Annotated in this window: 53 protein-coding genes and 1 tRNA gene (2 of these 54 cut by a window edge); 25 read left to right on the top strand and 29 right to left on the bottom strand. The window is 62.6% G+C overall.

Features of this window, described 5'->3' with window-relative positions; translation table 11 throughout:
• Both IEV88_RS02890 and ilvD read right to left on the bottom strand, forming a co-directional pair.
• Positions 1 to 81: the 5' end (the start) of a GlcG/HbpS family heme-binding protein gene (locus tag IEV88_RS02890; RefSeq protein ID WP_188159783.1), read on the bottom strand. It extends 399 nt beyond the left edge of the window; only the first 81 of its 480 coding nucleotides appear in the window; it begins with the start codon at positions 79 to 81; the stop codon falls past the left edge of the window.
• An 81-nt stretch (positions 82 to 162) separates the two neighbouring features.
• The gene (gene ilvD / locus IEV88_RS02885; RefSeq protein ID WP_188159782.1) at positions 163 to 1,884 is read right to left on the bottom strand and encodes a dihydroxy-acid dehydratase; all 1,722 of its coding nucleotides are present in this window, start codon (positions 1,882 to 1,884) and stop codon (positions 163 to 165) included.
• Positions 1,885 to 2,081: 197 nt separating this feature from the next.
• On the opposite strand from ilvD, the gene IEV88_RS02880 reads away from it, so the two are divergent.
• The 4 genes from IEV88_RS02880 (at position 2,082) to IEV88_RS02865 (ending at position 12,720) form a co-directional block, all read left to right on the top strand.
• On the top strand, positions 2,082 to 5,102 hold the full coding sequence (locus tag IEV88_RS02880; protein WP_188159781.1) for an ATP-binding protein: 3,021 nt from the start codon (positions 2,082 to 2,084) through the stop codon (positions 5,100 to 5,102).
• 78 nt (positions 5,103 to 5,180) lie between these two features.
• A complete protein-coding gene (locus IEV88_RS02875) occupies positions 5,181 to 7,997 on the top strand; it encodes a phosphoenolpyruvate carboxylase (RefSeq protein ID WP_188159780.1) in 2,817 nt (938 codons plus the stop codon).
• 271 nt (positions 7,998 to 8,268) lie between these two features.
• Complete coding sequence (locus IEV88_RS02870) at positions 8,269 to 9,390, top strand: efflux RND transporter periplasmic adaptor subunit (protein WP_188159779.1); 1,122 nt, start codon at positions 8,269 to 8,271, stop codon at positions 9,388 to 9,390.
• Positions 9,391 to 9,405: 15 nt separating this feature from the next.
• Entirely contained in the window at positions 9,406 to 12,720 is a 3,315-nt protein-coding gene (locus IEV88_RS02865; protein ID WP_188159778.1) for an efflux RND transporter permease subunit, read from the top strand.
• Between the two features lie 33 nt (positions 12,721 to 12,753).
• Here IEV88_RS02865 and IEV88_RS02860 read toward each other — a convergent pair whose 3' ends face one another.
• A complete protein-coding gene (locus IEV88_RS02860; RefSeq protein WP_188159777.1) occupies positions 12,754 to 13,779 on the bottom strand; it encodes a LysM peptidoglycan-binding domain-containing protein in 1,026 nt (341 codons plus the stop codon).
• Between the two features lie 123 nt (positions 13,780 to 13,902).
• Here IEV88_RS02860 and IEV88_RS02855 point away from each other — a divergent pair, with 123 nt between their 5' ends.
• Complete coding sequence (locus IEV88_RS02855) at positions 13,903 to 14,502, top strand: LOG family protein (protein ID WP_188159776.1); 600 nt, start codon at positions 13,903 to 13,905, stop codon at positions 14,500 to 14,502.
• Here the strand turns inward: IEV88_RS02855 and gltX are convergent.
• Positions 14,499 to 15,851, bottom strand: coding sequence for a glutamate--tRNA ligase (gltX, locus tag IEV88_RS02850; RefSeq protein ID WP_188159775.1), 1,353 nt, complete (start codon positions 15,849 to 15,851; stop codon positions 14,499 to 14,501). The genes IEV88_RS02855 and gltX overlap by 4 nt on opposite strands.
• A gap of 282 nt (positions 15,852 to 16,133) precedes the next feature.
• Between gltX and IEV88_RS02845 the strand changes: the two genes are divergently transcribed.
• The 3 genes from IEV88_RS02845 (at position 16,134) to IEV88_RS02835 (ending at position 18,794) form a co-directional block, all read left to right on the top strand.
• A complete protein-coding gene (locus IEV88_RS02845; protein ID WP_188159774.1) occupies positions 16,134 to 16,718 on the top strand; it encodes a murein L,D-transpeptidase catalytic domain family protein in 585 nt (194 codons plus the stop codon).
• Positions 16,719 to 16,916: 198 nt separating this feature from the next.
• Positions 16,917 to 17,522, top strand: a complete 606-nt coding sequence (locus IEV88_RS02840) for a murein L,D-transpeptidase catalytic domain family protein (protein WP_188159773.1) — start codon at positions 16,917 to 16,919, stop codon at positions 17,520 to 17,522.
• Between the two features lie 216 nt (positions 17,523 to 17,738).
• Positions 17,739 to 18,794, top strand: coding sequence for an acyltransferase family protein (locus IEV88_RS02835; RefSeq protein WP_188159772.1), 1,056 nt, complete (start codon positions 17,739 to 17,741; stop codon positions 18,792 to 18,794).
• Between the two features lie 14 nt (positions 18,795 to 18,808).
• Here IEV88_RS02835 and IEV88_RS02830 read toward each other — a convergent pair whose 3' ends face one another.
• The 4 genes from IEV88_RS02830 to IEV88_RS02815 form a co-directional block, all read right to left on the bottom strand.
• Positions 18,809 to 19,459, bottom strand: a complete 651-nt coding sequence (locus IEV88_RS02830) for a DNA-3-methyladenine glycosylase family protein (protein WP_188159771.1) — start codon at positions 19,457 to 19,459, stop codon at positions 18,809 to 18,811.
• A gap of 9 nt (positions 19,460 to 19,468) precedes the next feature.
• On the bottom strand, positions 19,469 to 20,515 hold the full coding sequence (locus IEV88_RS02825) for an aldo/keto reductase (protein ID WP_188159770.1): 1,047 nt from the start codon (positions 20,513 to 20,515) through the stop codon (positions 19,469 to 19,471).
• Between the two features lie 23 nt (positions 20,516 to 20,538).
• Positions 20,539 to 21,915 (bottom strand): glutamate--cysteine ligase, encoded by a 1,377-nt coding sequence (locus IEV88_RS02820; protein ID WP_188159769.1) that lies wholly within the window; start codon positions 21,913 to 21,915, stop codon positions 20,539 to 20,541.
• Positions 21,916 to 22,016: 101 nt separating this feature from the next.
• Positions 22,017 to 22,829, bottom strand: coding sequence for a 16S rRNA (uracil(1498)-N(3))-methyltransferase (locus IEV88_RS02815; RefSeq protein ID WP_188159768.1), 813 nt, complete (start codon positions 22,827 to 22,829; stop codon positions 22,017 to 22,019).
• Between the two features lie 102 nt (positions 22,830 to 22,931).
• On the opposite strand from IEV88_RS02815, the gene ubiA reads away from it, so the two are divergent.
• The 4 genes from ubiA (at position 22,932) to IEV88_RS02795 (ending at position 27,325) form a co-directional block, all read left to right on the top strand.
• Positions 22,932 to 23,885, top strand: coding sequence for a 4-hydroxybenzoate octaprenyltransferase (gene ubiA, locus IEV88_RS02810; RefSeq protein ID WP_188159767.1), 954 nt, complete (start codon positions 22,932 to 22,934; stop codon positions 23,883 to 23,885).
• A 105-nt stretch (positions 23,886 to 23,990) separates the two neighbouring features.
• Complete coding sequence (gene msrB / locus IEV88_RS02805; RefSeq protein WP_188159766.1) at positions 23,991 to 24,497, top strand: peptide-methionine (R)-S-oxide reductase MsrB; 507 nt, start codon at positions 23,991 to 23,993, stop codon at positions 24,495 to 24,497.
• 41 nt (positions 24,498 to 24,538) lie between these two features.
• Positions 24,539 to 25,576 (top strand): ligase-associated DNA damage response exonuclease, encoded by a 1,038-nt coding sequence (locus IEV88_RS02800; RefSeq protein ID WP_188159765.1) that lies wholly within the window; start codon positions 24,539 to 24,541, stop codon positions 25,574 to 25,576.
• Between the two features lie 141 nt (positions 25,577 to 25,717).
• A complete protein-coding gene (locus tag IEV88_RS02795) occupies positions 25,718 to 27,325 on the top strand; it encodes a cisplatin damage response ATP-dependent DNA ligase (RefSeq protein WP_188159764.1) in 1,608 nt (535 codons plus the stop codon).
• Here IEV88_RS02795 and IEV88_RS02790 read toward each other — a convergent pair.
• The 4 genes from IEV88_RS02790 to IEV88_RS02775 form a co-directional block, all read right to left on the bottom strand.
• Positions 27,322 to 27,651, bottom strand: coding sequence for a helix-turn-helix domain-containing protein (locus tag IEV88_RS02790; protein WP_188159763.1), 330 nt, complete (start codon positions 27,649 to 27,651; stop codon positions 27,322 to 27,324). The two genes, IEV88_RS02795 and IEV88_RS02790, sit on opposite strands and share 4 nt — an antisense overlap.
• Positions 27,648 to 27,998 carry a type II toxin-antitoxin system RelE/ParE family toxin gene (locus IEV88_RS02785; protein WP_188159762.1) on the bottom strand — a complete coding sequence of 117 codons (351 nt, stop codon included), beginning with the start codon at positions 27,996 to 27,998 and terminating at the stop codon, positions 27,648 to 27,650. The genes IEV88_RS02790 and IEV88_RS02785 overlap by 4 nt, the downstream gene beginning before the upstream one ends.
• Positions 27,999 to 28,116: 118 nt before the next feature.
• A complete protein-coding gene (locus IEV88_RS02780; RefSeq protein WP_188159761.1) occupies positions 28,117 to 29,451 on the bottom strand; it encodes a class I SAM-dependent RNA methyltransferase in 1,335 nt (444 codons plus the stop codon).
• Complete coding sequence (locus tag IEV88_RS02775; protein ID WP_188159760.1) at positions 29,432 to 30,163, bottom strand: TlyA family RNA methyltransferase; 732 nt, start codon at positions 30,161 to 30,163, stop codon at positions 29,432 to 29,434. Before IEV88_RS02775 ends, IEV88_RS02780 begins: the two co-directional genes overlap by 20 nt.
• Before the next feature lie 79 nt (positions 30,164 to 30,242).
• On the opposite strand from IEV88_RS02775, the gene IEV88_RS02770 reads away from it, so the two are divergent.
• Positions 30,243 to 31,526, top strand: a complete 1,284-nt coding sequence (locus IEV88_RS02770; RefSeq protein ID WP_188159759.1) for a serine hydrolase domain-containing protein — start codon at positions 30,243 to 30,245, stop codon at positions 31,524 to 31,526.
• Between the two features lie 2 nt (positions 31,527 to 31,528).
• Positions 31,529 to 31,945, top strand: coding sequence for a Dabb family protein (locus IEV88_RS02765; RefSeq protein ID WP_206711328.1), 417 nt, complete (start codon positions 31,529 to 31,531; stop codon positions 31,943 to 31,945).
• 118 nt (positions 31,946 to 32,063) lie between these two features.
• On the opposite strand, the gene dxs is transcribed toward IEV88_RS02765, so the two are convergent.
• The 8 genes from dxs to IEV88_RS02725 form a co-directional block, all read right to left on the bottom strand.
• The gene (gene dxs / locus IEV88_RS02760; protein ID WP_188159758.1) at positions 32,064 to 33,986 is read right to left on the bottom strand and encodes a 1-deoxy-D-xylulose-5-phosphate synthase; all 1,923 of its coding nucleotides are present in this window, start codon (positions 33,984 to 33,986) and stop codon (positions 32,064 to 32,066) included.
• A 132-nt stretch (positions 33,987 to 34,118) separates the two neighbouring features.
• Positions 34,119 to 34,361 carry an exodeoxyribonuclease VII small subunit gene (locus tag IEV88_RS02755; RefSeq protein WP_188159757.1) on the bottom strand — a complete coding sequence of 81 codons (243 nt, stop codon included), beginning with the start codon at positions 34,359 to 34,361 and terminating at the stop codon, positions 34,119 to 34,121.
• 50 nt (positions 34,362 to 34,411) lie between these two features.
• Positions 34,412 to 35,029, bottom strand: a complete 618-nt coding sequence (locus IEV88_RS02750; RefSeq protein WP_188159756.1) for a histidine phosphatase family protein — start codon at positions 35,027 to 35,029, stop codon at positions 34,412 to 34,414.
• Positions 35,030 to 35,038: 9 nt separating this feature from the next.
• Positions 35,039 to 35,983, bottom strand: a complete 945-nt coding sequence (locus IEV88_RS02745; RefSeq protein ID WP_188159755.1) for a histone deacetylase family protein — start codon at positions 35,981 to 35,983, stop codon at positions 35,039 to 35,041.
• A 78-nt stretch (positions 35,984 to 36,061) separates the two neighbouring features.
• A complete protein-coding gene (locus tag IEV88_RS02740) occupies positions 36,062 to 36,751 on the bottom strand; it encodes an extensin-like domain-containing protein (protein WP_188159754.1) in 690 nt (229 codons plus the stop codon).
• Positions 36,752 to 36,758: 7 nt separating this feature from the next.
• Positions 36,759 to 37,670, bottom strand: coding sequence for a metallophosphoesterase (locus IEV88_RS02735; protein WP_188159753.1), 912 nt, complete (start codon positions 37,668 to 37,670; stop codon positions 36,759 to 36,761).
• Between the two features lie 10 nt (positions 37,671 to 37,680).
• Positions 37,681 to 37,845 carry an AbrB/MazE/SpoVT family DNA-binding domain-containing protein gene (locus IEV88_RS02730; RefSeq protein ID WP_188159752.1) on the bottom strand — a complete coding sequence of 55 codons (165 nt, stop codon included), beginning with the start codon at positions 37,843 to 37,845 and terminating at the stop codon, positions 37,681 to 37,683.
• 56 nt (positions 37,846 to 37,901) lie between these two features.
• Entirely contained in the window at positions 37,902 to 39,695 is a 1,794-nt protein-coding gene (locus IEV88_RS02725) for an acyl-CoA dehydrogenase (RefSeq protein WP_188159751.1), read from the bottom strand.
• 90 nt (positions 39,696 to 39,785) lie between these two features.
• Between IEV88_RS02725 and IEV88_RS02720 the strand changes: the two genes are divergently transcribed.
• The 3 genes from IEV88_RS02720 to IEV88_RS02710 all read left to right on the top strand — a co-directional run bounded on the left by IEV88_RS02720 (position 39,786) and on the right by IEV88_RS02710 (position 43,202).
• Positions 39,786 to 40,727: an L-threonylcarbamoyladenylate synthase gene (locus IEV88_RS02720; RefSeq protein ID WP_188159750.1), complete on the top strand. Its 942-nt coding sequence runs from the start codon at positions 39,786 to 39,788 to the stop codon at positions 40,725 to 40,727.
• Positions 40,728 to 40,826: 99 nt separating this feature from the next.
• Positions 40,827 to 41,741, top strand: coding sequence for a class I SAM-dependent methyltransferase (locus tag IEV88_RS02715; RefSeq protein ID WP_188159749.1), 915 nt, complete (start codon positions 40,827 to 40,829; stop codon positions 41,739 to 41,741).
• A 57-nt stretch (positions 41,742 to 41,798) separates the two neighbouring features.
• On the top strand, positions 41,799 to 43,202 hold the full coding sequence (locus IEV88_RS02710) for an FAD-binding oxidoreductase (RefSeq protein WP_188159748.1): 1,404 nt from the start codon (positions 41,799 to 41,801) through the stop codon (positions 43,200 to 43,202).
• Between the two features lie 85 nt (positions 43,203 to 43,287).
• On the opposite strand, the gene IEV88_RS02705 is transcribed toward IEV88_RS02710, so the two are convergent.
• On the bottom strand, positions 43,288 to 43,659 hold the full coding sequence (locus IEV88_RS02705; protein WP_188159747.1) for a YMGG-like glycine zipper-containing protein: 372 nt from the start codon (positions 43,657 to 43,659) through the stop codon (positions 43,288 to 43,290).
• A 166-nt stretch (positions 43,660 to 43,825) separates the two neighbouring features.
• On the opposite strand from IEV88_RS02705, the gene yaaA reads away from it, so the two are divergent.
• From yaaA to IEV88_RS02685, 4 genes are all read left to right on the top strand, one after another.
• On the top strand, positions 43,826 to 44,626 hold the full coding sequence (gene yaaA / locus IEV88_RS02700) for a peroxide stress protein YaaA (protein ID WP_188159746.1): 801 nt from the start codon (positions 43,826 to 43,828) through the stop codon (positions 44,624 to 44,626).
• A 96-nt stretch (positions 44,627 to 44,722) separates the two neighbouring features.
• The gene (locus tag IEV88_RS02695) at positions 44,723 to 45,511 is read left to right on the top strand and encodes a 3-hydroxybutyrate dehydrogenase (protein WP_188159745.1); all 789 of its coding nucleotides are present in this window, start codon (positions 44,723 to 44,725) and stop codon (positions 45,509 to 45,511) included.
• Positions 45,512 to 46,576 (top strand): patatin-like phospholipase family protein, encoded by a 1,065-nt coding sequence (locus IEV88_RS02690; protein WP_188159744.1) that lies wholly within the window; start codon positions 45,512 to 45,514, stop codon positions 46,574 to 46,576.
• An 87-nt stretch (positions 46,577 to 46,663) separates the two neighbouring features.
• Entirely contained in the window at positions 46,664 to 47,071 is a 408-nt protein-coding gene (locus tag IEV88_RS02685) for a hypothetical protein (protein WP_188159743.1), read from the top strand.
• Positions 47,072 to 47,088: 17 nt separating this feature from the next.
• Here the strand turns inward: IEV88_RS02685 and IEV88_RS02680 are convergent, their stop codons facing one another.
• Positions 47,089 to 47,826, bottom strand: a complete 738-nt coding sequence (locus IEV88_RS02680) for an SOS response-associated peptidase (protein ID WP_188159742.1) — start codon at positions 47,824 to 47,826, stop codon at positions 47,089 to 47,091.
• Between the two features lie 21 nt (positions 47,827 to 47,847).
• Here IEV88_RS02680 and IEV88_RS02675 point away from each other — a divergent pair, with 21 nt between their 5' ends.
• The 3 genes from IEV88_RS02675 to acs all read left to right on the top strand — a co-directional run bounded on the left by IEV88_RS02675 (position 47,848) and on the right by acs (position 51,244).
• Positions 47,848 to 48,276 carry an NUDIX hydrolase gene (locus IEV88_RS02675; protein WP_188159741.1) on the top strand — a complete coding sequence of 143 codons (429 nt, stop codon included), beginning with the start codon at positions 47,848 to 47,850 and terminating at the stop codon, positions 48,274 to 48,276.
• Positions 48,273 to 48,842 (top strand): hypothetical protein, encoded by a 570-nt coding sequence (locus tag IEV88_RS02670; protein ID WP_188159740.1) that lies wholly within the window; start codon positions 48,273 to 48,275, stop codon positions 48,840 to 48,842. Before IEV88_RS02675 ends, IEV88_RS02670 begins: the two co-directional genes overlap by 4 nt.
• Before the next feature lie 461 nt (positions 48,843 to 49,303).
• Complete coding sequence (acs, locus tag IEV88_RS02665) at positions 49,304 to 51,244, top strand: acetate--CoA ligase (RefSeq protein ID WP_188159739.1); 1,941 nt, start codon at positions 49,304 to 49,306, stop codon at positions 51,242 to 51,244.
• 11 nt (positions 51,245 to 51,255) lie between these two features.
• Here acs and IEV88_RS02660 read toward each other — a convergent pair whose 3' ends face one another.
• The 3 genes from IEV88_RS02660 to IEV88_RS02650 form a co-directional block, all read right to left on the bottom strand.
• Positions 51,256 to 51,657 carry a metallopeptidase family protein gene (locus IEV88_RS02660; protein WP_188159738.1) on the bottom strand — a complete coding sequence of 134 codons (402 nt, stop codon included), beginning with the start codon at positions 51,655 to 51,657 and terminating at the stop codon, positions 51,256 to 51,258.
• Between the two features lie 63 nt (positions 51,658 to 51,720).
• The gene (locus IEV88_RS02655) at positions 51,721 to 53,193 is read right to left on the bottom strand and encodes a UdgX family uracil-DNA binding protein (protein ID WP_188159737.1); all 1,473 of its coding nucleotides are present in this window, start codon (positions 53,191 to 53,193) and stop codon (positions 51,721 to 51,723) included.
• Positions 53,190 to 54,428: a putative DNA modification/repair radical SAM protein gene (locus tag IEV88_RS02650; protein WP_188159736.1), complete on the bottom strand. Its 1,239-nt coding sequence runs from the start codon at positions 54,426 to 54,428 to the stop codon at positions 53,190 to 53,192. Before IEV88_RS02650 ends, IEV88_RS02655 begins: the two co-directional genes overlap by 4 nt.
• Before the next feature lie 107 nt (positions 54,429 to 54,535).
• On the opposite strand from IEV88_RS02650, the gene IEV88_RS02645 reads away from it, so the two are divergent.
• Positions 54,536 to 54,817 carry an acylphosphatase gene (locus IEV88_RS02645; protein ID WP_188159735.1) on the top strand — a complete coding sequence of 94 codons (282 nt, stop codon included), beginning with the start codon at positions 54,536 to 54,538 and terminating at the stop codon, positions 54,815 to 54,817.
• 98 nt (positions 54,818 to 54,915) lie between these two features.
• Here the strand turns inward: IEV88_RS02645 and IEV88_RS02640 are convergent.
• From IEV88_RS02640 to lon, 4 genes are all read right to left on the bottom strand, one after another.
• Positions 54,916 to 54,991: transfer RNA gene (locus tag IEV88_RS02640), tRNA-Val, on the bottom strand.
• 146 nt (positions 54,992 to 55,137) lie between these two features.
• Positions 55,138 to 55,410: an HU family DNA-binding protein gene (locus IEV88_RS02635; RefSeq protein ID WP_155137434.1), complete on the bottom strand. Its 273-nt coding sequence runs from the start codon at positions 55,408 to 55,410 to the stop codon at positions 55,138 to 55,140.
• 152 nt (positions 55,411 to 55,562) lie between these two features.
• Positions 55,563 to 55,895, bottom strand: coding sequence for a chorismate mutase (locus IEV88_RS02630; RefSeq protein ID WP_188159734.1), 333 nt, complete (start codon positions 55,893 to 55,895; stop codon positions 55,563 to 55,565).
• A 125-nt stretch (positions 55,896 to 56,020) separates the two neighbouring features.
• Positions 56,021 to 56,254, bottom strand: the 3' end of a protein-coding gene (gene lon / locus IEV88_RS02625) for an endopeptidase La (protein WP_188159733.1). Its footprint extends 2,172 nt past the window's final position; only the last 234 of its 2,406 coding nucleotides appear in the window; its start codon lies off the right edge, out of view; the stop codon is at positions 56,021 to 56,023.

The following is a 56,254-nucleotide window of genomic DNA, read 5'->3' as shown; positions in this document are numbered from 1 at the left end:
CTGCATTTCCTGAGCGGATGCGTTGGCCGTGAACAGCGCTGACGTCATGGCGAGCGCGATGGCGGTTGCGGTTATCTTCATGAGGGTCCCTCCCGATTGTGTTCAGTCAGAGCCTAGTCGCAGCCGCCTGAAAACGAAAGGTCGGGTTACGCCTCAGACGGATCAGATATCGGCATACACGTGTTTCTCGTCCTTCGCCCCGGGCTGGGTGCAGGCACCGAGATAGGCCGGCCCGACGGTCTGGGTGTATTTCCACAGGGCGCCGCTGGCATACATGTTTTCCTTGCGCGTGAAGGACTTGCGCCGTTCGGCAAGCTCGTCCTCGCTGAGCTCGACATTGATCGTGCCCTCTGCCGCGTCGATGACGATCATGTCGCCATCCTTCAAAAGGCCGATCGGCCCGCCATCGAAGGCCTCAGGCCCGACATGGCCGATGCAGAAACCGCGCGTCGCGCCCGAAAAACGGCCATCGGTGATCAGCGCGACCTTGTCGCCCATGCCCTGGCCATAGATTGCCGAGGTCGTCGACAGCATCTCGCGCATGCCGGGGCCACCCTTTGGTCCCTCATAGCGGATGACGAGGACGTCGCCCTCTTCATACTCGCGTTTCTCGACCGCCTTGAAGCAGTCTTCCTCGCAATTGAACACCCGGGCCGGGCCACGGAATTTCAGGTTCTTCATGCCGGCGACCTTGACGATCGCCCCTTCCGGCGCGAGCGAGCCCTTGAGGCCGACCACCCCGCCGGTCGGCGACAGCGGATTGCTCACCGGACGGATAACTTTCTGGGTCTCGTCGAAGACGACGCCTTCGAGGTTCTCTGCCAGGGTCTTGCCGGTCACCGTCAGGCAGTCGCCATGCAGATAGCCGCCATCGAGCATGGTGCGCATCAGCATCGGCATGCCGCCCGCCTCGCCCATATCCTTGGCGACATACTGCCCGCCGGGCTTGAGGTCGGCGAGATAGGGCGTCTTGCGGAAGATCGCGGCGACATCGTCAAGCGTGAACGCGATACCGGCCTCATTGGCAATCGCCGGCAGATGCAGCACAGCGTTGGTGGAGCCGCCCGTCGCGGCGACGACGGCAGCGGCATTTTCAAGCGCCTTCAACGTCACGATATCGCGCGGACGGATATTCTTTTCGATCAGCATCATGACCGTTTCACCCGAGGCGCGGGAATATTCGTCGCGGCTCTCATAGGGCGCCGGCAGGGCCGAGGACAGCGGCAGGGCAAGGCCCATCGCTTCAGACACGCAGGCCATCGTGTTGGCCGTGAACTGACCACCACAGGCCCCGGCAGAGGGACAGGCGACCTTTTCCAGCAGCTGCAGCTTGTCGGCGGTCATGTCGTTCCGGCCGGCAGCATGGGCGCCGACCGCTTCGAAAACATCCAGCACGGTCACGTCCCGGCCCTCGAACCTGCCCGGCAGGATCGAGCCGCCATAGATGAACACGCTCGGCACGTTCAGGCGCAGCATCGCCATCATCATGCCCGGCAGGGACTTGTCGCAGCCGGCCAGCCCGACCAGCGCATCATAGCTATGGCCGCGCATGGTCAATTCGACCGAGTCGGCAATGACCTCGCGCGAGACAAGCGAGGAGCGCATCCCCTCATGGCCCATGGCGATACCGTCGGTCACGGTGATGGTGCAGAACTCCCGCGGGGTGCCACCCGCCTCCTTCACGCCCTTCTTGACTGCCTGGGCCTGTCGCATCAGCGCGATATTGCAGGGCGCGGCCTCGTTCCAGCAGCTGGCGACCCCGACGAAAGGCTGCTCGATCTCCTTCGTCGACAGGCCCATCGCATAATAATAGGACCGGTGCGGCGCCCTCGACGGGCCCTCCGTGACATGGCGGGACGGCAAGCGGGATTTGTCGATAGTCATTTTTCACTCTTTTTTGCGAAGTTTGAGAGATTGTCTGCTAAAAATTGCCCCTCAAGGCAAGCCGGAAGCAGCTGAAAAGTCCCCTGAACGCTACAGAAACCCGAAATTAACACCCTTTGCCTATGCTCCCCAGCCTAGGTGAGGGAAAGATGCCATTTCAGACCGAAGCGTTATTTAGACGGCAGCCGGATACATCAGTGTCGTCGTCGACCAGCGACCTGAGAAAGATGGTGGTGTTCAAAGAGCTGTCGCCGATGCTTTTTTCCTGCCTCGGTATCTCCGGGCTGATGGGCGCCGCGCTGCATTTCTATCTTGGCTATGCCATACTGGCCCTGCCCATGCTGGCCGGCACGATATTTTCGGGCCTGCGCTTTTTGCACTGGCGCAAGGCCGAGCCCGCTTCCTTTTCACAAGAGCAGATCAAGCGGGCCATGACGTTCATCAGGGTCTCTGCTCTCGTGAATGTGCCATTCATGTCGATCTGCTCGGTCCTGTTCATCGTCAGCACCAGCGAAACCGGTGTGATGGTCGCGGGCTGGATGTCCCTGATGGCCCTGATCACGGGCATCTCCCTGTGTTCCCTGCCGATGACGGCCCGCCTGGTGATGCTGGGATTGCTTCTGCCATCCAACTTTGCCTTGCTCTTGTCTCCGCAAATCACGGCGCAAGTCTTCGCCCTTTCCATGATCCTCCTGTCGCTGCTGTGCATGGGCACCTTCTCCACCGTGCTGAAACTGATCCGGACACTCACCGACGAGGCTGATGAAAATGCGTTGCAACGCGGCTGGATGGCCGCAGCCATGCGCGATTTCCTCGAAATGTCGCGAGATGCTGCCTGGGAACTCGACGAGCGTCTGCGCATCACGCAACTGGCCGAATCCGCTCGCGAAATTCTCGGCCATGAACCGTCGCGCCTCATCGGTACCAAATTCGCAGCCCTGATCGACCAGAATGATGTCTATTCGCGCAAGTCGCTCGAAATGTCTGCCGACCTCTTGAGGCAACGCACCGCCTTCAGGGATCTTGTCTTCGCCCTGCACCACGTCGATGGCAAGAAGCGCTATGTCAGCATGTCCGGCGTGCCGCTCTTGAACCACGCAGATGGGTTCGCCGGGTACCGTGGCCTTATTTCCGACGTCACCCAGAAAATCGAGAACCAGCGCGCGCTGGAAGAAAACGAGGCCAGGTTCCGTGATTTCGCGGAGCTGGCGGCAGAACGTCTCTGGGAAACGGATGAGAACGACTGCTTTACCTATATTTCCGAATCCAGCGTCCGTAAGCTGAAAAAATCCGTCAAATCGTTTATCGGACGCAAGGCAGGCTCTGCCTTCGAGGACGTCAATACACAGACGGAAGAAGAGCGCCAGCGCTGGCACGACCACTTCGCTGCCAAGCGCCGTCACGAGCCGTTTCGCGACTTCGTCATGAAGGATGGCCAGGGCGGCACGCTCAGCCTCAGCGGCAAGCCGCTGTTTGATGAGCACGGCAAATTCCGCGGCTATCGCGGCTATACGCGCGAAATCACCGCGGAGTTCGAAGCCCGCGAGGCAGCCAGGACCGCTGAAGAAAAGCTGACCGTCGCCAATCGGGAGCTCGAAGACCGGATCAATCAGCGCACCAGCGAATTGCAGGAGAAAAGCAATCTGCTGCAGGAGATATTCGACACGATGGGCGAAAGCCTCGTCGTGCTCGACAGCGACCTGACCATCGCCATGGTCAACGAGAAAAAGGGCATCGCCCTGCCCCCAGGGAAATGGACCCTGGGCGGCGACGCCAAAGAGATCTACAGGCGGGCCCACTCGCTCGGGCTGTATCGCGACCGCCCTTCGGAGAGCGGCAAGGTCAATACGATCGCGGCGAAAATGGAGCGTGGCGAAGCCCTGCGCCTAAACCGCATCGACACGTCCGGCCAGCATATCAGCGAGAACTTCTATCCCCGTCAGGGTGGCGGCTACGTCATCCTGTATACTGATATAACGAAGGAAGCCAAGCGCGAGGAGGAACTGCGCGCGCTCTCGGTCGACCTGCGCCGCTCCAAGGAAGCGGCCGAAGCGGCAAGCCGCATCAAGTCGGAGTTTCTCGCCAATATGAGCCATGAAATCCGCACACCGATGAACGGCATTCTCGGCATGACGGAAATCCTGATGGGCACCAGTCTGTCGGACGAGCAGGAGGAGATGACCCGCGTTGTCATGCGCTCGGCAGACAGCCTGTTGACCATCATCAACGACATTCTCGACTTCTCCAAGCTCGAGGCTGGCAAGATGACTTTCGTCAAGGATAGCTTTGACCTCAAGGCCGCTCTCGGCGATGTCGCCGACATTCTCGCTCCCAAGGCCGCAGGCAAGGGTATCGCGCTCAACCTGGAATTCGATACCGAGATTTCCGACCGGTTCATCGGCGATATTGGCCGTATCCGCCAGGTCGTGACGAACCTTGCCGGCAATGCCGTCAAGTTCACCGAGACAGGCACTGTCGATATCCATGTCGGCGAGCAGCGGCGCGATGGGATGGCTGCGTTGACCATCACCGTCACGGATTCCGGATGCGGCATTCCGGCGGACAAGCTCGACCGTATCTTCAACAAGTTCGAGCAGGTCGATGGCTCGTCATCGCGCCAGCATGAAGGCACCGGGCTCGGACTGTCGATCTCCAAGCTGATCGCGGAAAATCTCGGCGGGACAATCACCGTGGAAAGCGCCATCGGATTCGGCTCCACCTTCACCTTCACCATCACCCTTCCGGTCGACAAAAGCCACGTCAGCGGCGAGTCGCGGAGCGCCGAGGCAAAGATCCATGCCGCTCTCAGCTTCCGCAACTGCCACTTCCTGATTGCCGAGGACAACATGGTCAACCAGATGGTGCTGCGGGCCATGCTCGAACCTGTGGCGTGCAGTCTTCACATCGCCAATAACGGTGCCGAGGCCGTCGAGTTCTATCAGCAACATGATTTCGACTTTGTCCTGATGGATGTCTCCATGCCGGTGATGGACGGTCTCGAGGCGACACGCCAGATCAAGCAGATCCAGAAGCAACGGGGCACACACGTTCCCGTGATCGGGATCACCGCCCACGCCATGCATGAAGACCAGACACGCTGCCGCGCCGCCGGCATGGACGATTATCTGCCAAAGCCGGTGCGCAAGGAAGCGGTCATGGAATTGATTTCCTCGTGGCTGGAACAGAAAAAGGCCGAGAAGAAGATCAACGCCGCCTGAATTCCCCTCCGGGTGGCTTGACGCTGGCCCCAGCCTTCCCCACAACCGTTCCCGTTTGACCTGCAACGGGAGCCCGCGATGACAACCAGCACGACAGACCTGGAAACCAGCCTGAAAAGCCGTCTCGAAGAATTGCGGACGCAAATTCTGAAGGACCCGCTTGCAAACCCTGTTCGCCAGCTGGCCCATGAACTGTCCGTGCGGATCGAGAAGGACGAAATCTCGCTCGCAGACCTGTCCGGTCTCGTCAAGGCACTGAGCGACGATGCCTTTGCCTCCCGGGCCGGTTACCTGTCCACCTATCTCGGCATGGACGAGCAGCGTGAGAGCGGCGTTGCCCTGAGAAAAACCGTCAGGAAAATTTCCGAACGCTTCACGACCGCGGAAGAATTTGCCGCCTATTGGCAGCGCTGCCGCGACATCGCCGTGTTCACCGCGCACCCGACCTTCATTCTCTCCGCCAAGCAGCGCGAATTGCTGATCAAGGCCGCGACCGAGCCGGCGTTCGACCTGCGGGGCTCCCTGAAGGATGTCGTGCACCATCCGGATACGAATATTACCCTCGCCTATGAGCACGGCGCCGTGCTCGATGCGATGAAGAATGGCACCAGGGCGCTGTCGACCCTGACGCGGATCGTGCTGGAGGAAGCCCGCGAACGCTTCCCCGACCAGTGGCAGACGATCCTGCCGACGCCTGTCAAGATCGCCAGCTGGGTTGGTTATGACATGGATGGCCGTAACGACATCGGCTGGAACGACGTCATCCGCCACCGCCTGATCGAGAAGAAATTCCGTCTCGACTATTATGTCGAGGAACTGGCTGTCCTGGCGAAGGATGGCTACGACGTCGCCGCCGTCACCGAGACGGCGACAGCCGCCCGCGACCATACTGACAAGGCTGTCACCCTGTTCGCCATGTTCGATGACAGCCCGAAAACACTTGCGGCAGCTGCAGACCATTTGACCGAGGATGGCCCGGGCCGTCTGACCAGCATCGAGCCTATGCTGGCCCAGATGGATGAGGCGATCACGGCCGCCGGCGATGACTGCCTGCCCCTGATTGCCCTGAAATCCTCGATGAAGAGCTTCGGTCTCGGCGCCGGCGAGATCCACTTCCGCCTCAACGCCTCGCAGATTCGCAACGCCGCCCGCAATATCCTCAACCTCGTCTCTGATGATGACCTGTTCGGCCGACGCGCGCTCGAGCGGGTGAAGGAAGAGATCGAGAAGACCGACGCCGTCGATGTCAACTTCGCCTCGCTCGCGATCGAGAAATCCTCGGCCTCGCGGCTGCTGATCGCCATGGCACAGATCGTCAAGCATATCGACGCCGACCAGCCGATCCGCCTGCTGATCGCCGAGTGCGAGAACCCCGTTACCGTGCTCGCCTGTATCTATCTCGGCAAGCAATTCGGTGTCGAGAAGAAGATCGATATCTGCCCACTGTTTGAAACGGCCAAGGCCCTCGACCGGTCGCGCCGCATCCTCGACGTGCTGCTTGGCCAGGAAATCTATCGCGACTACGCCAATGGCCGCGGCCGCGTCGCGATCCAGGCCGGCTTCTCCGACGCCGGGCGGTTCATGGGCCAGATCCCGGCGACCCTCGCCATCGAGCGCCTGCAGGGCCATTTCGCCCAGCTCATCCACAAGCACGGGCTTGGCCATCTCGATGCCATCGTCTTCGACACCCATGGCGAATCCATGGGCCGCGGCAATCACCAGAAGAGCTTCAGCGACCGCTCGCTCTATGCCCTGTCCCCCTGGGCGCGCCATGAATTCGCATCTCGCGGCATCCACCTGATCCAGGAATCGAGCTTTCAGGGCGGCGACGGCTACGTGCTGTTCGGCTCCGAACCGCTGGCCGAAGCGGTCGTCAATGGTCTTCTGAACGCTCATCTTGAGGCTGAGGAAGCGATGAAGTCGGAAGACCTGTTCTACGAGGACACGGCGACCAGCCTCGACTTCTACCGCACCGTGAAGGCCCGCCAGGAAGACATGTTCGCCGACAAGGCCTATCACGCGACACTCTCCGCGCTCGGCCTGTCACTCCTGCCGACCACCGGCTCGCGCAAGGCCAAGCGGCAGTTCGAGCGCCGCTCCGACGAGGATATCTCCCTGCGCAAGATCCGGGCGATCCCGCACAATGCGATCCTGCAGCAGATGGGCCTGCTGGCCAACCTGATCGGTGGTGTAGGCCAGGCGCTGTCGACCGAGCAGGATTATTTCGTCACCCTCAACGAAAGCTCCGACCGCTTCCACAGGCTGATGACCCTTGTCGCCAGGGCAAAATCTCTGAGCGAGATCAAGACCATGATCGCCTATATGAAGCTGTTTGACGGCTCCTTCTGGGCAACGCGGCCCCTGTCGGGCAATGAGCATGATCTCGAAAAGCCGTGTGCGGAACTGGCCTCCCTGCTCGCCTCCGATGGCCGTTATTTCTCTGCGCTGCAGCTGGCCGCGCGTCTGCGCTCGGACTCCATCGCGCTCGGCCAGGCGCTGACGGAGATGGGCCTGCGCAGCGGGACGGCGGAAGTGCCGCTGTCGCTCGACGTCCTGCACGCCGTGCGCATTGCGCTGATCCAGCACCTGTTCATCATGGTCGCCAAGCTGCCGACCTTCTCGCCGCAGACCGGTCACTCCAAGCAGGATGTGATCGAGATGATCTTCCATCTCGATGTGCCGTCCGCGACCGACCTGCTGCACGAGATCTTCCCGACCGATGCGCCGCGGATCGGCGATTTCAGCCTCAAGGAAAACGCGACCTATCCCGACAATTCCGCCGAGCCGAAATATATCAGGCTTCAGCGCGAAATGGTTGATCCGATGGAGGAAACCTATGGTCTCCTGATGCGGATCACCAACGGGATCAGTCATTATTTCGGGGCGATCGGCTAGGGCCGCCTGCGTCCGGAATCATGCAGATTGGCTGCCCTGGGCCCTTGGAAATGATCACCTTTCTGCCTTCGGATGATGCCCTTTGAAGGCAGGATGATCTGGCACCGCTTCCAGCGGTTTCGGCGTCGAAATGCTGCCATGCACAAAAAGCATAACGGTGATGCAAGTTAGTTGGGCTATGTTGAGCCGATCTTTACCATGTCTGCTGTAGTATTTTGTGGGAAAGACTACATATTCCCGCATAGGCAGGACAAGGATACGGGTGGTAAACATGGCAGGCTGGCGGTCTCTCCCGAGCTCGGTCAAGACGGCGTTGCTGATCACGGCAGGCGTCGTCGCCTATTTCGCCTTGTCGATGCTGCTGCGCTCCGGCGGCGAGGAGATCGTTGCCGACGAGGAAACCCGCCTGTTCCGGGTCGTGACCGAAACGGTGGATTCCCAGACCATCACGGAGAAAATCGAGATGCGCGGCCGCACCGAAGCGCGCCGCCTCGTCGTCGTGCGCGCCGAGACACCCGGCCAGGTCCGCGCCACGCCATCCCCCGAGGGCCAGTTCGTCGAGCGCGGCAGGGTCCTGTGCGAAATCGACGTCGAAACCCGCAGTGCGACGCTCGGCGAGGCCCGCGCCGCTTTCGAAAAGGCCCGCATCGACTACGAGGCTGCGCAGGAACTGGCCGACAAGGGCTTCGCCTCCGAGGCCGGAGTTGCCTCGGCGAGGGCTGTCTACGATCAGGCCGAAGCGGCGCTGCAGCGAGCCAGCACCGATCTCGGCAAGACGTCGGTCCGCGCGCCCTTTGCCGGCATCCTTGAAGAGCAGCAGGCCGAGGCAGGCGATTTTCTCAATGTCGGCGCCCCCTGCGCCACCCTTGCCGAGCTCGATCCAATCCGCATTCGCGGTGCCGTGCCCGAGCGGGACGTCGCGCGCATCCGCGAGAACAACATGGCGCAGGTAGTGCTTGCGACCGGCGAGGAATTCCCGGCGCGCGTGACCTATGTCGCGGCCGCGGCGAGCGATGCGACGCGCACCTATGCCGTCGAGCTTGAAGCCGAGAACCCCGGCACGATCCGCGCCGGGCAGACAGCGACGGTCCTGATAGACACCGGCGACACGGATGCCTGGCTGCTGCCCCACGATGTCGTCGTCACCTCCGATCAGGGACAGAGCGGCGTGCGGACCGTGATCCGCACGGGGGCGAAGACCGGCGAGGTAGTCTTCCGTCCCGTCTCCATCACCGGCGACTCCGCCGATGGCTATTTCGTCAGCGGGCTGTCCGGTGAGCAGGAAATCATCGTGCGCGGGCAGAACTATGTCCGCGACGGACAGGCAATCGAGATTGCCGCACCCGGTGAAACCTATCAGCAGTCGGACCGATCCGACAGCCAGCCGGGTTAGGCGGGGAGGCAGATCATGATGCATGTCGTCGATGCCGCCTTCCAGCGCTCGAAAGTCGCCATGCTGGCGCTTGTCGCCTTTACGATCTTCGGCATTTCGGCCTTCGTCACCATGCCGCGCGAAGCCGATCCGGATATCCCCATCCCCGTCGCCCTTGTCGTGCTGCCCCTGCCGGGCGTTTCGCCGGAAGATGGCGAGCGTCTGCTGGTCAAGCCGACAGAGGCTGAACTTCAGTCGATCGAAGGCCTCGACCAGATGGACTCGCTCGCCTATGAGGGCGCCGCGCAGATCCGTCTCGAATTCGAGCCGACCGTCGACATGGACGATGTGCTCGCCGATGTGCGCGAGGCGGTCGACCGCGCCCGGGCCGACTATCCGGCGGATGCGGAAGAGCCGATCGTGCAGGAATTCAACGCGCAGCAGCAATTCCCGGTCATCTCCGTCATCCTGTCGGGCACGGCGCCCGAACGCGCCCTGTTCCAGAGCGCCAAGCAATTGCAGGATGCACTGATCGCGACGCCCGGCGTGCTCGATGCCGAACTCGTCGGTGCGCGCGACGAACTGCTCGAAATCATCATCGACCCTGAAGTGATGGAGGCCTATGGCCTGTCAGAGCAGGAAGTCGCCCAGGCCGTTCGCGCCAACAATTCCCTGATCACCGCGGGCTCCCTGCGCTTTTCCGACGGCACCTACTCCGTCAAGCTGCCGGGCCTGATCAAGACAGTGGAGGATGCGCGGGACATTCCGGTGCGCAGCGATGGCGAGGCGGTCGTCACCCTCGGCGACATTGCCGAAATCCGCCGTACTTTCGAAGACCCGGACGGCTTTGCCCTGTTCAATGGCGAACCGGCGATCGGCATGAACGTCTCGAAGCGGTCGGGCGCCAACATTGTCGAGGTGAGCCAGTCGGTAAAGGACGTCACGGAACGGCTCGCTGCTGAATGGCCGGAGACGATCCATTATGCGTTCACCGGCGACCAGTCCTATTTCGTTACCGACATCCTGTCTTCCCTGACCTCGTCGATCATCCTGGCGATCCTCCTGGTGATGATCATCGTTGTCGGTGCGCTCGGCTTCCGCTCGGCGGTGATGGTCGGCATCGCCATCCCCTCTTCCTTCCTCATCGGCCTCGCCCTGCTCGCCATGAATGGCTACACGCTGAACATGCTGGTCATGTTTTCCATGGTGCTGTCCGTCGGCATGCTGGTCGACGGCGCCATCGTCATCGTCGAATATGCCGACCGCCGGATGATCGAAGGCGCCAGCCGCCGCGAAGCCTATGCCGAAGCAGCCAAGCGCATGTTCTGGCCGATCGTCGCCTCCACCGGTACGACGCTGGCTGCCTTCATCCCCTTCCTGTTCTGGGATTCGCTCGACGGCGAGTTCATGAAATTCATCCCGATCACGCTTATCTTCGTGCTTTCCGCGTCGCTGTTCGTCGCGCTGATCTTCCTGCCGATCATCGGCGCCAGTTTCGGCCTGCCGGAGAAGCTCAAGCGCCGTCTCGGCATCCAGGGCAAGACCGACAGCGAGGAGACCCGCGTCGACCTCGATAGTGTCGATCCGCGCACCCTTGGCGGCATGACCGGCGCCTATGCAAGGCTGATCGCCTGGCTGACGGACAAGCCCGTGCTGGTGCTCGGCTATGCCGCGATCATCATCGCCGTGTGCAATCTCACCTTCTCCGTCGCCTCGCCCGATGTCGAGTATTTCATCCGCAATGATGACGAGCAGGTGCTGATCATCGTCCAGGGGCGCGGCAACCTCTCGGAAGAAGACAAGCTCGCCATCGCCGAGGAAGTGCGCGGGCTGGTCGAGGACCACCCGGCGATCGAGAGCATCTACACCCAGACCGGCCCGGCCCTGTCGCGTGCGCCGACCGCGCCGCCGGAGACCATAGCCCAGCTCAATATCGACCTTTATCCGTATGAGGAGCGCAAGCATTCCCGCGAAGTGCTGGAAGACCTGCGCCAGCGCACCGCCGGTCTGCCGGGTATTGTCCTCGAGGTGCGCCAGCCGGAACAGGGCCCGCCCCAGGGCAAGGACACCCAGGTCGAGCTGACCGCCGGTAATTTCGACCTCGCCCGCGAGGCTGCCATCCTGGTACGCCAGTTCATGGAAGGGAGCACCACCGTCGTCAACGGCCATGAAGTGCCGACCTATATGGATATCGAGGATAACCAGCCGCTGCCGGGGACGGAGCTTGTTGCCGTCGTCGACCGCGAACAGGCCGGCCGCTTCGGCGTCTCCCTCGGCGAGATCGGCTCGATGATCCAGCTCGTCACCGACGGCCTGCTGATCGACACCTATCGCCCGGACGACAGCGATGACGAGATCGATATCCGCATCCGCTTCCCGGCCGATGACCGCACCGTCACGGCGCTGCAAAACCTCAATATCCAGACCCGCGAGGGGCCGCTGCCGATCTCGAACTTCGTCGAGATCGTACAGCAGCAGCAAGTCGACCGCGTTACCCGCCGCGACGGCAACAGGGTGATGGACATCAAGGCCAATGGCAACACCACCGTCGACGGCTATGAAGTCAGCCAGGACGTCGCGATCGAGAAGATGCGCGCCTGGCTTCAGACCGGCGTGCTCGCCGAGGAAATCAGCCCTTCCGTGTCATGGCGTCTGCGCGGGGCCAGCGAGAGCCGCAACGAGGCCGCCGGCTTCTTCCTTACCGCCATGCTGTCGGCGATGTTCATGATCGGCGTTATCCTGATGCTGCAGTTCAACAATTTCTACCACGCCGCGCTGACGCTCTCTGCGGTGGTCCTGTCCGTCTACGGCGTGTTGCTCGGCATCGCCCTGACCGGCCAGTATATCTCGGTGATCATGACCGGGGTCGGCATCGTCGCGCTGGCCGGGATCGTCGTGAACAACAATATCGTGCTGATCGATACCTATCATTTCCTGAGAAATACCGGCCTGTCGGTGGAGGACGCCGTGATCCGCACGGCGGCCCAGCGCCTGCGTCCGGTCCTGTTGACGACGTCTACGACGATCATGGGCCTGTTGCCGATGGTCTTCGAGATCAATGTGAACTTCACCGCCGGTCAGATCGGCATCGGCTCTGCGACCTCCGGCTGGTGGGTGCTCCTGTCCTCGGCCATCGTCTTCGGTCTCGCCTTCTCGACGCTGCTGACGCTGATCCTGACGCCGGTCCTGCTCGCCGCGCCGAAAGTCTTCTCGGCCCGGATCAAGGCGGCGCTTGGCACCGTAAGGCGCAAGAAGGAAACGTATCAGGCACGCCCGGCATCGCCTGACACAGCAGACGCGATCACAGACCGGCAACAATCGCCCGATGCGACCCGTACGGCTGCGGAGTAAATAGTCAAAGAAATAAAGAGCGTGGGGAAACGGCTACTGGTCCGCTGTTTCTTCGTCGTTCTCATCGACCATCACCGGTTCCGGCGTGGCCGGCGCGTCTTCTTCCTCGACACCGGGGACATCGAAGATCTGACCCGGATAGATGAGGTCGGGGTCGCGGATCTGTGCCTCGTTCGCTTCATAGATGATCGTGTACTGAGCGCCCTCGCCATAGGCCCGGCGGGAAATCACCCACAGCGAGTTGCCCGGCTGGACGATGACATTGCCGTCGCGGAACACGACATCGCTGAAAGACGCGCGCTCGAACGGCACCTCGATGGCGTAAGCCGGATTGCCAAACTCGTCGAGCTGGATGATCTGCAGCGTATAGCGGCCAGGCACGATCGACGTCGACATGCTCCAGCTGCCGTCATCCTGGGCAATCGCCTGGTCGATGAAATTACGGTTGGCGAAGACCTGCACTGTCGTGCCCGGGGACGCCATGCCGGAAAAGATCACGCTGCCGGCGTCATCATAGTCGATCGTATCGAGGCTGAGCGGACCGAGGCCGGTCGGGCGGTCAGTCGGGCGCTGCAGCACTTCGCTGGCGCCGCCCGGCGTCGTGCGCAGGATCAGCGGCTGGTCGCCCTCGCGCTCGGGCACATAGACGACGATGGTCTCGTCCGACCCGATATCGAGGCCGTCAATCGTGGTCATCGCCAGGGTAAGCTCGACAGTGCCGGATTTGAGCGGCGTTTCGGTGCTGATGGCCCAGGCGCCGTCCCGTCCGGCGGTTTCCGTCGCCAGTTCCTCGCCATTGGCATAGAGCGTGACCGTCGCGCCCGGTGCCGCAACGCCGGCAATGACGGCAAAGCCCGACCGGTCGACCCGAACGATATCGAATCGCGGCGGCTTGATTCCGGTCTCGGCAGGCTCCACATCCGATGTCTCCTGCTCTTCCGTCGGGACATCAATTCCGCTAGTGTTGCCAGCCCCCGGTAGCCAACCCATTTTCTGGGCGGCGAAATACCCAACCACTGCGAGGATCACGAGAACCAGAAAAAACAGGACGACACGCATTCTAATGGCCTTTTTGTTGCAATGGTCCGATATTTGACCGGCTAGTTGTCGACGCCGCTTTTAGCATGCACCGCCGCTCCTGACCAATCGTCTATTCCCCTTAAGTTATACGAGACCATTCATATGTCTAAATTGAAATCAATATGCGTCTATTGCGGACATAAAGAGGGCGACAGTCCCGTCTTTATCAACTCAGCCGAGAAACTGGGTCGCGAGATCGCCGAAAACGATATAAAACTCATCTATGGCGGCGGCGAACTCGGCCTCATGGGCCGTGTCGCCTCGACCGCGCGGGACAATGGCGCACATGTATTCGGCGTTATTCCGGACTTCCTCGTCGAGGTCGAAGGACTGTTGCCGGGAACCGATCACAAGATCGTCAAGAACATGCATGAACGCAAGATGATCATGTTCGAGGAGGCAGATGCCATCTGCACCATGCCCGGCGGCATTGGCACGCTGGAGGAGATCATCGAGATATTGTCATGGGCGCGGCTAAATCTGCACCGCAAACCGATCGTGCTGCTGAACCTGGAAAATTTCTGGTCGCCGCTGGTCGAGCTGATCGACCATATCATCGAACGCGGTTTCGCCGCGCCGGAGCTGCGTAAGGACCTGATTCTCGTCGACCGCGCAGAGGACGTCATCCCGGCCGCACAGAAGGCGCTCGATGACCTGTCCTGCGACACGGAAGAAAGCCAAGAGTTCGAGGAACGGATCTAGGCCGTCTCGCCCAGCAGCCGCGCCCTGGCCTTTTGCGCACCGATCAGCCGGAACATCACCGCCATGTCCGGCCCGTGCGGCTGGCCGGTCAGGGCGAGGCGCAGCGGCATGAACAGTCCCTTGCCCTTGCGGTCCGTCGCCTCCTTCAGGGCCGCGGTAAGCGCGCCCCAGCTTTCATCCGTCAGCGGAGCATCCGGCACCAGCGCAGCAGCGCTTGTCGTGAACGCGCGATCTTCATCGGCGATGACCGGCTCGACAGGACCGTCAATGACGGCTTTCCAGGCGACCGCATCTTTCAGCGTTTCGACATTGCCGCGCACCGTCGTCCAGATTTCCTCGGTCACGCCATCGGCGGACAGCCGGTCCGATACTTTCTCATAGGGGGTCTCGTGCAGGATCTTGGCGTTGAGCGTCGCCAGTTCGTCCATATCGAAGCGGGCGGGAGCACGCCCCATCTTGTCGAAGCTGAACCCCTCGACCAGATCGGCAAGGTCCGGCACCGGCTGGACCGGGTCCGACGTGCCCAGCCGCGCCAGCAGGCTGGTGATCGCCGCCGCCTCGATGCCCGCCTCGCGCATGCCCTCTATCGACAACGATCCGAGGCGCTTGGACAGGCCCTGCCCATCGGCGCCGACCAGCAGCGAGTGGTGAGCGAATTGCGGCACCTGTCCTGCTCCCCGAAGCTCGATCAGCACCCGGAAAATCTCCACCTGAGTCGCCGTGTTCGTGACATGGTCTTCACCGCGGATGACGTGGGTGATGCCGAAATCGACATCGTCGATGCAGGATGGCAGCGTGTACAGATACATGCCGTCCTCGCGGATCAGCACGGGGTCGGACACGGCCGACGTATCGACGCTCACGTCGCCGCGGATCAGGTCGTTCCACTGCACCGGCGTCTGGGATAGCTTGAAGCGCCAGTGCGGCTTGCGCCCCTCCGCTTCAAAGGCGGCCTTTTCGCCGTCCGACAAGGTCAGCGCGGCGCGGTCATAGACCGGCGGCAGGCCGCGGGCGCGCTGCAGCTTGCGCTTGCGGTCAAGCTCATCCGACGTCTCGTAGCAGGGATAAAGAAAGCCCTTGTCCTTCAGCCACTCTGAAACCTTGTCGTAGTCGCCGAAGCGTTCCGACTGGCGGGCGAATTCGTCATGGGTCAGGCCAAGCCAGCCGAGATCGGTCTGGATGCCGTCCTCGAACGCCTTGGTCGAGCGCGCCTGGTCGGTATCGTCGGAGCGCAGCATGAACGTGCCGCCTTCCTTGCGGGCGAACAGGAAGTTCAACAGCGCGGCGCGGACATTGCCGACATGGATCTTGCCGGTAGGTGACGGGGCGAAACGGACTTTGACGGACATTCAGGGACCAGCTTTCGGCTCGGATTGGGAGTGAGCGCTTTACCCTGTCCTGTCATGGCGGTCAAACGGATCGCGCGGTGCCTGCCGACGGCGCTTGCAGCGAGGCCGGCGAGCCCCTCTTGCAAAGACGCCCGGGATAGCCTCCAATTGACGCGGGAAAATGGGATGTCCGGAATGTTCACGCGCCTAGCAGCTCGGTCCGACTTGTTCCGGCGGCGCCGTAGCGCGCTGGCTGGTCTTGCATTTGCGTCCGCGCTGATGCCGTTGCCGGCACAGGCCGGAATGCCCATCACCGAAATCGTCGACTATAGCCAGGTGCAGGCGGCAGGTCTCGAGCCGCGCGTGCTGAACGAGGCGTTCTCGGCCCGCGACCGCTATCTCGGCGATATCGGGGACCGGCGCTATCTGACGGTCATCGACTTCGGCAAACCGTCGAGCGAGGACCGGCTTTACCTGCTTGACCTCGTCGCAGGCACCATCGAGGCGATGCTGGTTGCCCATGGCGAGGGCTCGGATCCTGACATGGATGGCCTTGCCGACCGCTTTTCTCCCATGCCCGATTCACGGATGAGTTCGCTCGGCGGTTACCTGACAGCGGACACCTATTACGGCGCACACGGCCTGTCTCTGCGCCTGCACGGCCTGGAAGAAACCAACAAAACCGCCTGGGACAGATTGATCGTGATCCATGGCGCGGGTTATGTCGGCAGGCATCTCGCCGAACAGGGCTGGAGTTGGGGTTGCCCGGCTGTGGACTATGCCAAGTCCGGGCCGCTCATCGAGAAAATAAAACAGGGCACGTTTCTCTATATTGCAGGCCCCGTGCCGGATCATGACGATAATGGGGCACGCCTCGCGGCGCAGTAGCGGCATGACATTAACATGGATGTTACGATATCGAAATTTGATCTGAACCCGTCCCTTGGATACAAAAAGATTGAAGGCAGGTCAGTTCCATATTTTTCTGATATGTCATGTTCCCCGATCGTTGCGAGGCGGGGCCCGATAGAGACGGGATGACCTCTGCCGCCAGACGACAACGCAAAGCGACAGGAAATTGCCATTATGCTAGCCACTCTTGCTGGCCTGTTTGCAGGCCTCATGCTCTCCCTCAACCCGCAACAGCCGACTCCGGTCGACTATGACAAGCTATCCGCCGCCGGGCTTGACTACGCCCTGCTCGAGGAAGCCATCGCGGCGCGGGACGCCTATCGCGGCGAGATCAGCAATGAGCGTTTCGTCACCATCATCGACTATTCCAAGAATTCCAGCGAAGACCGTCTTTATCTGGTCGACACGAAGACCGGCGATATCGAGACCATGCTGGTCGCCCATGGCCAGGGCTCGGACACGAACCATGACGGATTCGCCGAAGCCTTCTCAGACACGCCGGAGTCAAAAATGACCTCCATTGGCGCCTTCGTCACCGCCGAGACCTATTACGGCAAGCACGGCCTGTCGCTGCGTCTCGACGGCCTTGAAGACACCAATTCCAATGCCCGCGCCCGGGCGATCGTCATTCACGGCGCCGACTACATCAACCCTGCCCGCGCGCTCCAGGGCCGCAGCTGGGGTTGTCCGTCGGTGGAGCGTGCCCGCTCCAAGCCCCTGATCGACGCAATCAAGGGCGGATCTTTCGTCTACACCACAGGCGGCACTATGAGCGCCTGATGTGACTTCTCCTCTGGCGTGCAGACTGCACTTGCGGGCGGCTTCCGGGCCGCCCGCTTTTTTGTGCTGCGCCACGAGACGATCAGCTGACATTTGCGTGAGCCGGTCCCTGTCAGGCCGGAAATATGCCGCTTTAACCATGCCGCCTCTCCCGGAGACGGGATTTGGGTACGGGGCTTGCATCGCTCCCGTCGGACAAGGCACCGGAGAAGGAACATGACAGCGCAAGAGTCGGGCTATCGCGTAGACTGGGTCGATTACGGCAAGGGCATCTGCATCATCCTCGTCGTGATGATGCATTCGACCTATGGCTATGGTGCAATCGCGGGTGGCGAAGGCTGGATGCATCATGTCGTCGAATTCGCCAAGCCGATCCGCATGCCGGACTTCTTCCTCATTGCCGGGCTGTTCCTGTCGCGCTCGATCCACGGTCCGCTGGCGGACTATATCGACAAGAAAGTCATCCACTTTGCCTATTTTTATGTGCTCTGGCTGGCGATCCAGAATGTCGCCCTCGAATCGGAATTGCTGCTGGCCGATCCGCTCGCCTTTGCCGTCCTGTTCGCCAAGCAACTGATCTTCCCCTCAGGCAGCCTGTGGTTCCTGCATCAGCTGCTGGTCTTCTACGTGCTGACCCGCCTCTTGCGGAATGTGCCGGCCATGGTCGTACTCGCCGCAGCCGCATTGCTGCAAACGCTGCTTTATGCCGGGCTGATCGAGACCGGCTGGTCCGTTACCGACCGCATCGCCAACTGGTATGTCTTCTTCTTTACTGGCTATGCCTGCGCACCCATGCTCTTCCGCTTTGCCAGCCTCGCTGGAAGACACAAGATCTTCGCCATCGCCGGTCTTGCCGTGTGGGGACTGACGAACTGGGGCTTTGTCGCCGCCGGGCTGGGCGAGGCCCCGATTGTCGCCCTTGCGCTGGGCATGGCAGGCGCCGGCGCGATCATCGCCGTCGCCGCGATACTGGCGGAACTGAACACCGGCAACGTTATCCGCTATGCCGGCCAGCATTCCATCGTTATCTACCTGACCTTCTTCGTGCCGATGAAAGTCGGCGAGAAGGCTCTGGGCGCAACAGGCCTGATCCCTGATATCGGTTTTGCCTGTCTCACCGTGCTGGTTATCGCCGTCGGCGTGCCGCTGGCGATCCACGCCCTGGTCAGGGGAACGCCCTTGAACTTCCTCTACCGCCGCCCCGCCCTGTTCACGCTGAACCGCTGGCAGCGCGGTGATGGCGGCAAGGCCCGCATCGCGCCCGCCGAATAGAACTGGCTGAAGGATCAGATCGGCGCCCGTCCGCGCAGCTTGGCATAATAGGTCCACAGGATATGCGCCGCGATCCCGCGCCATGGGTGCCAGTTCTCGGCCATGGCATCGAATTCCTTCATCGGCGGTTTCTCGGTGAACCCGGTCGCGGCCGCATAGGCGGCCAGAAGCGCGACATCGCCCTTCGGCCAGATATCGGCACGGCCCTCGCAGAACAGGAGGTATATCGCCGCCGTCCAAGGACCGATGCCCTTGACCGCCGTCAGCCGGGCCGCCGCTTCCCCATCGTCGAGAGTCGCCAGGTCGTCCGGATCGAGCGCGCCATCGGCAATCGCCGTCGCGACCGCCTTCACATAGCGGATCTTCGGCCCAGACAGACCGCAGGCCCGCAAATCATCCTCGGACAGCCCGAGCACCTGGTCGGGTGACACCTTCCCCAGACGCGCATCGCAGCGGGCAAGGATTGCCTGAGCCGACGGGACCGAGACCTGCTGTTCGACGATGATCCGGAACAGGCCGGGATAGCCGCCGGGCCGCCGCCTGATATGCGGCTTGCCTTCTATCCCGGACAGCGCCCGCGCCAGCGGCGCCGACCGCTCCGCCAGGTCAGCACAGGCAGCGCCGACATCGGCGAAGACATTCAGCTCACGGACGGGCTTGGTCACGAACGGCCTTTACGGGCAGGGATTGGGCTGGCCGACATGCACGTTGTTGACGGCATCGTTCAGCTCATCCGTCCACGCGATCGACAGGGACTCGAACACGGTCTGCAGCTGGTCCATGCCATTGGCGCCGAAAATGTTTGACGTGACCCAGGGCCGCGTCGTCACGAACTGGAACGCCATCGCAGACGGGTCGAGACCGAAATCCTTCGCCACCTGCAGATAGCCGCGCAGCGCCTTTTCCTTGCCTGGCGTCTGGTAGCGGTCGGCCTTGCCGAACCAGTCGCGGCGCGAGCCCTTGGGCGTCTCGCCATCGAGATATTTACCCGACAGCTCGCCCTGCGCCAGCGCCGAATAGGCGAGCAGGCCGACATCCTCCTTCATCGCCACTTCGGCAAGGCCGATCTCGAAGGTCCGGTTGAGCAGCGAATAGGCATTCTGGATCGACGCGGCCCGCGGCAGGTCGCGCGTCTCCGCCTCCTTCACATGGCGCATGACGCCATAGGCGGTCTCGTTGGACACGCCGAAGGCACGGATCTTCCCGGCCTTTTTCAGCTCGCCCATGACCTGAAGCGTCTCGAGGATCGCGTCGAAGTCTTCCTCGTAATGAGTATAGCCCTTCAGATCACGACCGAAGGTCGGCACGCGCCGGTCCGGCCAGTGGGTCTGATAGAGGTCGATATAATCCGTCTGCAGATTTTCAAGAGACCGGTCGACGGCGAACTCGATATCCTTGCGCTTCAGGCGCGGAATGCTGCCCCACGGCCGCATATAGTCAAAACCGGACTGGCCCATCACCTTGGTCGCCAGCACGATCCTGTCGCGCGCGCCGCGATCCTTCAGCCAGCGCCCGACAATGCGCTCGCTCTCACCCTGCGTCTCTTTTTTCGGGGGGATCGTGTACATCTCGGCGGTGTCGAAGAAATTGATCCCGAAATCGAGGCACGCATCCATCTGCTGAAAGGCCAGATCCTCGCCGATCTGTTCGCCATACATCATCGTGCCAAGGCATAGCGACGTCACATCGATGCCGGTCCGGCCCAGCGGTCTCTTTTCCATTCTGCTCTCCTTGAGGCCGACGGTCAGTAAGCGTATTTTTCGTACAGCTTGCGCATGTCGCGGTCGAGTGGACCGGTGTAATCCTCGAGGATCACATCGGCGAGTGTCTTCCCGCTTTCGACGATTTCCTGCAGCGGGCCGAGAAAGCCGGTCTCGTCATTGCCGCCGAGATCCGTCGCGGCGCGGTCCTTCAGCCCCTGGCGGGAGATCGTCAGCACTTCGCGCGCGATATCGCGCAGCCTGTGCTTGCCGATCTTCGCCTCGAGGCCTTTCTTTGCCGCATCGACGCGCAGCTCGTGGCGCTGTTCGACCGTCCAGCCCTTGACCACGTCCCAGGCCGCATCGAGGCTGCCGCCTTCATACAATATCCCGACCCAGAACGCCGGCAGCGCGCAGATGCGCGCCCATGGTCCGCCATCGGCGCCGCGCATCTCCAGGAATGTCTTCAGCCGCACCTCAGGGAACGCCGTGGACAGATGATCCTTCCAGTCCTCGATGCTGGGATAGACGCCCGGCGCGATCGGCAATTGCCCCGCCATGAAATCGCGGAACGACAGCCCGGCCGCGTCCTCATAGCCGTTCTTGCCATAGTGGAAATACATCGGCACGCCGAGCATATAGTCGACATAACGCTCGAAATCGAACCCGTCCTCGAACACGAAATCCAGCATGCCGGTGCGGTTCGGGTCGGTGTCGGTCCAGATATGGCCGCGATAGGAGCGCCAGCCATTCGGCTTGCCCTCGGTCAGCGGCGAGGAGGCGAACAGCGCATTGGCGAGCGGTTGCAGGGCGAGCGAGGTGCGGAACTTCGCCACCATGTCGGCCTCGCTGGCATAGTCGAGATTGACCTGCACAGTCGAGGTGCGGTGCATCATGTCGAGACCGAGCGTGCCGACCTTGGGCATGTAATTGCGCATGATCGTATAGCGGCCCTTGGGCATGCGCGGCATCTCGTCCCGCGTCCAGTTCGGCGTGAAGCCCATGCCGAGGAAACCGATGCCGAGCGGCTCGGACACCTTCCTGACCTGCTCGAGATGGCTGCCGACCTCGCTACAGGTTTGATGCACATGCTCCAGCGGCGCACCAGAAAGCTCGAACTGGCCGCCCGGCTCCAGCGAGATCGAGGCGCCGTCCTGCTTCAGGCCGAGCAGGCGATCGCCTTCGTGGATGGGCTCCCAATTGAACTGCTCGGCAAGACCGTTCAGGATCGCACTGATCGAGCGCTTGCCTTCGAACGGGATCGGCTTGAGGTCGTCCCAGGTGAAGCCAAACTTCTCGTGCTCGGTGCCGATACGCCAGTCGGCCTTCGGCTTGCAGCCGGATTCCAGATGGGCAATGAGATCGTCCTTGCCCTCGATCGGCGGGGCATCCTGGCGGGTCGACGCATCAAGCTGGGTCATGAGACACTTCCAATCACGCTGGCACTCGAGGGCGCTGTGGCGAGAGCCATAACCTTTCTCGCAGGCTTGTCAAAGCCGCGATTGGCCCCTCGCCCGGCGGCTCACCGGACGGTGAAGCCTTCAGATAGGTCGCCCAGCGCCGCTTGCCAGAGGGTGATGGCGGCAAAGGCGGCGGTGTCGGCACGCAGGATGCGCGGTCCGAGGGTGACCGGCGTGACGAAATCCTGACGGCGCAACAGGTCGCGCTCCTCCGGCGTGAAGCCGCCTTCGGGCCCGGTCAGGATCGCCCATGATACCTGCCTGGAGGGCAGCGGCGTGTCGCGAAAGGCGGCGAGCGCCTCCAGCATTGGCCTGGCGCGGCCCCCGGCCCCGCCCCAGCGCTCGCCATCCTCGTCGCCCGCCTCGTCGCAGAAGATCAGCCGCCGGCCCGGATAGGTCTCCTGCCAGCTGCCGATGACAGCTTCCAGCTTTTCCGTCGCGCGCACCTCCGGCACGTCCAGCCGCTCGGACTGTTCCGCCGCCTCGATGGTATTGGCCGCCAGCCGGTCTTCCTTGACGCGGTTGACGATGGTGCGCGCCGTCATCACCGGCTGCAGGATGGAACAGCCGAGCTCCGTCGCCTTCTGGGCGATCTGGTCAATCGGCGCCTTCTTCACCGGCGCGAACAGCAGGGCGAGGTCCGGCGAGGCCGCCTGCTCCCGCGTGCGCTCCACAAGCGAAATGACGCAGTGCTTCTTGTGCGCCGTCGCGATCTCGGCGGCCCATTCGCCATCGCGCCCGTTGAACACCAGGAGCGGCGCGCCCGCCTCCTTGCGCAAGACGGTGACGAGATAATGCGACTGGTCAGCCGGCAGGGTCACTGTGCCCGCATCGGTCAGGTCGTCCTGCACGAAAAGTCTCGGTGTCGTTGCCATGGTTCATCCTTCAGTCAGGCCTTCTCATACCGGATGTCCAGCGCCAACAGCAAACACCCTTCGGCTTGACTAAGCCACGCGGTCAGCCGACACCATCGGGCGATGAGCAGCGACGACACCCCCCAGCAACCTCCAAAGGACTCAACGCCGGACGCCGAGCACGAAAGCTTCGTCGACTACATGCCGCCTGCGCTCCGCCCCTGGCTGCGGCTGATGCGGGCCGACAGGCCGATCGGCACATGGCTGTTGCTGCTGCCCTGCTGGTGGGGCCTTGCGCTCGGCGCCGCGACGCCGCTGCCCCGCTACAGCGATCTTGCCAGCCTGCTGTTCTTTACCATGCTGATGGCGGTCGGTGCCTTCGTCATGCGTGCGGCGGGCTGCATCTATAATGATATCGTTGACCGCGACATCGACGCGAAAGTCGCCCGTACCGCCAACCGCCCCCTTGCCTCGGGCCGCGTCTCGCTGACGGGCGCGTGGGCGCTGCTGGTGGCCCTCAGCCTGATCGGACTTCTGGTCCTGATCCAGTTCAACCTCACCGCCATCCTCACCGGCCTTGCCGCCCTCGGCCTCGTCGCCGCCTATCCGTTCATGAAGCGGATCACCTGGTGGCCCCAGGCATGGCTGGGGCTGACCTTCAACTGGGGCGTCCTCGTCGGCTATGCCGCGGTGACCGGCACGCTCGGCTGGCCGGCCTTCCTCCTGTGGGGGGCGGGCATCTTCTGGACGCTAGGCTATGACACGATCTACGCCCATCAGGACAAGGAGGATGACGCGCTGATCGGGGTCAAATCCACCGCGCTGCGGCTCGGCGAGCGCACCCAGGCCTGGCTTGTCCGCTTCTACACCGCCACCGTGATCCTGGCCGCCATCGCCGGGCGGCTCGCGGGGATGAATTTCTGGTTCTTCCTGCTGCTGGTCGCACCCATGGCCCATTTCAGCTGGCAGATCTGGCGGCTCAAGACCGACGACCCCGCCACCTGCCTGAAACTGTTCAAATCCAACCGCGATGCCGGACTGATCATGCTCGGCGCCCTGCTGGCGGGATTATTCTAGTCACGCCCTGTCACACTCCGGTGAGAGCGGTGGAACGCCCGGTGCATATCGCGCGTATGCCTCGTATATAAAGTGAAAGCAATTCCCGGAGGATAAATGGATACTATGAGCAGACGCGGATTTCTTGGCGGTATTGCAGGTGCGACGGCAGCCCTTGGCGGCGCGAGGGCGCAGGACAAATCGACCGAGCCGCCCCGCGGCGAAATCACCGATTACGACAAATGGCAACTTTCCGAGACCGAATGGAAAGAGCGCCTGACCGATGAGGAATATTACGTCCTGCGCAAGGAAGGCACCGAGCGCGCCGGCACCTCGCCGCTGAACAAGGAAAAACGCGACGGCACCTTCGTCTGCGCCGGTTGCGGCTGGCCGCTGTTCTCGTCCAAGACCAAATATGAATCCGGCACCGGCTGGCCGTCCTTCTATGACACCCTGCCCAACGCCGTCGGCACCAAGGAAGACAACACCTTCTTCATGAAGCGTACGGAATATCACTGCGCCCGTTGCGGCGGCCATCAGGGCCATGTCTTCAATGACGGCCCGGCCCCGACCGGCCTGCGCTATTGCAACAATGGCGTCGCGCTGGACTTCAAGCCGAAAGAGCAAGCCTGACCGAGTTGGCGCTGACACGGCCCGGCCCTATCTTCTAGCGGATGATCCGGCCCGACCAGCTTCTCTGTCCCTCCCCGGCCGGGCTTTATTGCCCGCCCGGGGATTTTTATATCGACCCGGTGCGCCCGGTCGACCGGGCGGTGATCACCCATGGCCATGCCGACCATGCCCGCGCCGGCCACGGCACCGTGCTGGCGACGCCGGAAACGCTGGCGATTATGGCCGTGCGCTATGGCGAGGAATTCACCGCGCGGCGCCAGTCCCTCGGCTATGGTGAGACCACCACCATCAATGGCGTCGAGGTCAGCTTCGCCCCCGCCGGCCATGTGCTCGGCTCGGCCCAGGCGATCACGACATGGAAGGGCATGACCATTGTCTGCACCGGCGACTACAAGCGCCGCGAGGACCCGACCTGCCCGCCCTTCGAGCCGATACCCTGCCATGTCTTCATCTCCGAGGCGACCTTCGGCCTGCCGGTCTTCGTCCATCCCGACACCCGCGGCGAGATCGCCAAGCTGTTGGGCAGCGTGCAGCACAACCCCGACCGCGCCCATCTCGTCGGCGCCTATGCGCTCGGCAAGGCGCAGCGGATCATCACCCTGTTGCGGCTGATGGGCTATGACCAGCCGATCTACATCCATGGCGCCCTGCAACGCTTGTGCGATCTGTATGAGGAGCATGGCGTCGATCTCGGCGAATTGCGCCCGGCGACCATCGACGCAAAGGATGGCCCTGATGGAAAAAAAGGGGGAAAGCAGGACTTCGCCGGTCAGGTCATCATCGCCCCGCCCTCGGCCATACAGGACAAATGGGCGCGGCGCTTCCCGGACCCCCTGCCCGCCTTCGCCTCCGGCTGGATGCGCGTGCGCCAGCGCGCCAGGCAGCGCGGCGTCGAGCTGCCGCTGATCATCTCCGACCATGCCGACTGGACCGAGCTGACCGACACGATCACCGAGGTGAACCCTGAAGAGCTTTGGGTCACCCATGGCCGGGAGGAGGCGCTGGTGCGCTGGGCCAGCCTGAAGGGTCTGAAGGCCCGGCCCCTCTCCCTCGTCGGCTATGAGGACGAGAACGAGTAATGCACATGGTGGCGTCTTTCTCACCGCCTCGCCCGTCGTGGCCCGGCTTTGCCGGGCACCCCAGGGTGAGGCTCACCAAGAAAACCCTCATCCTGAGGTGCCGCGAAGCGGCCACGAAGGACGAGGGTTGAAGATACCGATATGCAGCGCTTTGCCGACCTTCTCGACCGCCTGATCCTGACGCCGTCGCGCAATGGCAAGCTGCGCCTGATGGAGGATTATTTCCGCGCCGTGCCGGACCCGGAGCGCGGCTGGGCGGTCGCCGCCATCACCCGCGATCTCGACATCCGCTCGGTCAAGCCGGCCATGCTGCGCGAGATGACGGCGGAACGGGTGGATGCGGAGCTTTTCGCGCTCTCCTATGACTATGTCGGCGATCTGGGCGAGACCATCTCCCTGATCTGGCCAGGCAAGCGCGGCGCCAACTATCAGGTCAGCCTGACCGAAGTGGTCGAGACCCTCAATGCCATGAGCCGGACGGAGGCGCGCGGCACCGTCGCGACCTGGCTCGATGCCCTCGACCCGACCGCCCGCTGGGCGCTGATCAAGCTGATCACCGGCGGCCTGCGCATCGGCGTCGGCGCCCGCCTCGTCAAGCAGGCGCTGGCCAATTTCGGTGGCAAGCCGATCCAGGACATTGAGGAATTATGGCACGGCCTCGCCCCGCCCTATACGGCGCTTTTCCAGTGGCTCGAGGGCAAGGCGGACAAGCCGGAAAACGCGATGAAGGCCCCCTTCCGCCCGGTCATGCTCGCCCATGCCATCGAGGAGGCCGACAAGCCGCGCATCGACCTGTCGGAGAACGCCTTTGAATGGAAATGGGATGGCATCCGCGTTCAGGCCGTCGCCGAAGGCGGCCAGACCCGGCTTTATTCTCGCACCGGCGACGACATCTCCAACGCCTTCCCCGATCTTGTAGAGAGCATGGAGTTCGACGCCGCCATCGACGGCGAATTGCTGGTCTATGACCCGGCCGAGCCGCCCTTCGCCGTGCGGCCCTTCAACGACCTGCAGCAGCGCCTGAACCGCAAGACGGTGACGAAAGCCATGCTGGCGGACTATCCCGCCTTCATCCGCGCCTATGACCTGCTCTGGCATGACGGGCAAGATTTGCGTGGCCTGCCCTTCGAGGAGCGCCGCGCCCTCTTGGAGCGCTTCATCGACACCGAAAAGCCCGCCCGGTTCGATCTCTCGCCCACTGTCAGTGTAAAGAGCTGGGAGCATCTGGCCGAGCTGCGCGCCAATCCGCCCCTCGACGCCATCGAAGGGCTGATGCTGAAGAAACGATCCTCCGTCTACGTCCCCGGCAGGCCCAGGGGCGAGTGGTGGAAATGGAAGCGCCAGCCCTTCCTCATCGACGCCGTCCTGATGTATGCCCAGCGCGGCCACGGCAAGCGCTCGTCCTACTATTCCGACTACACCTTCGGCTGCTGGCGGCAGGACGAAAACGGCACCGACGAGCTGGTGCCGGTCGGCAAGGCCTATCACGGCTTCACCGATGAGGAGCTGAAAAGAATAGACCGCTATGTCCGCAACAACACGATCGACCGCTTCGGCCCGGTCCGTTCGGTCAGGGCGAGCAAGGAGGAAGGGCTGGTGCTGGAGATTGCCTTCGAGGGCCTCGCCCGCTCCAAGCGCCACAAATCCGGCGTCTCCATGCGCTTCCCCCGCATCAGCCGCCTGCGCTGGGACAAACCCGCCGCCGACGCCGACCGGCTGGAAACGCTCGAAGCGATGATCCCGGATTAATTCAGGTCGGGATCGGTGTAGGCCTCTAACAGAACGGGACTGTCGTCATCGAAATAGACCCCGAAAAACGGCTTGCCCCCCAATGCCCGGATATATTCAAGGATCGTGGAGATATGCGGATCGTTGCGCCGCTCCATCTCGGAAACATGGCCCTGCTTTGTCTGAAGCCGCTCGGCCAGTTCCACTTGCGTAACCCGGCGCATCTTGCGCAGCGCCTGAAGCCCTTCGACTTCAGCTATGAGTTCCTGCGCCCGCGCCTCGATGCGTTTTTGAGAGGCGCGGGGCAAAGATTTGATAAAATCATCTGCGTTGACGGGCTTTTTCATTTCAGCTTACTCACATGCTTGGCCAGACGGTCATCCGCTGCCTTGATAAGATCTTTGTAGAAACGTTTCTGATTTTGACCCCGTTTATCGGCACCAATCAGCAAAATCGCATTTCGTTCCGGATCGAACGCGAATGCCACACGCCAAACGCCTTTCTCGGCCTCGAACCGTAACTCTTTCATATTTGGGAATTTCGATCCCGAAAGAGTATCCACGTGCGGTCTTGGCGTCTGCGGACCATATTGCTGGAGAAGCCTGATTTTAGCGGAAAGCTCCTCTTTGACCTTCAAAGACCATTCATCAACTTCCTCGACAAATTCCGGATGAATAAGAACTTGCCAGACCATGATTCAAATCCTCAAAAACCAGCTGAATTTGAGGGCTGGCCATCATAGCACCCAATCATAGGCATGCCCGACTTTTCGAAAAATATAGCGACAAAAGTATATTGCGTCAAGACGATATTTACCGCCGCCTGAACACCGCCGCGACCTCGATATGGGGCGACCAGATGAACTGGTCGACGGGCTGGACCGCCTCGAGCCGATAGCCGCCCGCCGTCAGGATGGCCGCGTCGCGGGCGAAGGTCTTCGGGCTGCAGGAGACGCCGACGACGACCGGCACGGCGCTGGCCGCCAGTTGCTCGGCCTGCGCCTCGGCCCCGGCGCGCGGGGGGTCGAACACCACCGCCTCGAAGGATTTCAGCTCGTCCGGCATCAGCGGCTGGCGGAACAGGTCGCGCACCTGTGTCGTGATCGGCCGCAGCCCCGGCTGGTTGCGCCCGGTATTGATCGCGGCAATCGCTTCGGGCACGGATTCAACGGCGTGGACATTAGCCCGCTTCGCCATGGCAAAGGTGAAGGTGCCGGAGCCCGAGAACAGGTCGGCGACATGACCAGCCTCACCAATGCCATCGAGCACGACGCGCTGCAGCGTTTCCTCGCCATCCTTCGTTGCCTGCAGGAAGCCCTTGGGCGGCAGCGGCACAGGGCTGCCGGCAAAGGTCACCGTCACCGGCCCCGGCACATAGAGCGGTACACGGTTCAGGGTCAGCCGCGACAGCTTCATGGCGCGGGCGAGTTCCGTCAGCGCCTCGCGCGCGGCCAGGTCCAGGTCCTCCTCGGCGACATCGCCGCCGAGATCGACATCGGCGCCAGTGTCGGTGAGCGTGACGAAACAGGTGAACCACGCCGTCGGGTTGAGGCGGAACAGCGGCTCGCACAGCCGGGCGACATCGCCGCGCAGGGCGAACAATTCCGGGTCGAGCACATGGCATTCTTCCATCGGCACCAGCCGGTGCGAGCCCTTGGCGAGGAAGCCGATCTGCGCCTTGCCGCCGATCCAGCGTACCGAATACCCCGCGCGGCGGCGCATCCTCGGCGAGGACGACAACAGCGGCAGCACCTCTACATGGGACAGCCCTTCGCGCGACAATGCCTGGCGGATCAGCCCCTGTTTCCACGCATTGTAATAATCCGTATCGAGATGCTGCAGGGCGCAGCCACCGCATTCATCGCCCATTTTCTGGTCATTGGGGCCATCCTCCCGCGCATGCCCGAAATGGCGGCAGACCGGCGCCTTGCGCACGGCGCTTTCCTTCACCAGCCCGGTCAGCTGCGCCCTGGTGCCGGTGACCGTCAGCTGCGCGACATCGCCCGGCGCCGCGAAGGGCACATGCACGGTCTTGTCAGCCACAATCGCTGTGCCATCGCCCTGCAGGCCGATGGCGACGATCTCCGCCTCCGCCGCGACCGGCTTTGGTGCCTTCGCGGGCTTGCGCTTATGTCTTCTTCCGGGCACCAATCAAGAACTCCCTGTTACCATCGCCGCCCGCAATCGGGCTCTCGCACCAGCCGAGCGGCTCGAACCCCTCTCCCGCGATCCAGTCCAGCATCGCCTCGGCAACGCCTTCGGCATTCTCGCGGCCCGGGCGCACCAGCCCGCCCTTGCCGATCTCGCCGCGGCCGACCTCGAATTGCGGTTTGACGAGAGCGAGGCAATGGCCGCCGGGGCGGATCAAGTCAAGAGCCGGCGGCAAGGCCTTCTTCAGGCTGATGAAGGACACATCCGTGACGACCAGGTCGAGCGGCTCAGCCACCAGAGCGGGCGACAGGTCCTTAGCGTGGGTCTTTTCGAGATTCACCACTCGGCTGTCGCCGGCGATCCTGTCATGCAACTGGCCATGGCCGACATCCACGGCATGGATCTTCGCCGCCCCGCCCGCCAGCAGCACATCGCAGAACCCGCCGGTCGACGCGCCAAGGTCGAGGCAAATCATCCCCGCCGGATCGACGCCGAAGTATTCCAGCGCCTTTTCCAGCTTCAGCCCGCCGCGCGAGACCCAGCGCAGCACCTCCCCCGACAGTGTCACCTCATCGCCAGCGCCGATCTTGCGCGAGGGCTTGTCGGCGACGGTGCCATTGACCCGCACCAGCCCGGCGGCAATCGCCGACTGGGCGCGGGCGCGGCTCTCGCACAGGCCGCTTTCAACGAGATGAAGGTCAAGACGCATGGCCGGTCTATAGCCCGGTTTTGCAGGCTGGTCATCCCGCCCGCACTTCCCTTATGCTGGGCCAAAAGAGGAGGAATGAATGAAAAACCCACTCGCGGCACTCCTGTCCGCTGCCCTGCTCACATCAGGCGGGGGCATGACCACCGCCCACGCTCAGGAATCCGCCTTCACGGTCCAGGATGCGGTCATCGACGAGACGCTGCAGGCTTATGTCGAGACCGGCAGGATTGCCGGGGCGACGGCGCTCGTCTGGCAGGACGGCGAAGAAGTCTATGCCGGCAGTTTCGGCATGGCCGACCGCGAGGCAGGCCGCGCGATGAGCCGCGACACGCTGTTCCAGATCTATTCCATGACCAAGCCCGTCACCGGCGTTGCCCTCATGACCCTGTGGGAGGACGGCAAGTTCGACCTCGACGATCCGCTGTCGGACTATCTGCCGGAATTTGCCGACATGACGGTCTTCGCCGGGTTCGATGCCGATGGCGAGCCGGTGTTCGAACCAGCGAAGCGCGCGATAAAAGTCATCGACATCCTGCGCCACACGGCGGGCCTCGGCTATGCCAGCGAGATGAAGGAATATCCAGCCCATCTCTACCGCGAGGCCGGGGTGATGGATAACAGCCAGACGCTGGACGAGTTCAGCCAGAACATTGCCTCCCAGCCGCTCTATTACCAGCCCGGCGGCGAATGGAAATACAGCGCCTCGGTCTCGGTCCAGGCGCGCCTCGTCGAGGTGCTCTCCGGTCAGGAGTTCGACACCTATCTGCGCGAGACCATCTTCGAGCCCCTCGGCATGGACAGCGCGACGCGCTATGTCGCGCCCGAAGACCGCGAGCGCCTCGCCGGCTTCTATTCCGACGCCTCGGGCACGCTGGAGCGCGTCCCCGACATCCAGGCCTATGCCGGCGTCTATAATCGCAGCGCCTTTCAGGCTGGCGGTTTCGGCCTCGTCATGGAGATCGACGACTATATGCGCTTTGCCCGCATGCTGCTGAATGGCGGCGCGCTCGACGGCGCGCGCATCCTTGAGGCCGAAACGGTCGAGTTGATGGCGACGGACCACCTGCCCGCCACCGTGCAGGACGTGAACTGGCTGCGCAACAAGGGCCAGGCCGGGTTCGGCCTGAACTTTGCCGTGCGTATCGCGCCGCCTCTGAAATCATACGAGGCGTCAGGCGCGGTCGGCGAGTTCTTCTGGGATGGCTATGCCTCGACCCTGTTCTGGGTCGATCCGGCCAATGATCTTGCCGCCGTCCTGCTGGTCCAGAAAGTGCCCTTCGATGAAATCGGCCTGCACAAGGCCTTCCGCGATGCCGTCTATGCCGGCTCGGCCTTCGCCGCGCCTCAACCAAATGGAGAATGAAAATGATGCGTTTCCTGGCAATCCTGACACTGATCTTTGCCGCACCCTTTACAGCCGCCAATGCGGAGGATGAAATGTATTCCCACCTTGTCTTTTTTGAACTGACCGACAAGAGCGACGACGCCAAACAGGCGCTGATCGACGGTTTCGAGACTTATCTGGCGCCCCATGACGGCATCCTCGTCTACACCGCCAGTATCCGCGACGAGAGCAAGCAGCGCGATGTCAATGATCTGACATTCGATGTCGCCCTGACGCTGGTGTTCGAGAGCGTCGCCGCGCAGGACGCCTATCAGGTGACCGACGCCCACAAGCAGTTCATCGAGGAGTTGAGCGGCAACTGGGCCAGCGTGCGGGTATTCGATTCCACGATCCCGGCGGGCAGCCTGACCATCATCGGCGGCGCCGAAACAGAATAGGCAGGCCGACTAAAGCGTTTCCCGGTGAAGTGGAAACCGGTTCACCGTCAGGAAACGCGACAAAAAAGGAGACAGGATCATTTCAGCGTTTCGATAGAACGCTGAAATGATCTGGGTCTTACGCTCTGATGTCGCCCGCCTGCACGATCATCTTTTCCATGCCGAGGGCACGGCGGGCGGCATTGGCGATGCCCATGGCATCGAGGCCCGCCTCTTCATACATCCGCGCCGGGCTGGCATGGTCCTGATAGAAATCGGGCAGCGTCAGCGTACGGATCTTCAGCCCGCCATCCAGCAGGCCTTCGTCCGAGAGATAGTGCAGCACGAAAGCGCCGAAGCCGCCCTGTGAGCCCTCCTCGACGGTGATCACCACTTCATGCTCCTTGACCAGCCGTCGGACCAAATCGTGGTCGAGCGGCTTGGCAAAGCGGGCATCGGCGACAGTGGTCGACAGGCCCTGCGCGCCCAGCATGTCGGCGGCCTTCAGGCATTCGCCCAGGCGTCCGCCAAGCGACAGGAGCGCGACCTTGGTGCCTTCCTTGACGATGCGGCCCTTGCCGAGCTCCAGCACCAGCGGCCTCTCCGGCATTTCCACGCCGATCCCTTCGCCGCGCGGGAAGCGGAACGCGATCGGGCCCTCGTCATACATCGCCGAGGTATGGGTCATGTGGACCAGCTCCGCCTCGTCGCCCGCCGCCATGATCACCATGTTCGGCAGGCAGCCGAGATAGGCGAGATCGAACGCGCCGGCATGGGTCGCGCCATCGGCGCCGACCAGCCCGGCCCGGTCGAGCGGGAAGCGCACCGGCAGGTTCTGCAGGGCGACATCATGCACCACGCTGTCATAGGCGCGCTGCAGGAAGGTCGAATAGATCGCCGCATAGGGCTTCAACCCCTCGGCAGCGAGACCGGCGGCGAAGGTGACCGCATGCTGTTCGGCAATGCCGACATCGAAGGTGCGGTCGGGGAATTCTTCCATGAACTTGGTCAGGCCGGTGCCGTCCGGCATGGCGGCGGTGATGCCGACGATTTTCTCGTCGCGGCGGCCTTCCTCGACCAGCTGCTGTCCGAATACGGACGTATAGGACGGCGCGTTGGATTTGCCTTTGTGCTGCTTGCCGGAGATGACGTCGAACTTGGCGACGCCGTGATATTTGTCAGCAGAGGTCTCCGCCGGGGCATAGCCCTTGCCCTTCTGGGTCACGACATGAACCAGCACCGGGCCATCGTCGATGTCGCGAACGTTTTCCAGCACGTCGATCAGGTGATCCATGTTGTGACCGTCGATCGGGCCGACATAATAGAAACCCAGTTCCTCGAACAGCGTGCCGCCGGTGACCATGGCGCGGGAATATTCCTCAGCCTTCGCCGCTTTTTCATACAGCGTCTTGGGCAGCTTCTTGGCCAGTTGCTTGGCAAAAGAGCGGAAGCCCTGATAGGCGCCGGACGAGGCCGCGCGGGCGAGATAGGCACTCATCGCGCCGACCGGCGGGGCGATCGACATGTCGTTGTCGTTGAGGATGACCGTCAGCCGCTTGCCGAGATCGCCGGCATTGTTCATCGCCTCATAGGCCATGCCGGCGGACATCGACCCGTCGCCGATCACGGCGATGACGCGATTGTCCTCGCCCTTCATGTCGCGGGCGACCGCCATGCCGAGGGCCGCCGAGATCGACGTAGCCGCATGGGCTGCGCCGAACGGGTCATATTCACTCTCGACGCGCCTGGTGAAGCCCGACAGGCCGCCTTCCTGGCGCAGGGTGCGGATGCGGTCGCGCCGCCCGGTCAGGATCTTGTGCGGATAGCACTGGTGGCCGACATCCCAGATCAGCTTGTCGTCCGGCGTGTTGAACAGATAATGCAGCGCCACGGTCAGCTCGACCACGCCGAGCCCGGCCCCCAGATGCCCGCCGGTGACCGAGACCGCATCAATCACCTCTTCCCGCAACTCATCGGCCAGTTGCCGCAGCTGGCTGCGATCGAGATCGCGCAGATCGGCCGGCAGGGTCACTTTATCGAGGAGCGGGGTTTCAACAGCCATAGGTTTTATCCGTTACTATCTAATAGCGTCACAGGAGTTTCACAGTCCTATGGGGCGAAATCAAGCCACGCTTGCGGCAAGGGTTTGAAAAGAGCGAGAAAAGTGATGGCAAAGTGTCGCCATCGCCGGTCCTCACTCAAACGACGCCGGTTCGGTCCGTACCTCGCCGGTCTCGCTCAGCATGATCTTGTCGACCTTTTCCTTGGCATCCTTCAGCTTTTTCTCGCAATGGGCCTTAAGCACCGCGCCGCGCTCATACAGCTCGATCGACGTCTCCAGCGGGGCGTCGCCTTTTTCCAGCGTCGAGACGATGCCTTCCAGTTCCTGCAGCGCTGCCTCGAAAGACAGGCCGGCGATATTCTTCTTGTCCGCCATTCTTTCCTCCTGGGTTAGGGCCGGGCTCCTGATTTTCACAGGACCGGGTGTTATTCCGCCACCGCCGGCTTGCCATTCGCTTGCGATTCCGGCGCTTCCATCTCATAGGCGCGCCACGACCAGTAATCATTGCCGCCCTGGTGGTCGACCCGCGCCCAGCGGCGTTTCTTGCACATATGCCGATCGATCATCCAGTTGAGATAGCCATGAGCGCACAGCAGCACGTCGCCTTCCGCCGAGAGGTCGATAAGCCGGTCGGCGATCTGCGACACCCGGCGCCAGGCGGCGACGTGGTTTTCCGTCTCATCGGGCGCATAGCCGAGGAACCAGAAGGTGCGAGAGACCACGCCCCACGTGCCGGGCCGCAACCTGATCCACGGTACTGGCGGCGGCGGCAGCGGCGCTTCGACGAACAGCGCGTCCTGCGGCACGATGCGGGCCCCCTCGACGATATGGTCAGCGGTCTCGATGGCGCGGGGCAGGGTCGAACACAGCACATGCTCGCAATTGGCGGCAGCATCGATCAGGCTGCGCGGCGGTTCCTCGTCGGGATAAAGCCCGCTTTCATCATATCGCGCCCACCAGTCGCCATACTCCCGCGCGGTGATCCGCACGTTCCGGTCGAGATTGGGGCGCCCGTGGCGCGCGGTTATGATTCGGCCCACCATTGGTCCGGATTAGCCGATTTGGCCCGGTGAGGCGAGCGCTTTCACATGCGCTGCGGCAGACTTTCCAAGTGCATCAAGGTCATAGCCGCCTTCCAGTACCGAGATGATGCGGCCCGCGCAGGTGTCCCGCGCAATCGCGCTGATCTCCACGGTGACCCAGGCGAAATCCTCCTCGACCAGTTGCAGCCCGCCCAGCGGGTCGGCGGCATGGCCATCGAAACCGGCGGAAATGACGATGAAGTCCGGCGCGAAATCCGACAGCGCAGGCAGCAGCCGCTCGCCCCAGGCGCGGCGGAAGGCCTGGCCGCCCTCGCCCCGCGCCAGGGGCTGGTTGGCGATCTGGTCGTGGAGGCCGCGATCGCTCTGCTTGCCCGTGCCCGGATATTGCGGCCATTCATGGGATGACGCGAAGAACGCAGTCTCCCGGTCCCAGAAAATGGCCTGCGTGCCATTGCCGTGATGGACGTCGAAATCGACCACCGCAACGCGGGCACAGCCATGGGCCGCCTGCGCATGCAGCGCGGCGATAGCGGCATTGTTGAAGACGCAGAAGCCCATGGCCCGGTCCTGCTCGGCGTGATGGCCCGGCGGCCGGGCGATGATGAAGGCATTGTCGGCCTCGCCCGCCATCACCGCATCGACGGCCGCAACGGCAGCGCCTGCGCCGCGACGGGCGGCAGACAGGGAATGCGGCCCCATGAAGGTGTCGGGATCGAGCTGTGCCCAGCCCTCATCCTGCGGAGCCTTTGCGCGCACCAGGTCGATATGCGCCTGCGGATGGGCAAGCGCGATGCGGTCCCACGCCGCTTCCGGCGCCGCGCGGCGGATCAGGTCGTCGAAGTCGCCATGGGAAAGCGCAGCCTCGACCGCGCCATAGCGCGACTGGCGTTCCGGGTGGCCGGGCGGGACTTCGTGCTGGCCAAAGTCCGAATGGCTGTAGAGAAGCGTTGTCATGGTCCCGTTATGCCAAGACCGCGCGCCGACGAAAAGCGGTTTGATGACGCGGGGCCCCACGGTTTTAAGCGCCCCGCCTCATCGGCAGGTCATGAACGGTCCCATGTCGAGGTGAAAGTGATTGGCATGGGCGTTGTTATAGTCAGGCCCCAGCACAACGGCAAAGCGCTCGCAGGCGCGCTCGTGCACGGTGTCGAGGAACCGGCCCGCCTCACTGTCGTCGCCCCAATCGTCGAGAACCGAGATCTCGCTTGAATCCTCCAGCACGAAACCGGCAATGTCGATGGCATTGGCATAGGCGTGCTCGGACCGCCGCCCACCCGGGCGGTTGTTGACATTGCGGCAGGCATAAGTGCCGTAATGGCGGATACGGATGATCTCGCGGCCCAGCATCTCCTCCGCCGCCGGTTTCAGGTCATGCTCCTCCCAGACCGCCAAGGCGACCAGTGCCGGGCATGTCAGGGTGATATCGCCGCCATAGGAAATGCTGGACTGGCGCAACTGCGCGACATTCTCGAAGCCGCAATTCTCGCCCGTCTCCCGGTCCGGCAGGAACTCGACATCAAGGTCGCTCTGCTCGAGTACGGCGCGGCATTCATCGCCATTCATGCGCAGGCGGGTCAGCTTCATGCCGGTGAGAAAGGTCGGCGCGTCAGCGATCGCCAGCGGCTCGAACGGGTTGAACCGGTCGGGCACATGGCGGTCGAGCACATAAAAACCGCCTGCGGTCACAAGGGCGCAGACGATCAGGAAAGCGAGCAGTTTCATGCCTGCGCTAACACGGCCCGTAGGAAATCGTCAGCATGTCGATGACCGGCGGCACGTTGAACCGCATCGGCAGCCCGACCATGCCAGTGCCCGAGGTAACGAACAGATTCCCGCGCCGTTCCTCGCTATAGCCATAGCGCAACGTGTCGCAGGCAAAGGTCAGGGCGCAGGTCACTAACGGAATATTGATCTGCCCGCCATGGGTATGACCGGCCACCATCAGGTCGAACGCCGGCAGGGTGCGGCGCTCTTCCAGGACATCCGGATTGTGCTCGATGGCGAAAGTGAAGGCCCCTGGGGCGGGCGGCTCCGGCGTTACCCAGTCGCCATCGCGCTGGGCGCCCCAATGGTCCGGCAGGCCGATAATGTTGACCGGCTGGCCGCCGGCCTCTGCCGCCACGGCACCGCCATCGAGCACGGTGACACCGAGCGCGTCCAGCGTCCCGATCAGCGGCCGGGTCAGGTCCTCGCCCGACAGGCCGACATCGTGATTGCCCATAGTGGCAAAAGCCGGTGCTGTCAGATCGGCCAATGGCGCGAACAGGTCCGGCAAGTCCTCCGCTGGCGGATGATAAGTAAAATCGCCGGGGATCAGCACCAGGTCGGCGTCCAGCCCGTTCACGCGTTCCACGATCCGGCGGACCGGCATGGCATTGTCGAAGATGCCGTTATGAGTGTCGGAAAAGACAGCCGCCCGCACCTCCCCCACAGCCGCCGCCGTACAGATATTCAGCTCATGCTCCTTCACCAGAAGGATGCGCGGCTCAACGAAGCGGGCATAGGCCAGAACGCTGAGAAAGGCCAGAAACAGCCCCAGCAGCACCTTGCGCATGCGCCAGTCCTTCCGGATCATCAGCCACAGGATGACCGGCACGGCGAGAAAATAGAGATAGCTGGCGTAGTAGAGGAGGAGTTGCATGGAGGACGGTTTATTCCGTCCCTTCTTTTTTTGAAAGCAGAAGAGATCCGTCTGACGACGGCGCGCAGATCAGCTCATCGCCGTCCTTCAACCCCAGTTCCTCAACCAGCTTATCAGGAAGGATCACCATCCCGTTTTCGTCATCATAGGGGAAAACCTTTGTGATGTAGGCCATTCTTGATCTCCTTGGCATCAAGGATGGACTGCAATCACGACTATTGAAAGGCGAAATTATCCCGCCAGCAGTGCCGGATCGATCTCCCGCACGGTCTGTTCGCCCGCCATCGCCGCCGTGGCGCAGGCGCCAGCGCGCGGCAGCAGGTTGTCGGCATAGAACCGGGCAATGGCGATACGCGCGGCGTGATAGGCCCGATCGCCCTCTTCCAGCCCGGCAGCCACCAGCGCGCCCTTGCCGAGATAATGCCCGCCAGCGACATAGCCGAACTGGTCGAGATAGGCGCTCGCGCCGGCGAGGGCATCCTCTGCCTTGCCGCGACCACCGGCCTCGACCATCCAGCGGGTCACCGCCTCCAGCCGCTCGGCCTCGGCCTTGAGCTGCTGGCCGATGGCCTCGAGATCGCCCGTGCCGGAGGCCATCAGCGCATCGGCATTGTCCTTCACCTCGGCGATGAAATCATAGGCAAGCTTGCCGCCGCCCATGCCGAGCTTGCGCCCGATCAGGTCGATCGCCTGGATGCCGTTGGTGCCTTCATAGATCGCGCAGATGCGCACGTCGCGCAGATGCTGCGCCGCGCCCGTCTCCTCGACATAGCCCATGCCGCCGAAGACCTGAATGCCGAGCGATGTCGATTCGATCGCCCGTTCCGACGAGAACCCCTTGGAGACCGGCGTCAGCAATTCCTCGCGCTCCTTGGCGAGCCGCGCCGTTTCCAAGTCGGGCGAATGATGGGCGACATCATGGGCGACCATGTTGGCATAGCAGATCGCGCGCGAGGCATCGGTCAGCGCCTTCATCGTATAGAGCTGGCGGCGGACATCAGGGTGCTGAATGATCGCCACCTGCGGCCCCGACTTCACGCCAAACGCCCGCCCCTGCGTGCGGTCCTGGGCATAGGCGAGCGCCGACTGGAAGGCGTGTTCTGCGACGCTGACGGCCTGCATGCCGACATCGATGCGGGCCGCGTTCATCATCACGAACATGTTCTTCAGGCCCTCATTCTCCTTGCCCACGAGGGTGCCATAGCATTCCTCATTGTCGCCAAAGGCGAGCTGGCAGGTCGGGCTGAGATGCTGGCCCAGCTTGTGCTCTATCCCGGTGCAGCGCACATCATTGCGCTCGCCGAGCGAGCCGTCTTCGTTGACATGATATTTGGGCACAAGGAACATCGAGATGCCGCGCGTGCCTTCCGGCGCATCCGGCAGGCGGGCCAGCACGAGGTGGCAGATATTCTCCGTCAGGTCATGCTCGCCATAGGAAATCCACACCTTGTTGCCCTTGATCCTGTAGCGGCCATCGCCTGCCGGCTCGGCCTTGGTGCGGATCACCGATAGATCGGAGCCTGCCTGCGGCTCCGACAGATTCATCGTCCCCGCCCATTCGCCGGACACCATCTTCTCCAGATACAGCTTCTTCTGCTCCTCCGTACCGTGAGCAAGCAGCGCCTTGACCGCGCCGGTCGTCAGGCAAAAGCCCATGGACAGGCCGATGCACGCCCCGAACAGCGCGTCGGAGACGCACAGCGCCAGCGTCTGCGGCAGGTCCTGGCCGCCATATTCCTCCGGGAAGGCGAGCGAGCCCCAGCCGCCTTCGGTATACTGGCTATAGGCCTCCCGGAATTCCGGCGGCAGGGTGACGACACCATCCTTCAGGCTCGCGCCTTTCTCGTCGGCAGCCTGGTTCAGCGGCGCCAGCACATTGTCGGCGAGCTTGCCGACTTCCTCCAGCACGGCGGTGACCAGTTCCGGGCCGAGATCGTCCCAGGCGCCGGTCTGGCGCACGGCGTCGAACCCGGCCATGTGGTCGAGGATGAATTGCATGTCGCGCACGGGCGTCTTGTAGGTCATGGGGTCACTCCGATCTTTGTCTGAACTATAGTAGAGCGGCCCCAGATTTTTGTAGCCTTGTGCGCAGTTCATCTGCAGTTATGACCCGATATGTCACACCCGATCGTCGCCTATAGCCCCGAGGCCGCCGGACAGGCCGCCCGCATCTTGTCAGACGGCGGGCTTGTCGCCGTGCCGACGGAGACGGTCTATGGCCTCGCGGCGGACGCGACCGACGACCGCGCTGTCGCCAGAATTTACGAGGCCAAGGGCCGGCCGAGCTTCAATCCGCTGATCATCCATGTGACCGGGCTGGAGATGGCATCCCGCTATGCCGTTATCTCCCCGCTGGCCGAAACGCTCGCCGCCGCCTTCTGGCCCGGGCCGCTGACCATGGTCCTGCCGGTCAGGCCCGATAGCGGCCTGTCGACGCTCGTCACCGCCGGGCTCGACACCGTCGCCATCCGCTGTCCGCAATCGCTCCCCGCACAGGCGATCCTAGCCGCCTTGGGCCGGCCCTTTGCTGCCCCCAGCGCCAACCCGTCCGGCGGTCTCAGCCCGACCAGCGCCGCCCATGTCGCGGCCGCTCTTGGCGAAAAGGTCGACATGATCCTTGATGATGGCCCGTCCTCGGTCGGGGTCGAGTCGACCATTATCGCGGTCGGCGAGACCCTGACCCTGCTGCGCCCCGGCAGCATCACGGTCGCGCAAATCGAGAAGATTACCGGCCAAGGCGTTGAGGTGAAAGAGCAAACCGGAACGATTCTGGCCCCGGGCATGATGGAGAGCCATTACGCGCCCAAGGCCCTGTTGCGCCTCAACGCAACTGCACCGGAGACCGGTGAGGCGTTTCTCGGCTTCGGCGCAACCACCGCCCCCGGCGCTCTCAATCTCAGCCCGTCCGGCGACCTGACCGAGGCAGCGGCGAATCTCTTTGCCTTCCTTCACCGGCTCGACGACACCGCCAACCGCATCGCCGTGGCGCCGATCCCGGACACAGGCCTCGGCATCGCCATCAACGACCGCCTGCGCCGCGCCGCGGCACCGCGCTGACCGGCCCACCTGACAGTCTCACTCAACCACTGGCAGCAAGGCCCTGTTCCCCCTTCACGAAATGCCTTAAGAGGAGGCACCTTAGAGAGGGAGACCCCCATGATCACCAAACCCATGACCACCAGATACGCCCTGCTCGGCTCCGCCGCCCTCCTGCTCGCCCTTGCGGCCTGCGGCCAGCCAGCTGACGACACCGCCGAAACCACGACGCCTGCCGAGACTGCTGAAGTGGCTGAAAATGACACCGGCGACATGGCAATGGCCGACGATACCGATGTCGAGATGGAAGTCGTCTCTGACGACGCCGATACGGCCACGGCCGTCGACACCGGCTATGCCCAATATCTGAGCCGCCCTTCCCGCCCGGAAGGCGATGCCGCCGATGACGCATCGCGCAAGCCCGCCACCGTTCTCGCCTTCATGGACCTGATGCCCGGCATGACCGTCCTGGAACTCGAAGCAGGCGGCGGATACTATACCGAGCTGCTGTCCTATGCCGTTGGCGAGGATGGCGAGGTCATCATGCAGAACCCGGCGGAATTCGACGCCTTCCTCGGCGATGCCGTCACCAACCGCCTCGCCGATGACCGGCTCGCCAATGTCACCTATTCCAGGTCAGACTTCGACGATCTCGAACCGGCCGATGCCTCGGTCGATCTCGTCACCTGGATTCTCGGCCCGCACGAGCTGTACTTCTTCCCGGAGAACAAGCCGGACGGCTTCGGCGACCCGGCGGCTTCCTATGCCGAAATATTCCGCGTGCTGAAACCGGGCGGTGCCTTCGTCGTGATCGACCATGCCTCTGCCTCCGGCGACCCGGAGACGACCGGCGGCACCACCCACCGCATCGACCCCGCGATCGTCATCGAACTCGCCGAGGCGGCTGGATTCCAGCTCGAAGCCCGCTCCGACGCGCTCGCCAATCCGGGCGACGACTACACCAAGGGCGTGTTCGACCCGGCGGTTCGCCGCAACACGGACCGCTTCCTGTTGAAATTCAGGAAACCGGCCTAAGATCATCAGGGCGGGCATTGCGCCCGTCCTTTTGAGTCAGCCGGAGGCAACAGGTTCATGGTCCTCGACCAACTGCATATCGACGCCCTCGCCGCCATCACCGGCCCGAGGGGCGTCATCGGGGAGGCTGACAGCGCGCCTTACCTGACCGAGTGGCGCGGGCGCTGGACCGGAACGGCACCGATCATCCTCGCCCCCGCCAGTGTCGAGGAAGTCTCGAAGATCGCCGCCTGGTGCCATGAGCACGCTATCGGCATCACGCCGCAGGGCGGCAATACCGGCCTCGTCGGCGGCCAGGTCCCGGACGGGCAGATCCTCATCACAATGAAGCGCCTGCGCGCCGTGCGCGATGTCTCAGCCGACAACAACACGATGACGGTCGAGGCGGGGCTGACGCTGGCGGAAGCTCAAGCAGAAGCCGGGAAAGCCGACCGCCTCTTCCCCCTGTCCATCGGCTCGGAAGGCAGCTGCCAGATCGGCGGCATAATCTCCACCAATGCCGGCGGGGTGAATGTCATCCGTTATGGCAATATGCGCGACCTCGTGCTGGGCATCGAGGCGGTGCTGCCCGACGGCACGGTCTGGAACGGCCTCAACCGCCTGCGCAAGAACAATACCGGCTATGATTTGAAACACCTTTTCATCGGCGGCGAAGGCACGCTCGGCCTCGTCACCGCCGCGGTGCTGAAGCTCTATCCGCGCCCGGCCCAGAGCGTGACCGTGTTCACCGCCCTGCCGTCGGCCCGCGCCGCGGTCGACCTGCTCTCGCTCATGCAAGGCGAGACCGGCGGTATGGCGGCTTCCTTCGAACTCCTCAGCGCCGCAACCCTCGACCTGACCCTGAAACAGTTTCCAGGCCTGCCGCGCCCGGTCGAAACCCGTGCACCGTTCTACACCCTGATGGAATTCACCAGCGGGTCCGGCACCGACCTTGCCGGCAAGATCGAGGCCGCGCTCGCAAAAGCGATGGAAAAAGACCTCGTCCTCGACGGCACCATCGCCCAGAACCAGACTCAGGCGGGCGAGCTCTGGCAGATCCGCCACAACGTCTCCGAAGCGATGAAGAAAGACCCGGCTTACTGCGTCAAATGCGATATCTCCGTGCCGGTGCAGGACATCCCGGCCTTCCTCGAGGAGACCGGCAAGGCGGTCGAGAAAACCGCGCCCGGCGCCCGGGTCATCGCCTTCGGCCATATGGGCGACGGCAATATCCATTACGATATTCTGGGTCCGGAGGCTGGCGAACACGACGCCTTCAAGGCCCGCTCGCAAGAGATGGAGCGGCTGGTCCATGACACGGCCATCGCCCATGGCGGGTCGATTTCCGCCGAGCACGGCATCGGCATTCTCAAGCGCGCAGAACTGGCCGAGCGCAAGGACCCCGCCGAGATGCGGATGATGCGCGCGATCAAGCAGGCGCTCGACCCCAAAAACATCATGAATCCCGGCAAGCTGCTCTGAGCCAAAAAAAGACCCGGCCGGATTGCTCCGGGCCGGGCCTTCACGCAGGAATAGTCGAGGGGCAAACTATTCCAGAGGGATTGGTTTAATAACTGCGCAGCTGGCCGTTCTCGTAATAGGTCCGGCCGGTCTGCTGGTCGACATAGTAATAGCGGCCGGAAGAATCCTCGTAGTAGAGCGGGCGACCGGAGGCATCGCGGCGCTGCGGCGCGGCCTGCTGCTGGGCCCGGTCCTGCTCGCGGCCGACCATGGCGCCACCGGCACCACCGACAGCCGCCCCGATTGCCGCCCCGGTCTGGGCGTCCCCATCACCGGTATTATTGCCGATAACGCCACCGGCGACGGCGCCTGCGGCGGCCCCCATGGCGGCATTGCGCTCGATATTGCCGGTCTGCGTGCAGGCAGCTGCCATGAGGGCGATAGCGCCGGCACCGGCGAGTAATTTGATCCTGGTCATGATATCCTCCTTCGCGGAAACGGACCGCAATTGGTCGATGTTAACCAAACAGCCAGACCGCGCCCCGGTTCCCGCATCAAGAAAATGCCTTATTTGCGCCGGTGACGGCCCGCCTTCGACCGTCAGAAGGGGTGACAAATCCGGCGGCGCGGCTATCTATGGCATCATGATTATTCTGCTCTCACCCGCCAAGAATCTCGATTTCTCCCCCGCCCCCGATAGCCTCGAGGCAACAAAGCCGGTGCTGTCGAAAGACACCAACGCGCTCGCCTCGGTCACCCGCGACCTGACCCGGGCCGACCTGTCCCGCCTGATGGGCATTTCCGACAAGCTCGCCGACCTGAATTACGAGCGCTTCCAGGCGTTCAGGACCCGCGGCAAGCCGGCCGAGGCCAAGCAGGCGGCGCTGGCCTTCAACGGCGATGTCTATCAGGGTCTTGAGGCCGAAACCCTGACGAAGAAAGACCTCGACTACGCCCAGACCCATCTGCGTATCCTGTCGGGCCTGTACGGCATCCTGCGCCCGCTCGACGTGATCCAGCCCTATCGCCTCGAAATGGGCACCAGGCTCGCCAATCCGCGCGGCGAGACCCTCTATGATTTCTGGGGCGACAGGATCGCGAAGGAAATCAACAAGGCCCTGAAAGGCCAAGAGAACCAGGTCATCCTCAACCTCGCCTCCAACGAATATTTCAAGGCGGTCGACACAGCCGCCCTGAAGGCACCGGTGATCACGCCGCACTTCAAGGAAGAGAAGGACGGCACCGCGCGCATGCTGATGTTCTACGCCAAGCGCGCCCGCGGGATGATGGCAAAATGGGCGATCGAGAACCGGGTCGACACCATCGAGGGCCTGAAAGACTTCAATGTCGACGGCTATTCCTTCCGCAAATCGGCTTCGGGCGGGGACAGCTGGCTGTTCGCCCGCCCTCAGCCGGCGCCGAAAGGCGCCAGCAAGGCCGCCTGATCGCGCCCCTTTGACGGGAATCTCACACGCCTCCCTTGGCCTGATGCTGCAATGCACCTAAATTCCCCTCACGGGATTCAAGCATTGGAGAGCATCATGGAAGACCTCAAAGGCAAGACAGCAATCATCACCGGCTCCACTTCGGGCATCGGCCTGCAATTCGCGCACGGGCTGGCCTCGAAAGGCGTCAATATCATGCTCAACGGCTTTGGCGATGCCGGCGAGATCGAGACGGCGCGCAAGGAGATCGAGGAGCAATATGGCGTGAAGGCCGCCTATAACGGTGCCGACATGACGAAGCCGGACCAGATCGCCGAGCTGATCAAGGAAACCAAATCGGCCTTCGGCTCCCTCGATATCCTCATCAACAATGCCGGCATCCAGAAGGTCTCGCCGATCGAGGACTTCCCCGACGACAAATGGGACGCGATCATCGCGATCAACCTGTCCTCGTCCTTCCACACCATCAAGCATGCCGTGCCGATCATGAAGCAACAGGGCAGCGGCCGCATCATCAACCTTGCCTCCGTACACGGACTGGTCGCTTCGCCGTACAAGTCGGCTTACGTGGCGGCCAAGCACGGCGTCATCGGCCTGACCAAGACCGTGGCGCTGGAAGTGGCCGAGCACGGCATCACCTGCAACGCCATCTGTCCCGGCTATGTCGAGACCCCGCTGGTCCAGAACCAGATCGCCGACACGGCCAAGGCCCGCGGCATGACCGAGGAGGAAGTGAAGAACAACGTGATGCTGGAAGCCCAGCCAAGCAAGGAGTTCATCACTTATGCACAGCTCAACGGCCTTTTGTTCTATCTCTGCTCCGATGCCGGCGGCGGCGCCAATGGGGCGTCGTTCAATATCGATGGCGGCTGGGTCGCCAAGTAGATGCCAGGTAGCAAGGCAGATCAGCCAGAGCGCAAACTGATCGACCTCGCCCTCCAGGGCGGCGGCTCCCACGGGGCCTTCTCCTGGGGCGTTCTCGATTACCTGCTCGAGGATGACCGGATCGATTTTGCCGGCATCACGGCGGCGAGCGCCGGCGCCATGAACGCCGCCGTCATGTGCTATGGCCTCGCCAAGGGTGGCCCCGACGCCGCGCGCAAGGAACTCGCCCGGTTCTGGTACGAGATCAGCCAGATCAACAGCCATATGGGCATCTTTTCCAACCCGCTGCTCGACCATGTCCCGGAAATGCAGCGGATGACGGACTGGCTGTCCTTCACGATGATGGAATCATTCGTACACGCCATCTCGCCCTATCAGTTCAACCCGCTGAAGATTAATCCGCTGCGCGATATCCTGACCGATATCGTCGATTTCGAGGTCCTGCAGAACTGCAAGATGAGCCGGCTCTACGTCTCGGCCACCAATGTGCGCACCGGCCGGGTGAAGGTGTTCCAGACGCAGGAGGTCACCGCTGACGCGATCATGGCGTCGGCCTGCCTGCCCTATCTCTATCAGGCCGTGGAGATCGGCGGTGAAGCCTATTGGGATGGCGGCTTTTCCGGCAACCCGCCACTGTTTCCGCTATTCTACGACCGGGCGACGCGCGACCTTCTGGTCGTGCATATCAATCCGATCCGCCGCGAGGAAGTCCCCCGGACCGCGACCGAGATCAACAACCGCATCAACGAGATATCCTTCAACTCGTCGCTGCTAAAGGAGATGCGCGCCGTCGCCTTCGTCCAGCGCCTCCTCAACGACGACATGCTGAAGGATGAATATCGTGACCGCTACTCCAACATTCTGTTCCACTCGATCCGCGCCGACAAGGTGCTGCGCGACCTCTCCATCGCGTCCAAATACAACACCAACTGGCATTTCTTCGAGGATTTGAAACTGCGCGGCCGCGAGACGGCGAAGCTGTGGCTCAACCAGTCCTATGACCGGATCGGCCATGAATCGACTGTCGATCTGCATACGGAGTTTTTAGATAATCCATCTATTTAAGGCGGAAAATTCGAAATCTGCATATTGACGATTCAGTATTTTTAGTTTCTCTATTTGTAGTGACTATGAATATTCAGGGAGGGATTGATGTTCAATAAAATTCTTGAAAGTCTATTTCCAGCAATTCCGACCTTCGACGAATTTGCGGATGAGGTTATTCTTACCGCCATGAAAGGTGCACCATTACTAGCCTTAAAGAAGTTGGACCTATTTAAACGCAGAGCTTTGAACGCTGATGGTCATGACAAAGGCACCACCGGCAGAGTATATCTGCTCGAGGCAATTTTAAACGCCATAAATAGTGGAAAATATGGGGTGAGCGAACCTTTATTACTCGCGAAATCAGCATTTAATTCCGAGGGTGCCGACTACTCAATCGAAAACGATGTTATCCGGGAGCTAGAGTTGTTTTTGGAGGAAGACTGGGAAGGCCCATTAGTTTCGGGTGACACCAAAACGGGTAAATGGTTGCTCAGCTTCAAGAGCAAAAGATAACTCTACAACCGTAACCACTAAAACAAATCAAACTGCTGCGGCTCCTCGGGCGCCTCTTCCACCTCAACCTCCGCCAGCAGACCGGCATGGTCATTGGCGACATTCCCGACATCGCGGCTGACAGGATGCGGCGTCCATAGCGGCGGATCACGGTCCAGCCAGCGGCCATAGAGCTTCATGTCGCGCTCATCGGCGTGCAGCCAGTCATCCCAGCCCTCAGGCGGAATGATCACCGGCTCGCGGTGATGGATCGCCTCGATCGACGGGCCTGCCGCGCGGGTAATCATGCAGGCGGTCTCGACCTCGCTCCCGTCCGGCCCCTGCCACAGCTCCCACAGCCCGGCGAACGCGACGAGGCCCGGCTCCCCGAGATCGACGCGATAGGGCTGCTTGACCTTGCCGCTGCGCTGCCACTCATAAAACCCGTCGGCGATGACGAGGCAGCGGCGGCGGCGATAGGCATTCTTGAATGACGCTTTTTCATGCACGGTCTCGCCCCGGGCATTGACGAACGGCCCGGCCCCGCCGCCCCCCGCCCCGCCAAAGGTCGGCTCCTTGGCCCAGTCCGGGATGAACCCCCATTGCACCATGGCGACCTCCCGCTTCGGGGCATAGGTCAGCGGGTCCTGGCGCACGATCAGGATCGGCTGGCCGGGCGAGATATTGTAGCGCGGCGGCGGCGCCACGTCGGGCTTCACGCCGAAGGCGGCCTCGATCGCGTCACTGTCCGACAGGAGAAAGTAGCGTCCACACATGCAATCAGCTATAGCGCCCTCATGAGTGAAAATCGACCGATCATCGCCGCTGTCGGTGCCGTTGTGTTCAAGGGCTCCGACGTCCTCGTCGTCAGGCGCGGCCGCCCGCCCCTGCAAGGCCACTGGTCCATTCCCGGCGGCAAGCTCGACTATGGCGAGCCCCTCGCCGATGCCGTCGCCCGCGAAGTCAGGGAAGAGACCGGCTGCGAGATCAGGGTCATCGGCCTGATCGACGTGTTCGAAGCGCGCCCGCAAAGGATCGGCGAGGCCCATTACCTGCTGATCGACTATGTCGCCGAATGGGTCTCCGGCGATCCCCTGCCTGCCGACGACGCCGACGAGGCGGAATTCGTGCCCTTCGCCGAGGCCCTGTCCCGCCTCGCCTGGGACCAGACCCGCACTGCCCTGCAAAAAGCCAAACTTGCCCTGAAGAAAGCCCGCGAAACATGATCAGACTTCTCCCCCTCCTCTGCATTCTGCTGCTGCCCGCCTGCGACGGGCAATCCGTCGCGCGCTCGGAATTCATGGGCCGCCTCTCCCAGCTCTGCGGCAAGGCCTATGAAGGCACCATCGTCAGCACCGATCCGCAGGATGACGACTGGCGCGCCGAGCGCATCATCATGCATGTGCGCGACTGCAACGATGACGAAATCCGTATCCCGCTTTATGTCGGCGAGGATGCCTCGCGCACCTGGATCCTGCACGACGAAGGCGGCAGGCTCGCCCTGCGCCATGACCACCGCCACGAGGACGGCACGCCCGACGCCATCACCATGTATGGCGGCGCGGCGACGGATGACGGCAATAGCGGCTCGCGCCAGAACTTCCCCGCCGACGAGGCAACAAAAGAGATCTTCGACCGCGAGGGCATTCCGGAGTCGAAGCAGAACATCTGGGCGATCGAGGTCCGGCCCGTTTCCAACCTGTTCGCCTATGAAATGGCCCGCCCGGGCCGCTATTTCCGCATCGAATTCGACACGTCAACGCCCGTCGACCCCCCTGCAGCGGCCGATTGATGGTCCTTAAAAATATTTATCCCCGCGCCTGCCGGCCCGCCTATTCTCCTCCCCAAGCCGGGTGAGGACCCGGTGGAGGCGCTGATCGCAATGTGTAACCTGCACGGAGCATCAGCGCATCAGGTTTCGGAAGGCCGAAGGTTACGGTGAGTAACTGGCGAGGGTGTGCACAGCTTTGCATCGTCCTTTCGAACGGCGTCCCACGGTAGCCCGTGGGCGGGAGAGCTATGCAATTTGGCCCCGCATCGAACGCCGCCGTGCATGGCGAGAGCTATGCCAGTCATTTTATTATTTCAAAGGCGATGGCCGCCATGCACGGGCCCCCTCGTTTATGGAACACCGCAGACATTGTCTGGCGGTGACCGCTGCATTTGCGACTGACACTTTCCGCTCGACACCCCTTGCCCGGCAACTAGTTTCTTTCAATAACACCTCACAAGGAATCCCGGAGGAGACGAGACATGTCGCAAGAGAAGATCACTGCCGCCAGCCTGCCCCCGGCAAAGTCCGGCTATGCCCCCGCCGACTACGACGCCGACTATCACCGCTCCATCGACGAGCCGCAGGCGTTCTGGGCCGAGCAGGCGGGCCGCCTCGACTGGATCAAGGCGCCGACCAGGATCAGCGACGTTTCCTGGGACAAGGACGACATGCATATCAAATGGTACGAGGATGGCGTCCTCAACGCCTGCTACAATTGCGTCGACAGGCACCTCGCCACCCGCGGCGACGAGACGGCAATCATCTTCGAGGGCGACGACCCGTCCGTTTCAGAGCACATCACCTATAACCAGCTCCACGGCCACGTTTCCCGCTTCGCCAATACGCTGAAGGCCCGAAACGTCAAGAAGGGCGACCGCGTCATCATCTACATGCCGATGATCCCGCAAGCGGCCTATGCCATGCTCGCCTGTGCCCGCATCGGCGCGGTGCATTCGGTCGTCTTTGGCGGGTTCTCACCAGAGGCGCTTGCCTCGCGCATCATCGATTGCGGCGCCACCGCGCTGATCACCGCCGATGAAGGCCTGCGCGGCGGCAAGAAAGTGCCGCTGAAAAAGAATGTCGATGCGGCGCTGGCCAAAAAGGGTGTCGACCTGCGCACCGTCCTTGTCTGGCGCCATACCGGTATCGACATCGAGCTGGAAGGCTCGCGCGATCATATCCTCAACGACGTCCTGATGGATGTGCACCCGGACTGCCCGCCGGAACCGATGAACGCCGAAGACCCGCTATTCATTCTGTACACGTCAGGCTCGACCGGAAAACCCAAGGGCGTCCTCCATACGACCGGCGGCTACATGGTCTACGCATCGCTGACCCATGAAAAGGTCTTCGACTATCAGCCGGGCGAAGTGTTCTGGTGCACCGCCGATGTCGGCTGGATCACGGGGCATTCCTATATCGTGTACGGGCCGCTGGCCAATGGCGCAACGACCCTGATGTTCGAAGGCGTGCCGACTTATCCCGATGCCGGCCGCTGCTGGGAAGTGGTCGACAAGCACAATGTCTCGATCTTCTACACCGCCCCCACCGCGATCCGTGCCCTGATGCGCGAGGGCGATGAATGGGTGACGAAGCATGACCGCTCGTCCCTGCGTCTGCTCGGCACGGTCGGCGAGCCGATCAACCCGGAAGCGTGGATGTGGTACTACAATGTCGTGGGCGATGCCCGCTGCGCGGTGGTCGACACCTGGTGGCAGACCGAGACCGGCGGTATCCTCATTACCGCCCTGCCCGGCGTCACCGATCTCAAGCCCGGCTCGGCGACGAAACCGTTTTTCGGCATCAAGCCGGCCCTGGTCGACAATGAGGGCAATTTCATCGAAGGCGCAGCGGATGGCAATCTCGTCCTCACCGGCTCCTGGCCCGGCCAGATGCGCACCGTCTATGGCGACCACGACCGTTTCGTCGAAACCTATTTCTCGACCTATCCCGGCCTGTACTTTACCGGCGACGGCGCCAGGCGCGACGAGGATGGCTATTACTGGATCACCGGCCGCGTCGATGACGTCTTGAACATTTCCGGCCACCGCATGGGCACGGCCGAGATCGAAAGCGCCCTCGTCGCCCACAAGGCCGTGGCAGAGGCTGCGGTCGTCGGCTATCCGCACGACATCAAGGGTCAGGGCATCTATGCCTATGTCATCCTCAAGCATGGCAAGAAAGAAAGCGAAGATCTGGTCAAGGAGCTGGTTGCGCAGGTGCGCGAGGAAATCGGCGCTATCGCCAAGCCGGACCATATCCACATCACGCCGGGCCTGCCGAAGACACGCTCTGGCAAGATCATGCGCCGTATCCTGAGGAAAATCGCCGAGAACGATTACGGCGCGCTGGGCGACACGTCGACGCTCGCCGATCCGGGTATCGTTGACACGCTGATCGAGAATCGCAAGAACAGATAGGCGATGCAGACTTAGTCCATCTCTTCGCCATCGGCCTCGTCCTCAAGGGCGTGCATGTCGTCGTCGGACAGGCCGAAATGGTGGCCGATCTCGTGGATCAGCACATGCTCGATGATGTGTTCGAGCGTGTCGCTGGAATGGCGCGCCATGTTGAGGATCGGCTTGCGATAGAGGAAAATCATGTCGTTCTGCACGTTCAGGTCCCACAGGCTTTTGCGGGTCACGTCGACACCGTGATAGAGGCCGAGCAAGTTGAACGCGTCCGGGATATCGAGATCGGCCAGCACTTCAGGCTCGGCGAAATCCTCGACGCGGATGGTGATGTCGTCGGCAAGCTTGCGGAACGGTGTCGGCAGGCGGCCATAGGCCTCCATGGCGATATGATAGAAATCCTCGTGGTTTGGTTCGCGCATATAATGCCCCTGACTGGTCTTCGGCACCATATAGGGTTTTTCCAGGAGGATTGAAGTCTTTGGTCAGGGCACCGCCACGGGCGCTGACGGCCGCGCGCCGGCCCTTGCAGCCCTGCCAAGCAGGCGGGAAATACGGCCAAGATCGCCGACAAAGGCATCATAGGCGGCGGCCTGGTCCGCGTCGGGCAGACGCAGAAGATAGGACGGGTGGACGGTGATCGCGACCTGAACCGCGCCATAGGTCCAGAGCGACTGGCGCAGCTCCCGCATCGGCCTGCGCGTCTCGAGCACGCTATAGGCGGCCGTCGCGCCGAGCAGCAGGATCAGTTGCGGCTGGACGATCGCGATCTCGCGCCGCACCCAGTCGCGGCACTGGCTGATCTCGCCGGCGGTCGGGCGCTGGTGGATGCGCCGCTTGCCGCGCAGGGAATATTTGAAGTGCTTGACCGCATTGGTCACATAGACTTCGCGCCGGTCGATACCGGCCTCGCCCAGCGCCTTGTCGAGCAGCTGGCCCGCCGGGCCGACGAAAGGCCGGCCGCGCAGATCTTCCTCGTCGCCGGGCTGCTCGCCGATGATCATCAGCCGGGCATCGAGCGGCCCCTCGCCGTTAACCGCTTGCGTGGCGCACTCGCCGATCGCGCACGCACGGCAACGGGCAAGTTGGCGATGCAATGCCCCCATCGGCGGCAGCCCGCTGTCTTCATCCAGCGCCCGCTTCTCGCGCCACTTGTCCGTCTGCGGATTGGGCACCGACGGCCCCGCCGCCTGCATCGCGGTAACACGGGCCTGTGCCCCGGCGATGAGATCGGGGATCAACGCCGCTTCCGGCAGGTTCTTCCAGTATTTCTTCGGCATTTCGGAGGTCATGGCGTTTACCTTGACCCGGGCCGGGTTGAAGATGGAGGCATAATAGGCCTTCCACTGGTCCTCGACCGCATCCTCGGCCGGCACGCTGTCCCGCGTCGCGCCGGGCCCGAATATGAGCGTCCTGCCATCCCACGCCACACTACGCCGGGGCGTGTAGATCGCCCAGTCCATATTGGCGAAGCGGCGCATGAAGAATGGCGCGGTCAGTTCGACGATATGATGGTCAGGCTCGAACCATGCTGCAAAGCGCTCCCGCCCCGCCTCCATGCCAATGTCACGAAAACGAACGAAGGCCTTCATCTTGTGGCAGTCGCGACTGACCGACTTGATCAGCTTGTGCAGCTCAACCGTGTCGGCATCGCCCGGATTGGAAAGTAATCCCCGCTCCCGCTGTAGCCGCCATGCTATCCGGTAGAGGAAGGTAAAGCGGGTCGGATCGGAATGACAAATTGCTCTTTTCAGGAGATCGGGAAAGATCTTGGGCACGCTGACCTTGAAGCTGCCGATTTCTTCCGGTGGCAAGCCGCTGCCGAACAGATCGCCATCCGGCATGCCCGGTGCGGTCCAGATTGCCTGGTCGGGCGGTATGTCATGGGAACAAAGCAGCCGCGCTTTTTCCCGCCACTCGCCGGCATCATTGGGACTGTCGAGGGGCACCCGGATCATAACAGCGACAACTGCTCCGGTGCCGGGGCGAGCCGGGCGCGCAGGTCGGCGGCATCGAGCATGCCGCCCGGCGTCCAGTCGCCGGTCACGATGAAGGGCGCGATCTTGCGGACCGACTGCACCAGCCGCGACAGGTCGGCATATCGAAGGCGGCCATGGCGGCGCGCGGCGATAATGCGATTGACCGCCTTCACGCCGAGGCCCGGCACGCGCAGCAACGTCTCCCGGTCTGCGCGGTTGATATCGACCGGGAACCGGTCCCGCGCCGCCAGCGCCCAGGCGAGTTTCGGATCGATATCGAGGTCGAGCATCGGCCTGTGCGGCCCGGCGATCTCGTCGATCTCGAAGCCATAGAACCGCATCAGCCAGTCGGCCTGGTAGAGCCGGTGCTCGCGGATCAAAGGGGTCTTGACCGGCGGCAGGTGCGCGGAGGTATCCGGTATCGGGCTGTAGGCAGAATAATAGACCCGCCTCAGCCCATAACCGGCGTAGAGGCTGGAACTGGTCCTGAGGATATCGCCATCGCTGGCGGCATCAGCGCCGACGATCATCTGGGTCGACTGGCCTGCCGGGCTCGCCGCCTTCACCCGGCGCTTGAGCGCGGTCTTGGCCTTGTCCGCCTCGTCATCGAGATGGGTGCGCATATGCGCCATGGCCGAGCGGATTTCGGTGCCGGATTTCTCCGGCGCAAAGCGGTCGATCGACTGGTCCTTGGGCAGTTCGATATTGATCGACACCCGGTCGGCGAACTTTGCCGCCTCAAGCCGCAATATCGGGTCGGCATTGGGGATGGTCTTGAGATGGATATAGCCCTGGAACAGATGCTCCTCGCGCAGGGTGCGCACGACCTCGATCATCTGCTCCATGGTGTAATCGGCATTGCGGATGACGCCGGACGACAGGAACAGCCCCTCGATATAGTTGCGCTTGTAGAAGTCGAGGGTCAGCCGCACGATCTCCTGCGGAGAGAAACGCGCCCGCTCGACATTGCTGCTGACGCGGTTGATGCAATAGCTGCAGTCATAGATGCAGAAATTGGTCATCAGAATCTTGAGCAGCGAGATACAGCGCCCGTCCGGCGCATAGGCATGGCAGATGCCCATCCCCTCGGTCGAGCCGATCCCGCCCGATTGCAGGGAATTTCGCTTGGCACTGCCCGACGAGGCGCAGGAGGCATCATACTTCGCCGCGTCCGCCAGGATCTTCAGCTTGTCGATGATCGTCTGTGCCGCCATGTCCGCACTCCTCTGCCGCCGGAAGGGCAGGATGGAACAAATACAGAACAAACACAATCCGTCGGGGTGCGGCGGAATGATCCGCCTGCGACCGCTGTCAGTACATCATGAGCCCCGATACGAAAACCGTTTCAGCGAGGATTACCGGCAAGGTTCAAGGCGTCTCCTTTCGCGCCTGGACGCGCCAGCAGGCCCAATCGCGTGCATTATCGGGCTGGGTCAGGAACGAGGCTGACGGCTCTGTCAGCGCGGTCTTCAGCGGCTCGGCCCGAATGATCGACGAAGTGATCGTATTGCTGCAGGACGGCCCGCAAGCGGCCCGGGTCGAGGGTGTGGAAATACAGGCCGCCACCGAGCCTGAAGATATCGGATTCGGGATCGTCGGGTGATCGGCGCATGCCTACTGGCAAAGGCCCCTGTCGGGGCATTCCGCTTAAAAGCGGTTTGCGGGATCGATTTTTCCTGCTTCCGTCAGAGCAACCGGGAATGGTGGGCGATGACAGGCTCGAACTGCCGACATCTTCGGTGTAAACGAAGCGCTCTACCAACTGAGCTAATCGCCCCCATTGATGACAACCGCGAAGGCTGTCCGGGTCGTGTCGTCGTCAGAAACAACAACGCTCACCATTGCTGGTGAGCGTCGTGCTATAGCGCGGGGCGGCGTCCGGATCAAGCGGACAATCGCGCACGCGCGGCAAAAAAATCGCGCCTAGTTCAGGGCGTCTTTCAGACCCTTGCCAGCGGAGAATTTCGGCTGGATGGAGGCCGGGATCTTGATCGTTTCGCCGGTGCGCGGGTTGCGGCCGTCACGGGCAGCACGCTTTGCAGCGGAGAATGTGCCGAAGCCGACGAGGCGGACATCGTCGCCCTTCTTCAGGGTCTCGGTGATCGCGTCGAATACGGCATCTACGGCACGGCCGGCATCGGCTTTCGTCATGCCGGACAGGTCTGCTACCCGATCGATAAACTCGTTCTTATTCATTGGCCTCCCCTTTCTATGGTGGCTTGAGTGGTAGAATAGAAGCTCCACTACTATGGGCCGCGGGGCACCGCCGTCAAATGCTGAACGTCCTGCAACGCAGCATTCATGCGGGTTTCAGGCTAGTTCATTGCTTTTGCTGGATAAATAAAGCCTCACGCGCGGTGTGTGCGCCAGGCATTTTCTTCGTGCTCGATGCACTGTTCGATCAAAACGCGCCAAACCGGCTCGGCGATTCGTTCCGAAAGCCCCAGAATCCGGGCTTCGGCGAGCACTTTGGCGACCACATCCTCGATCCGCCAGGGCACCCGGACGTCCTCAATCCCAGGCTTTATGCGGGCCGCAGCCTCCATATAGCCCTGCCGGCGGACAAGCATCGCGACCAGTTCGCGGTCGAGGGCATCGACCCCTGCCCTGACCTCTTCCATGGTCTGGCAATCTTCCGGGTCAAGGGGCTTTGTCGGGGTGTCGGATACGCTCTGGCTCATGATTTCAGGCCATAGAGGAAGCAGGCCAAATCGGCAAGAGAGCCGATTGGCACATCGCCGGCCGGGGGCCTTTCACGACAAAAAAACCGGCCCCGAAGGGCCGGTTCAATTGTCGGTAGTTGCGACTAATGGGTGACGACGACGGGGCCGGGCTCATCCGGCTCGCCCGCAGGCGTTGCCGGCTTCATCGGCTCTTCCTCTTCGTTCCACTCGATCGGCGTCAGCTTGCCCCTCAGGGCATAGCCGAGAACCTCATCGACGGTCTTCACCGGGATGATCTCCAGCGCCTTCTTGACGTTGTCCGGAATGTCGGCGAGATCCTTCTCGTTTTCCTCCGGGATCAGCACGGTCGTCACTCC

Source organism: Aquisalinus flavus, from assembly GCF_014640095.1.
Lineage (GTDB): Bacteria > Pseudomonadota > Alphaproteobacteria > Caulobacterales > Parvularculaceae > Aquisalinus > Aquisalinus flavus.
The sequence above is the reverse complement of the archived record's forward strand: the minus strand, read 5'-3'. Positions and strand labels throughout refer to the sequence as shown.

What these genes read in the sequence shown, in the direction of transcription:
- ilvD (WP_188159782.1), bottom strand. Translation starts at nt 1,884, where the DNA reads ATGACTATCGACAAATCCCGCTTGCCGTCCCGCCATGTCACGGAGGGC.
- IEV88_RS02875 (WP_188159780.1), top strand. Translation starts at nt 5,181, where the DNA reads ATGACAACCAGCACGACAGACCTGGAAACCAGCCTGAAAAGCCGTCTC.
- IEV88_RS02870 (WP_188159779.1), top strand. Translation starts at nt 8,269, where the DNA reads ATGGCAGGCTGGCGGTCTCTCCCGAGCTCGGTCAAGACGGCGTTGCTG.
- IEV88_RS02865 (WP_188159778.1), top strand. Translation starts at nt 9,406, where the DNA reads ATGATGCATGTCGTCGATGCCGCCTTCCAGCGCTCGAAAGTCGCCATG.
- IEV88_RS02860 (WP_188159777.1), bottom strand. Translation starts at nt 13,779, where the DNA reads ATGCGTGTCGTCCTGTTTTTTCTGGTTCTCGTGATCCTCGCAGTGGTT.
- IEV88_RS02855 (WP_188159776.1), top strand. Translation starts at nt 13,903, where the DNA reads ATGTCTAAATTGAAATCAATATGCGTCTATTGCGGACATAAAGAGGGC.
- gltX (WP_188159775.1), bottom strand. Translation starts at nt 15,851, where the DNA reads ATGTCCGTCAAAGTCCGTTTCGCCCCGTCACCTACCGGCAAGATCCAT.
- IEV88_RS02845 (WP_188159774.1), top strand. Translation starts at nt 16,134, where the DNA reads ATGCCCATCACCGAAATCGTCGACTATAGCCAGGTGCAGGCGGCAGGT.
- IEV88_RS02840 (WP_188159773.1), top strand. Translation starts at nt 16,917, where the DNA reads ATGCTAGCCACTCTTGCTGGCCTGTTTGCAGGCCTCATGCTCTCCCTC.
- IEV88_RS02835 (WP_188159772.1), top strand. Translation starts at nt 17,739, where the DNA reads ATGACAGCGCAAGAGTCGGGCTATCGCGTAGACTGGGTCGATTACGGC.
- IEV88_RS02825 (WP_188159770.1), bottom strand. Translation starts at nt 20,515, where the DNA reads ATGGAAAAGAGACCGCTGGGCCGGACCGGCATCGATGTGACGTCGCTA.
- IEV88_RS02820 (WP_188159769.1), bottom strand. Translation starts at nt 21,915, where the DNA reads ATGACCCAGCTTGATGCGTCGACCCGCCAGGATGCCCCGCCGATCGAG.
- IEV88_RS02815 (WP_188159768.1), bottom strand. Translation starts at nt 22,829, where the DNA reads ATGGCAACGACACCGAGACTTTTCGTGCAGGACGACCTGACCGATGCG.
- ubiA (WP_188159767.1), top strand. Translation starts at nt 22,932, where the DNA reads ATGAGCAGCGACGACACCCCCCAGCAACCTCCAAAGGACTCAACGCCG.
- msrB (WP_188159766.1), top strand. Translation starts at nt 23,991, where the DNA reads ATGAGCAGACGCGGATTTCTTGGCGGTATTGCAGGTGCGACGGCAGCC.
- IEV88_RS02800 (WP_188159765.1), top strand. Translation starts at nt 24,539, where the DNA reads ATGATCCGGCCCGACCAGCTTCTCTGTCCCTCCCCGGCCGGGCTTTAT.
- IEV88_RS02795 (WP_188159764.1), top strand. Translation starts at nt 25,718, where the DNA reads ATGCAGCGCTTTGCCGACCTTCTCGACCGCCTGATCCTGACGCCGTCG.
- IEV88_RS02790 (WP_188159763.1), bottom strand. Translation starts at nt 27,651, where the DNA reads ATGAAAAAGCCCGTCAACGCAGATGATTTTATCAAATCTTTGCCCCGC.
- IEV88_RS02785 (WP_188159762.1), bottom strand. Translation starts at nt 27,998, where the DNA reads ATGGTCTGGCAAGTTCTTATTCATCCGGAATTTGTCGAGGAAGTTGAT.
- IEV88_RS02775 (WP_188159760.1), bottom strand. Translation starts at nt 30,163, where the DNA reads ATGCGTCTTGACCTTCATCTCGTTGAAAGCGGCCTGTGCGAGAGCCGC.
- IEV88_RS02770 (WP_188159759.1), top strand. Translation starts at nt 30,243, where the DNA reads ATGAAAAACCCACTCGCGGCACTCCTGTCCGCTGCCCTGCTCACATCA.
- IEV88_RS02765 (WP_206711328.1), top strand. Translation starts at nt 31,529, where the DNA reads ATGATGCGTTTCCTGGCAATCCTGACACTGATCTTTGCCGCACCCTTT.
- dxs (WP_188159758.1), bottom strand. Translation starts at nt 33,986, where the DNA reads ATGGCTGTTGAAACCCCGCTCCTCGATAAAGTGACCCTGCCGGCCGAT.
- IEV88_RS02755 (WP_188159757.1), bottom strand. Translation starts at nt 34,361, where the DNA reads ATGGCGGACAAGAAGAATATCGCCGGCCTGTCTTTCGAGGCAGCGCTG.
- IEV88_RS02750 (WP_188159756.1), bottom strand. Translation starts at nt 35,029, where the DNA reads ATGGTGGGCCGAATCATAACCGCGCGCCACGGGCGCCCCAATCTCGAC.
- IEV88_RS02745 (WP_188159755.1), bottom strand. Translation starts at nt 35,983, where the DNA reads ATGACAACGCTTCTCTACAGCCATTCGGACTTTGGCCAGCACGAAGTC.
- IEV88_RS02740 (WP_188159754.1), bottom strand. Translation starts at nt 36,751, where the DNA reads ATGAAACTGCTCGCTTTCCTGATCGTCTGCGCCCTTGTGACCGCAGGC.
- IEV88_RS02735 (WP_188159753.1), bottom strand. Translation starts at nt 37,670, where the DNA reads ATGCAACTCCTCCTCTACTACGCCAGCTATCTCTATTTTCTCGCCGTG.
- IEV88_RS02730 (WP_188159752.1), bottom strand. Translation starts at nt 37,845, where the DNA reads ATGGCCTACATCACAAAGGTTTTCCCCTATGATGACGAAAACGGGATG.
- IEV88_RS02725 (WP_188159751.1), bottom strand. Translation starts at nt 39,695, where the DNA reads ATGACCTACAAGACGCCCGTGCGCGACATGCAATTCATCCTCGACCAC.
- IEV88_RS02720 (WP_188159750.1), top strand. Translation starts at nt 39,786, where the DNA reads ATGTCACACCCGATCGTCGCCTATAGCCCCGAGGCCGCCGGACAGGCC.
- IEV88_RS02715 (WP_188159749.1), top strand. Translation starts at nt 40,827, where the DNA reads ATGATCACCAAACCCATGACCACCAGATACGCCCTGCTCGGCTCCGCC.
- IEV88_RS02710 (WP_188159748.1), top strand. Translation starts at nt 41,799, where the DNA reads ATGGTCCTCGACCAACTGCATATCGACGCCCTCGCCGCCATCACCGGC.
- IEV88_RS02705 (WP_188159747.1), bottom strand. Translation starts at nt 43,659, where the DNA reads ATGACCAGGATCAAATTACTCGCCGGTGCCGGCGCTATCGCCCTCATG.
- yaaA (WP_188159746.1), top strand. Translation starts at nt 43,826, where the DNA reads ATGATTATTCTGCTCTCACCCGCCAAGAATCTCGATTTCTCCCCCGCC.
- IEV88_RS02695 (WP_188159745.1), top strand. Translation starts at nt 44,723, where the DNA reads ATGGAAGACCTCAAAGGCAAGACAGCAATCATCACCGGCTCCACTTCG.
- IEV88_RS02690 (WP_188159744.1), top strand. Translation starts at nt 45,512, where the DNA reads ATGCCAGGTAGCAAGGCAGATCAGCCAGAGCGCAAACTGATCGACCTC.
- IEV88_RS02685 (WP_188159743.1), top strand. Translation starts at nt 46,664, where the DNA reads ATGTTCAATAAAATTCTTGAAAGTCTATTTCCAGCAATTCCGACCTTC.
- IEV88_RS02680 (WP_188159742.1), bottom strand. Translation starts at nt 47,826, where the DNA reads ATGTGTGGACGCTACTTTCTCCTGTCGGACAGTGACGCGATCGAGGCC.
- IEV88_RS02675 (WP_188159741.1), top strand. Translation starts at nt 47,848, where the DNA reads ATGAGTGAAAATCGACCGATCATCGCCGCTGTCGGTGCCGTTGTGTTC.
- IEV88_RS02670 (WP_188159740.1), top strand. Translation starts at nt 48,273, where the DNA reads ATGATCAGACTTCTCCCCCTCCTCTGCATTCTGCTGCTGCCCGCCTGC.
- acs (WP_188159739.1), top strand. Translation starts at nt 49,304, where the DNA reads ATGTCGCAAGAGAAGATCACTGCCGCCAGCCTGCCCCCGGCAAAGTCC.
- IEV88_RS02660 (WP_188159738.1), bottom strand. Translation starts at nt 51,657, where the DNA reads ATGCGCGAACCAAACCACGAGGATTTCTATCATATCGCCATGGAGGCC.
- IEV88_RS02655 (WP_188159737.1), bottom strand. Translation starts at nt 53,193, where the DNA reads ATGATCCGGGTGCCCCTCGACAGTCCCAATGATGCCGGCGAGTGGCGG.
- IEV88_RS02650 (WP_188159736.1), bottom strand. Translation starts at nt 54,428, where the DNA reads ATGGCGGCACAGACGATCATCGACAAGCTGAAGATCCTGGCGGACGCG.
- IEV88_RS02645 (WP_188159735.1), top strand. Translation starts at nt 54,536, where the DNA reads ATGAGCCCCGATACGAAAACCGTTTCAGCGAGGATTACCGGCAAGGTT.
- IEV88_RS02635 (WP_155137434.1), bottom strand. Translation starts at nt 55,410, where the DNA reads ATGAATAAGAACGAGTTTATCGATCGGGTAGCAGACCTGTCCGGCATG.
- IEV88_RS02630 (WP_188159734.1), bottom strand. Translation starts at nt 55,895, where the DNA reads ATGAGCCAGAGCGTATCCGACACCCCGACAAAGCCCCTTGACCCGGAA.